This is a genomic window from Pseudooceanicola nanhaiensis DSM 18065 (assembly GCF_000688295.1).
Lineage (GTDB): Bacteria > Pseudomonadota > Alphaproteobacteria > Rhodobacterales > Rhodobacteraceae > Pseudooceanicola > Pseudooceanicola nanhaiensis.
The window spans coordinates 1,283,522-1,338,040 of sequence record NZ_JHZF01000011.1; the positions used below are offsets into that span (position 1 = coordinate 1,283,522).

Sequence of the window (54,519 nt, forward strand, 5' to 3'; positions counted from 1 at the left end):
AGAGCTACCTCTCGGCCAAGCGCGCGGCGATCGACATGGCCGCTAAGACCAACGCCGATTTCGTGGTGCTGACCTGCACCGACGTCTTCCGACCGACCGACCGATTGCTCGACCACGGGCTCTTCTGAGCCCTCACCCTCCGCAATGGTGCGGATCCCCCGCGGCGGCAGCATCCCATCGTGCCCCGCGGGGGCAACCTGACCCGAGGATTCCCAAGCATGAACGCACAGATCAAGACGCCCATGAAAAACACCCCCGCCGACGAGGAGGTGAAGGATGCGGCCTACCGGGTCACCGCCAACGAGCTCCGCAGCTTCATCGAGCGGATCGAGCGACTAGACGCCGAGAAGAAGGACCTGACCGACCAGCAGAAGGAAGTCATGGCGGAGGCAAAGGCCCGCGGCTACGACACCAAGGTCATGCGCAAGGTCATCGCGCTGCGCAAGCGCGACAAGGACGACATCGCCGAGGAAGAGGCGGTGCTCGAAATGTACAAAGAAGCCTTGGGGATGTCCTGATGCGCCGCTCTCACAATTTCCGCGCGCCGGGCTGCACCGAAGGGGTCCACCTGAACAGCCTCGCCGGCGTCTGCTGGCACCATATGCACGATCCGGATCACTGCGGATGCCGGACCTGCTCTGCCGCGCGCACGCGCCGCGACCGGCCGGACATCCGCGTCGTGGACGTGCCCTACCTCTCCACGACATCGGGCGTACCCGCCAGCGCACCGGTGTCTCTGCCGCGGGAGCCCTGGTCATGAGCATCATCTGCGACCACCCCGGGTGCGGGGAAACGGCCAGGCGGCGAACGCTGAAGTTCGACACGTGGCACTCGGTCCCGACCTTCGAGACCGACGACATCGAGGTCACCTTCAGCGAGTTCTCGGCCGACCTCTGCGACGACCACGCCGACCAGCTGCTGATCTTCGTCGGCGCCCGGATGACGGAGCGAGACGATGGATGATCGGCCCGCCCTCGCGTTGCCCCGCTGGCTTCTATACGCCTCCGCCGCGTTCTGGTTGGGCGTGATCGGCATCGTCGTCTGGGTGCTGGTATGACCATGATCCCCTTCCCCCGGTTCGGCGTGGAGGACACGTTATGATCTCAAAGCTGACCTCAACCGATCGGTCGATGGAATACTGACAATGGGCAAAGCGCGCTTCACCAAGGCAGAGATCACGCGCGCCGTCGAGGCGGCGAAGGCGTGTGGTCTCGTCGTGGCGGGAGTACGTGTCGGCCCCGACGGGTCAATCGAGATCACCTGCCCGGTGGACAGCAAGTCCGAAACCCAGCAACGTGGAGAGCCTAAGCGTTACAATGCAGGCTGAGAGCGTGAAGCACGATTTTCCGGGCTGGTATCAAGAGCGTTTGCCCTCTGGCAACGTCAGAAACATCGTCCGGAAAGAGGGCGACAAGCGCAAGAAGACGACCATTCCGGTCGGCCCAGAGCACCACAATTTCCTGAACCACTACTGGGCCGCGCGCGCCGGGCAGAAGTGGGCCGAGGAGAAGAGCACCGGCGCTGAAAAGAGTCTCGGCTGGCTCCGGCACGAGTATCTCGCCTACCTCGAGCGCCTGGTCGCGGGCGGCAACGCTTCCCCGCTGACGCTGAAGCAGCGCCGGAGCCTGCTGACCCGTCTTTGTCGGTTCTCCGATGCTGACGGCGATGCCTACAGTGACCTGCACCTGGACATGCCCACCGATGCCTTCATTCGGGTCCGAAACGCGATGGCCGCCACTCCGGCCGAGGCCGACAACATGATGAAGGCCGCCCGTTCAATGTACGCCTTCGCCATCGAACTCGGTTTGCTGGAAGCCAACCCTCTCGCCGGCATCGCCAAGATTCATCGGGGCAAGGGCGGCGCGAAACCGTGGACGGCGGACGACCTCCGGAAGTATCGCGAGCGCCATCCGCCCGGAACAATGGCGCACCTCTACCTCACTCTGCTGATGTTTACGGGAACGCGCATCGGCGATGCCATATGGCTTGGCCGCAAGCACGAGGTGGCGGACGCTGGCCAGGTCTGGCTCGAATGGCAACCAGGGAAGAAGGGCTCCAGAAAGGTCTCCCTGCCTATCCTTCCGCCCCTCCTCCGCGCCACGCGCGGCATGACGGTTCAGGGGGAGGCCTACATCCTCAATGAGCGCGGCCGGCCCTTCAAGAATTCCGAGACGCTCAGAACACGGGTGCGCCGCTGGTGCGATCAGGCGGGGCTCGAGGAGCGATCCTCGCACGGCGTGCGCAAAGCCATGGCCACCCTGCTCAGCGAGGCCGGGTGCTCGGACAAGCAGGTTGGGGCGATCCTCAGCCATTCGAAGGCGGCCACAACCGCGATCTACACAGAGAGCGCGCAGCGGCGGATTCTGAGCGCCGATGCGATGGACGCTCTCAGGGGGCTGGAATGGTAAAGTGCCCCACGCTACTATTTCGTGGGGCACTTTCGGCAGTTAAGTATGGGCAATGTACTTGCTATGGTACCCGCGGCCGGACTCGAACCGGCACGGCACAAGGCCTAGGGATTTTAAGTCCCCTGTGTCTACCATTCCACCACGCGGGCAGGTCCGGCGGACGTTATCGGAAGGCTCGGTCGGGGAAAAGGCGCGATCACAGGTCCTCTCCCGGATCGATCAGCATGCGGCGTTCGGGCAACCAGGGGTGCAGCGCGAGCGCGGCACGCAGGGCGGCCTGCCCCTCCTCCACCTGGCCGAGCCCCATGAGCGTCAGCGCGCGCCCGGCCATCGCGGCGACATGCCGGGGGTTCAGGTCGATGGCCCGGTCGAGATCCGCCAGCGCCTGCGGATAATCGCCCCGGATGAAGCGGGCGAAGGCGCGCTGGTTGTAGCCTTCGGCATAGGTCGGGCAATAGGCGATCAGCCGGTCGAAATCCGCGATCGCGCCCAGCAGGTCGAACCCGGCGCGCTTGGCCATCCCGCGGTCGAGCACCGCCTGGGCGGCCTCGTCCGGCGCCTGGGACCACAGTTCCCACATGGCATTGGTGATCGGCTGCGCCTCCTGCGCGGTGTCGGCCTCCCGCACCTGTTCGAGGAGCGCCGAAATCCGCGCCGAATGATCGGCGGGAACCGGACACTCCCTGGCCAGGGCGGGAGGCGCGAACGCCAGGAGAAGGACCATCATCAGTCGCATGCCCCAAGCCTGCCCCTACGTCAGTTAAAATCAAGTTCACGCCGGCGGCGGGCGGATCACAATCCTGAAACCACCTCGTCCTTCACCGCCTCCATCGCGACGAAGGTGGAAGTGCCCGCCACGTTCGGCAGGGTCGAGATCGCCTCGGCCAGCACCCGGCGGTAATCGCTCATCGAGGCGGTGCGGACCTTCAGCAGGTAGTCGAAATTCCCGGCAATCATATGGGCTTGCTCGATCTCTGGCACCTTGGACACGGCCGCGTTGAACGCCGCGAGCGAGGTCTCGGAGGTGTCGCGCAGACGCACCTCCACGAAGGCCACGTGGTCCAGCCCCAGCCGGATCGCGTCGATCTGGGCGCGGTAGCCGGTGATCACGCCCTCCGCCTCCAGCCGCTTCAGCCGGGCCTGCGTCGGCGATTTCGACAGCCCGATGCGCCGGGCGACATCCGCCACCGGCAGCCGCCCCTCGGCCGCGAGCACCGAGAGGATCGCGCGATCGTGCCGGTCGAGCTCTGCCGGCCCCTGCGGATCATCCGTCACGTGTCTGCCCCCGAAATAAGGTCAATGGTGCTTGAGATGCCCCGGGATCGGGCCATCGTCCTTCGTGATAGCTGATATTCTGTCCGAAAGAACAGGAGATTCCCATGCAGGCCCCGCTGTCCCGCGCTCCCCGAGACCTTCGCACCCGGATCGACGATGCGATCCACGACGGGCCCGCAATGGTGCCGCAGCTGGCCGCAGCCGCGGGTCTCTCGCCCGACGACCGGCGCGCGATCGGGGACCATGCGGTCAGGCTCGTCCGCGCCCTGCGCTCCGAGGCCCGGCCGGGGCTGATGGAGACCTTCCTTGCGGAATACGGCCTCTCGACCGAGGAGGGCGTGGCGCTGATGTGCCTGGCCGAGGCGCTGCTCCGGGTGCCCGACGCCGACACAATCGACGCGCTGATCGAGGACAAGATCGCACCGTCGGACTGGGCGAAGCACCTCGGCAAGGCGTCCTCGCCGCTGGTCAATGCCTCCACCTGGGGCCTGATGCTGACGGGCCGGGTGCTGCGCGACGCGGCGCCGGGGCCTGCGGGGCACCTGCGCGGCGCGATCCGCAGGCTCGGGGAGCCGGTGATCCGCCGCGCGGTCGGCCAGGCGATGAAGGTCATGGGGCGCCAGTTCGTGCTGGGCGAGGACATCCGCGCCGCGATGAAACGCGCCGCGGGCATGGAGGCGAAGGGCTACACCTATTCCTACGACATGCTGGGCGAGGCCGCCCGGACCGAGCCCGACGCGAAGCGCTACGCCAAGGCCTATGCCGACGCGATCGACGCCATAGCGTCGGCCTGCACGTCACGGGACGTGCGGGACAATCCCGGCATCTCGGTCAAGCTCTCGGCGCTCTTCCCGCGCTACGAGGTCGCGCACCATGACGCGGTGATGGAGGTCCTCGCCCCCCGCCTCCTGACCCTCGCGCAACAGGCGAAGGCGGCCGGCATGGGGCTCAACATCGACGCGGAGGAGGCCGACCGCCTCTCGCTCTCGCTCGACGTGATCGAGGCGGTGCTGGCCGATCCCTCGCTCGACGGTTGGGACGGGTTCGGCGTGGTGGTGCAGGCCTACGGGCCGCGGGCCGGCTTCGTGCTCGACTGGCTGCACGGGCTGGCGGAGCGGCTCGACCGGCGGATCATGGTCCGGCTGGTGAAGGGCGCCTACTGGGACACCGAGATCAAGCGGGCGCAGGTGGCGGGGCTGGACGGTTTCCCGGTCTTCACCTCGAAACCGGCGACGGATATCTCCTATCTCGCCAATGCCCGGAAACTGCTCGGGATGACGGACCGGATCTATCCGCAATTCGCCACCCACAACGCCCATACGATGGCGGCGGTCCTGCACATGGCCGAAGGCGTCCCGCGCGAGGCCTGGGAATTCCAGCGCCTGCACGGCATGGGCGAGGCGCTGCACGACATGGTGCATGAGGCGCAGGAGACCCGGCATCGCATCTATGCCCCCGTGGGCGCGCACCGGGACCTGCTGGCCTATCTCGTCCGGCGGCTTCTCGAGAACGGGGCGAATTCCTCTTTCGTGAACCGGATCGTCAACGAGGAGATCCCGCCAGAGGAGGTCGTGGGCGATCCCTTCGCCGCGCTCGAGGCGGAGCTGCCGACCCTGCCGACGGGGCCGGAGCTCTTCCTGCCCGAGCGTCCGAACTCGCGCGGCTGGGATCTGACCCATGCGCCCACCCTCGCCGCGATCGACGCCGCCCGGGCGCCGTTCCGCGAGACCCGCTGGCGCGCGGTGCCCCGCCTCGCCGACGACGCGGCGCCCGGGCCGGAGCGCCCGGTGACCTCCCCGGCTGACGGATCGGCGACAGGCAGCGTCGCCTGGGCAACGCCCGGCGCGGTCGAGGCCGCGCTGAACGCCGCGCGGCCCTGGGATGCGACACCCGCCGAGCGGGGCGCCGTCCTCTCCCGGGCCGCCGACCTCTACGAAGAGCATTACGGCGAGATCTTCGCCCTGCTCGCCCGGGAGGCCGGCAAGACCCTGCCCGACGCAGTGGCCGAGATCCGCGAGGCGGTCGATTTCCTGCGCTACTACGGCGCCAACGCGCCCGAGGGCGAGGGCGTCGGCACCTTCACCTGCATCTCGCCCTGGAACTTCCCGCTGGCGATCTTCACCGGGCAGGTCTCGGCCGCGCTGGCGGCGGGCAACGCGGTGCTGGCGAAACCGGCCGAGCAGACGCCGCTGATCGCGGACCTCGCCGTGGCGCTCCTGCACGAGGCGGGCGTGCCGCGCAGCGCGCTCCAGTCCCTGCCGGGCGACGGGAAGACCGGGGCGGCGCTGACCTCGGACCCGCGGGTCGGCGGGGTGGCCTTCACCGGATCGACCGACACGGCGCGGGCGATCCGCCGCGCGATGGCCGGGTCGCTCGCCCCCGGCGCGCCGCTGATCGCCGAAACCGGCGGGCTCAACGCGATGATCGTCGACAGCACGGCGCTGCCGGAACAGGCGGTGCAGGCGGTGGTGGAATCGGCCTTCCAGTCGGCCGGGCAGCGCTGCTCGGCGCTGCGCTGCCTCTACGTGCAGGAGGAGGTTTCGGACACGATCCTGACCATGCTGAAGGGCGCGATGGACGCGCTGACCCCGGGCGATCCCTGGCAGCTCTCCTCCGACCTGGGGCCGGTGATCGACGCCGAGGCGCAGGCCGATATCGACGCGCATGTCGCGAAGGCCGAGGCCGAGGGGCGGCTGCTGCACCGGATCGCGGTTCCGGGGGCCGGGTCCTTCTCGGCTCCCGCGCTGATCCGCGTCCCGGGCATCGCGGATCTGGACCGCGAGGTCTTCGGCCCGGTGCTGCACGTCGCGACCTTCCGGGCGAACGAGCTCGACGCCGTGGTCGAGGCGGTCAATGCCACGGGCTACGGGCTGACCTTCGGGCTGCAGACCCGGATCGACGACCGGGTCCAGCACGTGGCCGAGCGCATCCGCACCGGCAACATCTACGTCAACCGCAACCAGATCGGCGCCATCGTCGGATCGCAGCCCTTCGGCGGCGAGGGCCTGTCCGGCACCGGTCCCAAGGCGGGCGGGCCGCATTACCTGACCCGGTTCCAGCGCCATTCCGCCCCCGCGGCGACCGGCTGGGAGACAGACGCGCCGCGCAGGCTTCCCGCGCCGCCCAACCTGCCCGAGGGCGTCACGGGGCGCCTGCCGCTGCCCGGCCCCACGGGCGAGAGCAACGTGCTGAGCACCCTGCCCCGCCCGGGCGTGCTCTGCCTCGGCCCGGGGGCCTCGACCGTCGCGGCCCAGGCCCGCGCGGTCGAGGCGCTCGGCGGCGTCGCCTGGCGGGCCGAAGGGCCGGTCGCACCGGAGGCGCTCACCGAACTGCCGACCCTCTCGAGCGTCCTGTGGTGGGGCAATTCGGATACCGCGCGCGCCCTCGACCAGGCGCTCGCCGCGCGGACAGGACCGCTCGTCCCGCTGGTGACCGGGCGCCCCGACACCGGCCACGTCCTGCACGAGCGCCATCTCTGCGTCGACACGACGGCGGCCGGTGGCAATGCCGCATTGCTCGGAGGGATGTCCTGACCGCGCCCAATTCGCTTGACGCCCCGGGGCTTTCGCCTAGCGTCTGCGCATGTTTCCGCTGCGCGATCACAACCCGTCAGGGCGAAGGCCCCTCGTCACCTACGCCCTGATCCTGGCGAACGTCGCGGTCTTCCTGCTGACGTTGCCGCTGCAGACGGATCTGGCGGCGATCAACGAATTCTATGCCGAATGGGCGATGATTCCCGCCCGGCTTTCGGCGGGCGACGGCTATCTCACGCTGCTGAGCTCCATGTTCCTGCATGGCGGCTTCCTGCACATCGCCTTCAACATGCTGTTCCTGTGGATCTTCGGCGACAACCTCGAGGACGAGATGGGCCACCTGCCCTTCCTCGCCTTCTACCTCGCCGCAGGGATTGCCGCCGGGCTCGCGCAATACCTCTCCGCCCCCGGCACCTACGTTCCCGTCGTCGGCGCCTCGGGTGCCATCGCGGGGGTGATGGGCGGATATTTCCTCCTGTTCCCCAGGGCGAAGGTCGACGTGCTGGTCATCATCATCGTCTTCTTCCGGATCATCCCGATCCCCGCCTGGCTGATGCTGGGCGTCTGGTTCGCGCTGCAGGTCTTCAACAGCTTCGGCGCCGATCCGGACGTGGGGGGCGTCGCCTACCTTGCCCATGCGGGCGGCTTCGTGGCGGGCATCGTGCTGGCCCTGCCGCTCTTCCTCAGGCTCGGCGGCCCCGCCTTCTGGAGCCGCACCCACGGCCGCCCGCCCCACCCCGAGGCGCAATACGCGCTGTCGCCGTCGCGTGTGCCGACCGTCCGACGCCGCCGCTGAGACCGTGCCCCGGACCGGCGGCGCGATCACTCGGTCGCGGCGGTTTCCGAATCGAGCTTCAGCCGGGTCACGAAGGCCTGGCTGATGTGCTTGCGCAGCATCTCTCCCGCCCGGCCCTCGTCGCGGTCGCGGATCGCATCGACGATGGCGCCGTGTTCGGCCAGCGCCACCTCGTCCCGGCCGCGCGCGGCAAGCGACGTGGTCGCCAGGAGCGCCATGGAGCGGTGCACGAGGTCCAGCTGCTGGACCAGGAACCGATTGTGCGAGGCGAGGTGGATCTGCTTGTGGAACCGCCGGTTCGCGCGGGACAGCGCGCCCGGATCGCCGAGATGGGCGCGGTCCGCCTCCACCATGTCGGTCAGCACGCGGACCTCCTCCTCGGTCGCGTGACGCGCGGCGAGCCGGGCCGCCAGCGCCTCGAGCTCGGAACGCACGACATAGAGCTCGGCGAGCTGGTTGTGATCGAGCGAGGCGACGATCAGCGAACGCCCGTCGCGGGCCAGCAGCGACTGCGTCTCGAGCCGCTGGAGCGCCTCGCGGATCGGCGTGCGCGAGACCCCGAAGCGCTCGGCCAGCTCGCTCTCCACCAGCCGGTCGCCGGGCTTGTAGAGCCCCGTGTCGATCGCCTCGAGAATCAGCGAATAGGCGTCTTTCGGCGGGGTCTTCATGAGGCCGGCATTCCTTTTTCCGTTCGTTTGCGCGACCCTAGCCGCGCGGGCCGCCCCCCGGCAAGGCGCCGCTTGCCCCCTCGCCCCGCGGGGCATAGCTTGCGGCCATGACCAACGCCCCCCTCGCCATCGACCTCGTGCCGCTGTTTTCCCATGTCACGACATGGGTCTTCGATCTCGACAACACGCTCTATCCGCCCGAGGCCCGGCTCTTCGACCAGATCGAGGTGCGGATGACCGATTTCGTGATGGAGGCGCTCGGCGTCGGGCAGGAAGAGGCGAACCGCCTGCGCCACGAATACTGGCGCGACCACGGCACGACGCTGGCCGGGCTGATGCGGCTGCACGGGGTGGAGCCGGGGCCCTACCTCGACCGGGTGCACGAGATCGACCTGACGCATCTGGAGCGCGACGCGGCGCTGGCCGAGGGCATCCGCGCCCTGCCCGGCCGCAAGATCGTCTACACCAACGGCTGCGCGCCCTATGCCGAACGGGTGGTCGCGGCGCGCGGGCTCGAAGGGCTCTTCGACGCGATCTACGGGGTCGAGCACGCGAACTTCCAGCCCAAGCCCGACCGCGCGGCCTATGACATCGTCTTCGGCCTCGACGGGCTGACGCCGGGCGCCGCCGCGATGTTCGAGGACGACGCGCGCAACCTCGCCGCGCCGCACGAGATGGGGCTGCGGACCGTGCACGTGGCGCCAGAGGCCGCGCCCGCGGAGCACATCCATCACCATACCGACGACCTGGGCGCCTTCCTCCGCCGCATCGTCTGACAGTCTGCCGCGCGGCATTCCGACGCTTTGCCGCGCGCCCGGTCCGCCCCTATCTGGAGGCCCGTATCCCCGGACCGGAGCCCACCATGACCCATGCCACCCCCGACGCCCCCCGCGGCCTGTTCTACCGCCTGCCCGTGCTTGGCTGGTTCGCCCGTGACCTTGCCCGCGATTTCCACGGCAATATCTGGTATTTCCTGCTGATCGTCGTGACGCTGCTGGTGCTCGCGGTGAAGACCTGGGGCCTTGTCGCGCTCGGCTTGACCGCGGTGGCGGCGACGCCGGTGATCTTCGTCGTGCTGCTCATGATCACGGTCGGCGGCTGAGGACGACTTGCCCCGGGCCGCCGCCCGGGACATGGTCCGCCGCGTGAGAGGCCCGGACAAGGGAGACGCCGGATGACATTCGACTACGACATCGTGATCTCGGGCGGCGGCGTCGCCGGGCTGACCGCGGCCTGCCTCTTCGGGACCGAAGGCTTCCGGGTGCTCTGCCTCGACCCCGCGCCGCCGGTGACGGACGGCGCGGCCGCGGGCGCCGACCAGCGCACCACGGCCTTCCTCCAGCCCGCCCGCGGCCTGCTCGAGGAGGCCGGGCTCTGGGAAGCACTGGCACCCCATGCCGCGGCGCTCCGGATCATGCGGATCGTCGATGCCGGCGGCGAACGCGCCGAGGCGCGGCAGGTCCGCGACTTCGCCGCCTCCGAGATCGGCGACCTGCCCTTCGGCTGGAACCTGCCCAACTGGCTCCTGCGGCGCGAGATGGTCGCCCGCATCGCGGCGCTGGAGACTGTCGAATTCCGCCCGGGCACCGGCACGGCCGGGCTCTTCACCCGGGACCGCGAGGCGCGGGTGACGCTTTCCGACGGCAGCAAGGTCCGCACGAAGCTCGTCATCGCCGCCGACGGTCGCGGCTCGCCGATGCGCGAGGCGGCGGGGATCGGGGTGAAGGTGACGCGCTACGGCCAGAAGGCGCTGGCCTTCGCGGTGACGCATCCGATCCCGCACGAGAATGTCTCGACCGAGATCCACCGCTCGGGCGGGCCCTTCACGCTGGTGCCCCTGCCCGACCGCGACGGCCGCCCCGCCTCGGCCGTGGTCTGGATGGAGGACGGGGCCGAGGCGCTGCGCCTCGCGGCGCTCGAGCCTGCGCCCTTCGAGGCGGCGCTGATGGAGCGCTCCTGCGGGCTCTTCGGGCCGTTGCGGCTGGAAACCCCGCGCGCGGTCTGGCCGATCGTCACCCAGGTGGCCGAGCGGATGTCGGGCCAACGCCTTGCGCTGATCGCCGAGGCGGCGCATGTGGTGCCGCCGATCGGGGCGCAGGGGCTGAACATGTCGCTGGGCGATCTGCGCGCGCTGCGCGACCTCGCGGTGGCGGCGCGCGACGATCCCGGCGCCGCGGAGGTGCTCGACGCCTATCACCGCGCGCGGCACACGGAGGTGGCGATCCGCGCCACCGGCATCGACATGCTGAACCGGGCGAGCCAGGTCCACGCCCAGCCCCTGCGCGACCTCCGCGCGGCGGGTCTCTCGGCGCTCTACGGCGCGGCCCCGGTCCGGCGGATGCTCATGCAGATGGGCCTCGGCGCCCGCGGCGGGGCCTGAGCCGGAGGCGCCCCCGGCGCCGTTCCTCCGTTCTTGCCGAGGGGACCGGCATCGCCATTCGCCCCGCACGACAAGAAGCGGAAACCGGGACGGCGCCCCAAACTTCCTCTTGCCACAAATATCCTGGGGGTCCGGGGGCAAGGCCCCCGGGTCTCAGCCAAGCGGACCCGGCAGGCGTTCCTCCGAGAGCAGCACGTTCGCATCGACGCTCGCCACCCCGGGCAGCGTCATGATCCTGCGCCTGAGCACCCGCTCGAAATCGGCGATGTCGCGCGCCGTCACCCTCAGGCGGTAGTCGTAGAGCCCGAGGATATGCTCGACCGATTGCACCTCGGGGATGGCCGAGACCGCGCGTTCGAAATCCTCGACCGAGACGCGGCCGCGGGTGGCGATCTTCACGCCGAGAAAGACCGTCACCCCGAAGCCGAGCTTCGCGAGGTCGAGATCGGCGCGGCGGCGGCGGATGGCGCCCGCCTCCTCCAGCCGTTTCATCCGGCGCCAGGTGGCGGGCTGGGACAGGCCGATCTTCCGGCCGAGGGCACCCGCGCCCGCGCCCGCGTCCTCGGCCATGAGGCGGAGGAGCTTCCGGTCGGTTTCGTCAAGCGCGATCATATCGGCAGCGCCTCCTCGTCCTTCAGCCGGGCGATGTGCATCAGCGCCTCGATGTCGAGGATATGCGGGAGGGTCAGGATGCGGTCGCGGTAGATCTCCTTGTAATGGAGCATGTCGCGGGCGATCACCCCGAGCCGGACGTCGACCTGCCCGAGGAAGGTCTGGATCTCGAGCACCTCGGGCACCTTGCGCGCGGCCTCCGTGAAGTCGTCGAAGGCGCGGGCGGCGGTCTTGTCGAGGGTGATCCTGAGCGAGACCTCCACCTCGTAGCCGAGCGCGCGCCAGTTTATGTCGGAGCGGATGCCGCGGATCACGCCCGCCTCGCGCAGCTTCTCCATCCGGCGCCAGCAGGTGGCGGGGTTGAGGCCGGCGCGCTCGGCCAGCTCCGCCGCGCTGGCGGTCGGATCGGCCTGGAGGTGCCGCAGGATGCGGCGGTCGCTGTCGTCGAGCATGGTATTTTCGGGCAGAGCGCTCATGGCGAATAGATTTCTCGCAAATGACCGCAAACCGGCAATATTTGCAACCCGGTTTCGCCCGCAGCTCCTATGCTGCGCACCATAACAAGGAAGGAAGAGAGACATGCGTGTCTATTATGATCGCGATTGCGACATCAACCTGATCAAGGACATGAAGGTGGCGATCCTGGGCTATGGCAGCCAGGGCCATGCCCACGCCCTGAACCTGCGCGACAGCGGTGCCAAGAACCTCGTCATCGCGCTCCGCGACGGCTCGCCCTCCGCCAAGAAGGCCGAAGCCGAGGGCCTGAAGGTCATGGGCATCAGCGAGGCCGCCGCCTGGTGCGACCTGATCATGTTCACCATGCCCGACGAGCTGCAGGCCGCGACCTACAAGGAGCACGTCCACGACAACCTGCGCGAGGGCGCGGCGATCGCCTTTGCCCATGGCCTGAACGTGCATTTCGGCCTGATCGAGCCGAAGCCCGGCGTCGACGTCATCATGATGGCGCCGAAGGGCCCCGGCCACACCGTGCGCGGCGAATACACCAAGGGCGGCGGCGTGCCCTGCCTCGTGGCCGTGAACAACGACGCCTCGGGCCGCGCGCTCGAGATCGGCCTCTCCTATTGCTCCGCCATCGGCGGCGGCCGTTCGGGGATCATCGAGACCAACTTCCGCGAGGAATGCGAGACCGACCTCTTCGGCGAGCAGGCCGTGCTCTGCGGCGGCCTCGTCGAGCTGATCCGCATGGGCTTCGAGACGCTGGTGGAAGCCGGCTACGCGCCCGAGATGGCCTATTTCGAGTGCCTGCACGAGGTGAAGCTGATCGTGGACCTGATCTACGAGGGCGGCATCGCGAACATGAACTACTCGATCTCGAACACCGCCGAATACGGCGAATACGTCTCCGGCCCCCGCATCCTGCCCTACGACGAGACCAAGGCCCGGATGAAGGCGGTTCTGCGCGACATCCAGACCGGCAAGTTCGTGCGGGACTTCATGCAGGAGAACGCCGCAGGCCAGCCCTACTTCAAGGGCACGCGCCGCCTGAACGACGAGCACCAGATCGAACAGGTGGGCGAGAAGCTCCGGGCGATGATGCCCTGGATCTCGGCCGGCAAGATGGTCGACAAGGAAAAGAACTGATCCCTGCGGGATGTCAGTCGAGGGGGCGGTGCCGCAGGGCGCCGCCCCTTTCGCTTGGCGTCACGGGGATCCCGAGCGTCTCGCGGCGCCCCGCCGCGCAATTGCCGCGCGCCGCATCGTTCCGCCGGCACCAGGCCCTTTTCCGCGGGCGCTGCGTGCTCGGGAGCCCCGCCCGTTCCGGCAGCTCGGGATGGCGGCTCGTCCGCGGCCGGGACATTTCGGGACCATCGGCCGGCATCCGGAAGCAGACGAGGGGTCCGAGGGTGCCGGCGGCAGGATCAACCGCCCGCCGCTTCGACTTCCGCGACGATTCCCGAGACGACCTCCCGCATCAGCCCCTCGTCCTCGCATTCCGCCATCACGCGGATCAGCGGCTCGGTGCCGGACTTCCGGATCACCAGCCGCCCGTTCGCCGCCAGGCGCCGCTCGCCCGCGGCGATGGCCTGTCGCACCGCCTCGGCCCCCAGGGGATCGCTGCCCGCGGCATAGCGCACGTTCTCCAGCATCTGCGGCACCGGGTCGAACTGCGCGGCAAGCGCCGAGGCGGGCTTGCCGGTCTTCACCATCGCCACGATGAATTGCAGCGCGGCCATCAGCCCGTCGCCGGTGGTGGCGTAATCGGTCATCACGATATGACCGGACTGCTCGCCGCCCAGGTTGAAGCCGCCCTCGCGCATCCGTTCGACCACGTAGCGGTCGCCGACCTTGGTCCGCTCCAGCCGCAGCCCGCGCGCCCGCAGGAACTGTTCGAGGCCGAGGTTCGACATCACCGTCGCCACCAGCGCGCCGCCCTTCAGGTGCCCCTCCTCGGACCAGCGCGAAGCGAGCAGCGCCATCACCTGGTCGCCGTCGGCCACGCGGCCGGTCTCGTCGATCAGGATCACCCGGTCCGCGTCCCCGTCGAGGCAGATGCCGAGGTCCGCGCCATGGGCCACCACCGCCGCCGCGCAGGCATCGGGGTGGGTCGAGCCGCACTTGTCGTTGATGTTCGACCCGTTGGGCGCGGTCCCGAGCGGCACGACATCGGCGCCGAGCTCCCACAGCAGGTCGGGCGCCGTCCGGTAGGCGGCCCCGTGGGCGCAGTCCACGACGACCTTCACCCCGTCCAGCCGCATCCCGTGCGGCAGCGTCGCTTTCAGCCGCTCCATGTAGCGGAAGCGGCCCTCGTCGATGCGCTTGGCACGGCCGATGTTGCCGGCCTGCGCCGGCTCCACGCCCTCGGCGACCATGCGCTCGATCTCTTCCTCGGCGGCGTCCGACAGCTTGAAGCCGTCGGGGCCGAAGAACTTGATCCCGTTGTCCTCGGCCGGGTTGTGGCTGGCCGAGATCATCACCCCCAGATCGGCCCGCATCGAGACCGTCAGCAGCCCCACGGCGGGCGTCGGCACGGGGCCGAGCAGCAGGACGTTCATCCCGGTCGAGGTCAGCCCCGCGGTCAGCGCGTTCTCGAACATGTAGCCCGAAAGCCGCGTGTCCTTGCCGATCACCACCCGGTGCGCCCGCCCGCGGTCGCGCCGGAAATAGCGCCCGGCGGCGGCGCCGATCCGGAGCGCCGTGTCGGCGGTCATCGGATGGGTGTTGGCAAGGCCCCGCACCCCGTCGGTTCCGAACAGATCACGCCCCATGGGCCACTCCTTCTTCCTGTCCCGCCAGTGCCGACCACAGCCCGAGGGCCTGTCGCGTCTCGGCCGTGTCGTGCACCCGCAGGATATGCACCCCCTGCGCCGCCCCGTGCAAGGCCACGGCGAGCGATCCGGGCATCCGCGCCGCCGCATCCTCGGCGCCGCCGAGCGTGCCGATGAACCGCTTGCGCGAGGCACCGAGCAGGAGGGGCGCGCCGAGCCCGTGAAAGAGGCTCAGCGCCTGCAGGAGGGCGATGTTGTGGGCCAGCACCTTGCCGAAGCCGATGCCCGGATCGACGATCATCCGCGACGGCGCGATGCCCGCCGAGGCCGCGGCCTCCATGCGTTCGGCAAGATGGTCATGGACCTCGGCCACCACGTCGTCGTAGCGGGCGTGCTGCTGCATGGTCTCGGGGTCGGCGACCGAATGCATCAGGCAGACCGGCACGTCGCGCTCGGCGACCAGCGCCGCCATCTCCGGGTCGAACCGCAGGGCCGTCACGTCGTTCACCATGTCCGCGCCCGCGTCGAGCGCCGCCGCCGCCACCGCCGCCTTCCGCGTGTCGATCGAGATGGGCGTCCCGATGCCCGCCTCCCGGATCGCGCGGATCACAGGGGCCGTGCGGGCGATCTCCTCGGCCACGGGCACCTCGCGCGCGCCGGGCCGGGTGCTCTCGCCGCCGATGTCGAGGATGTCGGCCTCCGCCGCCATGCTGCGGGCGCGAGCCACGGCGTCCTCGTGGGCGAAGTGGCGCCCGCCGTCCGAGAAGCTGTCGGGCGTGACGTTGAGGATGCCCATGATGCGCGGGCGGTCGAGCGTCAGGCCGCAGATCTCGGCAGGTGCGGCCGAGAACGCGGCCCGTTCCTGCGCATCGGGCGCGCGGAGCGCCTCTCCGGCCGCCATCTCCCGCCACCAGACCGCCCGGCTGCCCGCGAGGGGCAGCGCGTCCCGGGGCCGCGGCAGGCCGGTCTGCGCCCGCGGGAAGGCCCGGCTCAAGGCCCGGCCTCGACGGCGGCGGCGCGCACCGGCACCGGCGCCTTGGGCGGCTCGGCGCCAACGACCACCAGTTCGCGCGCATCCATCAGCCCGGCGAACCATGCGGCCAGCGCCACCGGGTCGTGGACGGCGGCCCCCGGCCCCTCGACCGCATCGAGCACGATCTTCGAGGGCGCCCAGACCGAGATCTGCCCGTGCTTCATCGCCCAGTCGAGTTCCGTCCGGGTGTTCACCACCACGCAGCGCGCGTCGCGCCCCGCCAGAACCCATGCGTTCTGCTCGATCGCCAGCAGGTCGATCCGCCGCTGCGCAAGCCGCGCCGCGCTGCGCGGCCGCGCGCCGTCCGGCAGGCCCAGCGTCAGGATGACGGGCGCGCCGCCCGCCGCGAGCCGGTCGAGCCAGCCCGTCAGCTCCGGCGACACCACCGCCTCGGGCCCGAGATGCACGACCACCGGGTGCAGCCCCTCCTCGTACGCCTCTTCGGCCGCCAGGGGCGCATCGTCGCGCGACCGCACGATCTCGACGCCGAGCGCGCCGGGACCCCGGTCCAGTTTCTCGATGCGGACATAGACCCTTACGGCCAGCGGCTCATGCAGAACCCGAAGCGCGATCCGCTCCGCCAGCGTCTCGAGCAGGTTGAGCCGCTCGGCGTGCAGCTCGGTCGCGATGGCCTCGGTCACCTTGTCGTAGGAGAGGATGCGGTCGACGTCGTCCTCGGCCGGCGCGTCGCTGCGCGCCACCTCGACGACGATGTTGAAGCGCAGTCGCTGGGTCGCGCCCCGTTCGCTCTGAAAGGCGCCGATCTCGACCTCGGTGACGTGATCGCGCACCGAGATCCGGTCGAGCGGGTCGTCGCCCGAGAGCGCCACGGCCCGTGCCAGCGGGTGGCCGAAGGCCTGACTAATGCGATCGCTCATGCCCGCCTCACTCGGATGGTCCCCGCCTCTTGTCACACGGGCACCGGGCTATCAGGCCCGGAAGCGGCAGGCCAGCCGCGATTTGCGGCCGGCCGGGAGCTCAGTTCGAGGTGACCTGGGTGTGCTTGCGGTAGAACTCGTGCACCCCGATGGAGGCGGTCTTGGCGAAGCGGTTCGCCCAGCGGGGCTTCACGTGGGTCGTGTGGTAATAGGTGGCCCCGTCGGTCAGCGCGCGCGGCGCACCGGCCAGCATCGCGGCGGCGACCTTGGCGACGCGCTGGTAGGCGCGCGGCTCGCGGATCACTTCCTCGACCCCGTCGCAGGTGTAGGTGAACTGGCAGGCGTATTTCTTGCCGGTGCCCTGGTGGATAACGCCGCAGATCGAATTCGGGAAGGCCGGGCTTTCCACACGGTTCAGGATGACCTCGGCGACGGCGAATTGGCCCTTCACAGTCTCGCCACGCGCCTCGAAATAGAGCGCTTCTGCGAGGCAGGCCCATTGGTCGTCGCCGGACGCGCGGGGCTGCCGCGCGAGCCATTGCCGCGAGTATTCCACGATCGGTGTGCCCATCTCCAGACGGTTGTCGATGGGTGTCTGCAACAGAGCGTCCAGAGTCCCTTCGGAGAGGGCACTGAGCCCTTTACTCTCTTGCCTCAAAGTTGCATCCAGAGGCGTCTCTGCACGCGCGATTCCTGTGAGCGCGCACAGGATGAGCATCGCATTGATGATCCGCATAGCCGATTACTGTCCCTTCCCAGACGCTCCCCCAATGAGCGACCGGGGACGACGGCTAACGAAGTTTCGCCAACGGGTCCACCCGGGCGGGTTCCATGCTTTAGGGCTTCTTGCGAGATTCCGCCGATGCGATTCACTATCACATTGAATTTGCGGAATTTTAATTTTCGGGATCCAGTCTGTCCCGTACGGCAAGCTGCGCCGCCGCAAGCCGTGCGACCGGCACCCGGAAGGGTGAGCAGCTGACATAATCGAACCCGGCGCGCCTGCAGAAGGCGATCGATTCGGGATTTCCACCGTGTTCCCCGCACACCGAAAGGACAAGATCCTTCCGTGCGGCGCGGCCCCGTGTGGCGCCGATCTGCAACAGCTCGCCCACCCCGTCGATGTCGAGCATGTGGAAGGGATCCTCGGGGAAGACCCCCTTCTTCACGTAGTCCGACATGAAGCGTCCCGCGTCGTCCCGCGACAGGCCATAGGTCATCTGGGTGAGGTCGTTCGTCCCGAAGGACAGGAAGGCGGTGAAGGGCGCGATCTCGCCCGCCCTGAGCGCCGCGCGCGGCGTCTCGACCATCACGCCCAGCCGGTAGGTGAAATCGCTGCCGCGTTCGTTCCGCACGGCAGCCGCAATGGCGTCGATGCGGGTCTTGACCAGTTCGACCTCGCGACGCGCGCTCACCAGCGGGATCATGATCTCGGGCACCACCGGGGCCCCTTCGCGCGAAGCGGCGACGGTCGCCTCGAAGATCGCGCGGGCCTGCATCTCGTAGATCTCGGGCACGGTCACGCCGAGCCTGACACCCCGCATGCCCAGCATGGGGTTGTATTCCGAAAGCGCCTCGACCCGGCGCTCGACGTCGGAGCGCGGCAGGTCCAGCGCCTCGGCCAGTTCGCGGATCCCCGCGCTGTCGGAGGGCAGGAATTCATGCAGCGGCGGATCGAAGAGCCGGATGCAGACCGGCTGGCCCTGCATGATGCGGAAAAGCTCGATGAAATCGCCCCGCTGCATCGGCAGCAGCCGGTCGAGCGCGGCACGGCGGTCGGCCTCGCCGTCGGCGAAGATCATCTCGCGCATCACGGTGAGCCGGTCCACGTCGAAGAACATGTGCTCGGTCCGGCAGAGCCCGATGCCCTGCGCGTTGAAGTTGCGTGCCGTCTGGGCATCCGCCGGCGTGTCGGCATTGGCCCGGATGCCGATGTCGCGGACCTCGTCGGCCCAGGTCATCAGCGACTGGAAGGCCTCGTCCTGGATCGCCTCGAGCAGCGGCGGATCGCCCGCGAGGATCTGGCCCGAGGTGCCGTCCACGGTGATGATGTCGCCCGCCTTGAAGACCCGGCCGTCGGGCGCCGTCAGCCGCTGCTTGGAGACCGAGAACTTCATGTCCGAGGCCCCGACCACGCAGGGCAGCCCGAGCCCACGCCCGATCACCGCGGCGTGCGAGGTGATGCCCCCCCGCTCGGTGAGCACGGCGGCGGCGGCATGCATGCCGCGGATGTCCTCGGGCGTGGTCTCGCGCCGGACCAGAACGCAGGGCTCGTCGCGCGCGGCGGCGGCCTGCGCGGCCTCGGCCGAGAAGACGATGCGCCCGCAGGCGGCACCGGGACTGGCGGCGATGCCGCGGCCCACCACGTCGCGGGGCGCGTCGGGGTCCACCTGCCGGTGCAGCATCTCGTTCAGCGCCCGCGGCTCGACCCTGAGCAGCGCCTCTTCCTTCGGGATGATCCCCTCCTGCGCCAGCGCAACGGCGATCTGCACCGCCGCGCGGGACGAGCGCCGGATGCGGACGCCGTCGAGCACGTGGACCTTGCCGTTCTCGACCGTGAATTCGGTCTGCATCTCTTCGCGCAGGCGCACGCGCATCATCCGGGTGTATTCGATCAGCTGGGCAAAGGCCTCGGGCGCCTGATCCTCGAGCGAGGGGCCGCGCGGGTCCCTGGCGAGGAACACCGACCCGGCCTCGCTGCTGAGCGCCTCGCGGCCCTGGCTCTGGCTGCGGTAGCGTCCGGTGATCGCGGGCTTGCCGGTGGCCGAGCTGACCAGCTGGATCACGCCCGAGCCGCATTCCCCCTGCCCCAGCCCGAGCGCCATCTCCTGCACCACGAGCCCCAGCCCCGCATCCGCGGGCGCGCCCTTGGCCTGGCGCAGCAGCCGGGCGGTCGTCCCCTCCCATGCGCGCGCCATCGACCTGAGCACGGCCGCGAGCTGCACGGCGGGGTCCTGCGGGAAGGGTTCGTCGGTCTCTTCCTCGTAGGCCCTCAGCGCGGCCGAGAGCCCCTCCTGCCCGGCAAGGTCGATGTCGTCGAACATGTCGGGATCGAGCCGGGCGACATTGATCGAATAGGCCTGCACGAAGCGCAGGTAGAGCCGCGTCGCGGCCTCGGCGCCGATACTGTCGCGCAGCTCGACAAAGGAGCGATCGTTGAGCCCGATGTTCAGGATCGCGCTCGGCCCGCCCCAGTCCGGATCCTCGGACGAGGGCCGGACGCAGACCAGCGGGGTCTCTCCGAAGGGTTCGAGCAGCTTCGCCATGTCGGGCATCTCGCCCTGGGCGATCCCCTTCACTTCGCGGAACGACAGGGCCACCGTGCGCGGCACCGGCACGTCGAGCCGGACGAGGCGCTGAAGACACTTCGCCCGGCCGCCATGCGTCGCCACCGCGATCTCCGCGGTCGGCGTGATGAGGGCGGGTTCGGACGGCTTCTGCTGCACTGCGGCACCCTTTCAGGAATTGCCGAACAATACGCCCCGCGCCTCATGGCGCAAGCGTCGATTGGACGGTGACCCAAAGTGTGCGCCCCCTGCGTCACCCGGACGCGGGAGGCGCAGAGCGCTCGTCAGTCCCAGCAGCTCACCAGCACGGTCATGCTTTCGGCGATGCGGATCAGGTCCTCGGGGTCGAGGGCGCTGCCGCCCTCGCCGGTGGCCGCCTCCACGCCCGCCGCGCTCAGCGCCTGCCGCACGGCGCCGGCGTCGACAGCGAAGCTCACGTCCTCGGGCAGTTTCTGCGCGCTCTCGACGGGCGGCAGGAGCACGCCCAGAACCGCGCCGCCGGCATCGAAGACCGGACCGCCCGCGTCACCCGCCTGCGCGGCCAGCGCAAGGCGGCGGACGTTTTCCTCGCCGTTCAGACCGCGCAGGTCGGCGAGCTGGCCGAAGGTCAGCGTGGGGGCGTTCAGCACGCCCTCGTAGGGATAGCCGGCGACCGCCACGTCCGATTTCAGCCGCGGCACGCCCCCCGAGAAGGTCGCCGCCGCGATCGGTGCCACCTGCCCCGTCGGGCGCAGCACGGCCAGGCCGGTGTCTGCATCGCTGCTGAGGACCTGCGCCTCGATGTCGTGGTCGATGGTGACCCGGCCGCAGGCATTCACCGCCTCGGCCACGGTCACCACGGTGCCCTGCCCGTCGACATAGAAGCCCGAGCGCGACTTGACAGGACGGCGCACCTGCAGCCCGGAGACCAGATCGACGCTCTGCCCCTCGTCCAGCCCGGCCGAGGCCGGAAGGACGGCCGGGAGGGTGCGGAAGCTCGTCTGCATGGCATCGAGCAACCGGGTCCGGCGCTCCTCGTCGTCGACCGGCCAGACCAGCGTGAAGCCCTTGATGACCCCGCCGTCGAGCGACACCTCGGTGTGCGACACGATCCGGGAGTTCCGGCCCTCGATGGTGAAGGCGGTGTCGCGGCGCTGGCGCTCGCCCTGTTCGGGCACGATCTCGAGCGTCTGCATGATCTCGTAGAGGCCGCGGAGCGTGTTGCGGTCGCCCTCCTGCGAGACCAGGATCACCCGCGCCGGCAGGTCGGTCGAGGCATCGTAATGCGCAAACGGCGCCTCGTAATCCTTCAGGGCGACCACCTCGGTCGGCATCTTGATCTCGATCCCGGCCTTGTCGTCACGCACCAGCTTCACCCCGAGCCCGTCGAGAACCGAATTGTACTGCGTCTCGAGCTGGTTGCGCTGGTAGCTCGTCAGGACGCCGGTCGGCTCGAACCCGTTGGCCTGCTGCCAATCGGCCATCGAGCTGCGCGTCCCGCGCCCGAAGGCACCGTCGATGCCGGCGTCGTAGAAGCCCGCCCATTGCAGCATCACCTGCAGCTGCATCCGCTCCTCGCGGCTCAGCAGCGACTCGCTGCGGCGCGCCTCGGCCGGGCTCTCGTCGGGGATGGCGGGGCGTTCGGGCTCGGCCTCGGCCGCCGCCGTCGCCTCGGGTTCGGCGGCCGGCTCTTCGCCAGGCTCGCTGCCCTGCGCCGGAAGGGTCGTCGTCTCGACCTCCGGCTGCTCCGTGGCCGTCGCCGTCACGGGATCGTTCAGTGCCGCGCCCACGGGATAGAACTGCTGGCGATAGGCCGAGGAGAAGGCGATATAGGCATCCCGCGGGATCGCGCCCTCGCTCCGAAGCACCCGGAGCACCTCGCCCGCGTCGTCGCGGGAATAGGGGCCGAGCGCGATGGCATACCAGCCACCGTCCAGCGAGAAGCCGTTCACGTCCTGCAGGCGCTGCGCGTAAAGCCGGATGGCCCGCTGCGCCTCGGACAGCGTGGGTTGCGCCTCGATCTGGACCCAGACGTTCTCCTGGGCGACGGCGGGCCGTCCCAGAAGCGTCACCGCCAGAACGAGCGAAAGGAGAATGCGATGCATGGGGAATGCCTCTGTCTGTCTTTTCTTGCTCGGTTGACCCGTTTTATCAAATCCCGCGGCAGCCGCATCCGAAATGTGCGGGTGCGACACCCCATTTGTTGACGCTGACCCCTGCAACGCATAGGCAGTCGCCGATGCTTCGGGCGAGGAACGAGATGGCCGAGACGAGTAAACCGAAAAGCTTCCAGGAGATCATCCTCAGGCTCCAGTCCTACTGGGCCGCGCAGGGCTGCGCGATCATGCAGCCCTACGACATGGAAGTCGGCGCCGGCACCTTCCACCCCGCCACCACCCTGCGCTCGCTGGGCTCGAACCCCTGGGCCGCGGCCTATGTCCAACCCTCCCGCCGTCCGACCGACGGGCGCTACGGCGAGAACCCGAACCGGCTGCAGCATTACTACCAGTACCAGGTGCTCATCAAACCGAGCCCGCCGGATCTGCAGGAGCTCTACCTCGGCTCCCTCGCGGCCATCGGCATCGACATGGAGATGCACGACATCCGCTTCGTCGAGGACGATTGGGAAAGCCCGACGCTGGGCGCCTGGGGCCTCGGCTGGGAGGTCTGGTGCGACGGGATGGAAGTCTCGCAGTTCACCTATTTCCAGCAGGTCGGCGGCCATGATTGCCACCCCGTGTCGGGCGAGCTGACCTACGGGCTCGAGCGGCTGGCGATGTACGTGCTGGGCATCGATCACGTGATGGACATGCCCTACAACGACCCGCAGGCGCCGATCGCGCTGAGCTATGGCGATGTCTTCCGCCAGACCGAAGAGGAATATTCCCGCTGGAATTTCGACGTGGCCAACACCGAGGTGCTGCTGAGGCATTTCGAGGAGGCCGAGGCCGAGTGCGAGGCGATCCTGGCGCAGGACACCGTCGATCCGAAGACCGGCAAGCGCATTGTCATGGCGCATCCGGCCTATGACCAGTGCATCAAGGCCAGCCACATGTTCAACCTGCTCGACGCGCGCGGCGTGATCTCGGTCACCGAACGGCAGGCCTATATCGGCCGGGTCCGGACGCTCGCCAAGAAATGCGCCGACGCCTTCGTGACCACCCGGGCGGGCGGCTGGACGGAGGAGACGGCGGCGTGAACATCGGGCGCCTCTTCGTCATCCTCATCGTCGTGGCCGCCCTGCTGACGGGCGGCGCGATCTACTACCTGCAGGTCTACGCCTTCTACGACGAGATCGCGCCGCGCGGCGCCTCGGACGTGGTGCTGACCCCGCTCGGCGCCGAAGAGCCCGAACCGATCGCCCACGACGATTTCCGCGCCATCGACGCCGACAGTTCGCCGATCCGCTACCGCGCCTGCTTCACCACCGAGATGGGCACCCCCGACCTCGCCGCCTACGAGCCCTACCCCGACGCCGATCCGCTGGTCGCGCCCTCTTGGTTCGACTGCTTCGATGCCGCCGAGGTCGGCGCGGCGCTCGAGGACGGATCGGCCCGGTCCTACCTCTCGGTGGCGGAGGTCCATTACGGCATCGACCGCGTCGTCGCCGTCTTCGACGACGGCCGCGGCGTGGCCTGGAACCAGATCAATGCCTGCGGCGAGGTCGTCTTCGACGGCAACCCCGCCCCCGAGGGCTGCCCGCCCGCGCCCGAGGGCTACGACCCCGCCTTCAAGCCCTGATCGCAGCTCTCCGGCGAAACCGATTTCGCCCGATACGGGAACTTTGACGCGAGTCACGCGCTCTTCTCCCAAAGAGGAGATCATCCCATGTCCAATGAACAGGCCCCCGGATGGGTCGTGCCCGTGATGCGCTTCGGATATTCCGCGCGCGGGGTCGTTTACATCATCGTCGGCGGGCTCGCCGTGCTGGCCGCCTGGCGCGGCGGCAGCGCCGAGGGCACCACGGGCGCGCTCCAGACCCTCAAGGGCGAACCCTGGGGCTATGCCGCGCTCTGGATCATCGCCATCGGGCTCTTCGCCTATGCCGTCTGGCGGCTGATCGACGCCTGGATGGACCTCGAGAATTACGGCACCGACATGAAGGGCATCGTCGCCCGGACCGGCCAGACGGTCACCGGCCTGATCCACGCCGCGCTCGGCGTCGGCACGATCCGCATGGCCATGGGCGACAGCTCGGGCTCGGGTGACGGCGGCGGGACCCAGAGCCTCGCCTCCCGGGTGCTGGCCATGGAGGGCGGTGCGATCATCATGATGATCCTCGGCGTGATCACCATGGGTGCGGGCATCTACTACGGCTACAAGGCCTATGCGGAGAAGTACAAGGAACACCTCCGCGGCACCTCCACGACGGAGAAGCTGGACCCGGCGATCAAGGCCGGCCTCGTCGCCCACGGGATCGTCATCGTGCTGATCGGCACCTTCCTCTTCTACGCCGGCCAGAACACCGACCCCGGACAGGCCGGCGGCATCGGCGCGGCGTTCGATACGGTGCGCGCCCAGCCCTTCGGCCGCATCCTGCTGGGCCTTCTCGGCCTCGGCATGCTCGGCTTCGCGCTCTACTGCTTCGTCGAGGCGATCTACCGCGTGGTGCCCCGCGTGGCGGGCGACAGCGTGACCACGCTCGCCTCGAAGGCCAAGTCCCGGGCCGAGGGCGAGGCGCGCCGCGCCGCCGCCCGGATGCCCTGAGGCAGGCGGCCGTCTCGGGGGGCGAAATGCCCTGCCCCTCTGGACCCTCGTGCCCATCACCGCTAATCACCCACGCAAGGAAGGCGGCCCCCCACCGGGGCCGCCGTTGCGCGACGGTGACAGGACATGCCCGATCTTCTGATCGAACTCTTCTCCGAGGAAATCCCGGCCCGGATGCAGGCCGACGCGGCCGAGGCGCTGAAGAAGCGCGTCACCGACGGTCTCGTCGAGGCGGGTCTCACCTATGCCGGCGCGCAGGCCTTCCACACGCCGCGCCGCCTGACCCTCGCGCTCGAGGGCCTCTTGGCCGAAAGCCCCACCACCCGCGAGGAACGCCGCGGCCCCCGCACGGACGCGCCCGAGAAGGCGGTCGAGGGCTTCCTGCGCGGCGCGGGCCTGACCCGCGACCAGCTGACCGAGCGCGAGGAGAAGAAGGGCACCTTCTTCTTCGCCGTGATCGAGAAGCAGGGCCGCCCGGCCGCCGAGATCGTGGCCGAGGTGCTCGAAACCACGATCCGCACTTTCCCCTGGCCCAAGTCGATGAGATGGGGCACCGGCACCCTCCGCTGGGTCCGCCCGCTGCATTCGATCCTCTGCCTCATGACCACCGAGGCCGGTTCCGAGGTGGTCCCGCTCGACATCGACGGCATCACCGCCGGTGACAGCACCCGCGGCCATCGCTTCATGGCCCCAGCCCGCTTTTCCGTAACCGGTTTCGAGGATTACGCCGCGAAGCTCAAGCGCGCCCATGTCGTGCTGGATGCCGCCGAGCGCGCCGATCACATCTGGAACGACGCCACCAACGCCGCCTTTGCCGCCGGGCTCGAGGTCGTCGAGGACAGGGGCCTGCTCTCCGAGGTCGCGGGCCTCGTCGAATGGCCCGTCGTGCTCATGGGCGAGATCGGGGCCGACTTCCTCGACCTGCCGCCCGAGGTGCTGCAGACCTCGATGAAGGAGCACCAGAAGTTCTTCTCGGTGAAGAACCCGAGCACGGGGCGCATCGAACGCTTCGTCACCGTCGCCAACCGCGAGACCGCGGACAACGGCGCGACCGTTCTGGCGGGCAACCGCAAGGTCCTCGCCGCGCGGCTGTCGGACGCGAAGTTCTTCTGGGAAAACGACCTGCGGGTGGCCAGGGCCGAGAAGATGCAGCCCTGGCTCGACCAGCTCGAGAACGTGACCTTCCACGCCAAGCTCGGCTCCCAGGCCGACCGCATCCGCCGCATCGCGGCGCTCGCCCGCGAGATCGCCCCCCATGTCGGCGCCGACCCCGACATGGCGGCGCAGGCCGCCCGCGTCGCCAAGGCCGACCTGTCGTCCGAGATGGTCTACGAATTCCCCGAACTACAGGGCCTCATGGGCCGCTACTACAGCGAGGCCGCCGGGCTGGCGCCCGAGATCGCCGCCGCCTGCGAGGAACATTACTCGCCGCTCGGGCCTTCGGATGACGTGCCGGAAGCGCCCGTCTCGGTCGCCGTGGCGCTGGCCGACAAGCTCGACACGCTGACGGGGTTCTGGGCGATCGACGAGAAGCCGACCGGGTCGAAGGACCCCTACGCGCTGCGGCGCGCGGCGCTTGGGGTGATCCGGTTGGTGCAGAACAACGCTCTTCGCCTGCATCTCGGCAATCTGATTGACAAACAAAATGTTCGACGCGAGACGGCGCTGCCGCCCATAGACGAAACCGCTCTTGCCGATCACTTTAGGATAGTGAAAGCCTCACATGATCTAACCGAAGCCGATAATAAAGCGATCGCCGACCGGATAGCGGACGCCCCCTCGGAACAGGAAAGCAAGATCACGGATGATTCCGTTGATATCAGGGCCGACCTCCTCGCCTTCCTCCACGACCGCCTCAAGGTCCACCTCCGCGACGCCGGGATCCGCCACGACGTGATCGACGCCTGCCTCGCCATGCCCGGCAATGACGATCTCACGCTGCTGGTGAAACGCGCCGAGGCGCTCTCCGCCTTCCTCGCGACCTCCGACGGCGAGAACCTCGTCCAGGGCTACAAGCGCGCCAACAACATCCTCACCCAGGCCGAGCAGAAGGACGGCGTCGCCTACGAGTTCGGCGCCGACCGGAAGTTCGCCGAGACCGACGAGGAACGCGCCCTCTTCGACGCGCTCGAGACCGCCAGGCCGCAGATCGACGCCGCCGTGGAAGCGGAGGACTTCTCCGCCGCCATGACCGCCATGGCCGCCCTCCGCGCCCCGATCGACGCCTTCTTCGAGGCCGTCCAGGTGAACGCCGACAACCAGGTCGTCCGCCGCAACCGGCTCAACATGCTGCACACGATCCGCGAGACCTGCCTGAAGGCCGCCGATCTCACGAAGCTCGAAGGCTGACCCGCTTTCCCCTGGTCCCGTATCCCGGGGGGTGAATTGCACGGGCCTGCCCGTGCAAGAGGGGGGCAGCGCCCCCCTCCGTCGCGACGGGCGCAGCCCGGCGCAACTCAGGCGCGCCAGAAATTCACCGTCAGGATGGCATAGACCACCATCAGCTCCAGCCGCCCGATGAACATCGCGATCGCCAGCAGCCATTTCGCGGCATCGTTCAGCGGCGCGAAATTCCCCGCCGGGCCGATCGTGTCGCCCAGGCCCGGCCCGATGTTGGCCAGCGCCGTCGCCGCCCCCGAGAGCGCGGTGACGAAGTCGAGCCCGGTCATCGCCAGCAGCACCGAGAGCACCCCCAGCGTCACCACGAAGAAGACGAAGAAGGTCATCACCGAGGACAGCACATCCTCCGCGATCGGCCGCCCGTCGTAGCGCGCCGTGACGATCGCGTGGGGGGCGTGGATCCGGCGGGTCTGCGCGCGGATCGAGGCGAAGAGGATCTGGTATCGGAAGATCTTCACCGAACAGGCGGTGGAGCCCGCGCAGCCCCCGATCAGCCCGATGAAGAAGAAGATCGTGATCACGAAGGCGCCCCAGGACATGTAGTCCACGCTGGCATATCCGGTGCCGGTGATGATCGAGGTGATGTTGAAGAGCGCCTCGCGCAGGCTCTTCTCCCAATGGTGCGGGAAGATGTGCAGAAGCGCCACGAAGACCACCGCGACGAGCACCCCGATGGTCCAGAGGAAGGCCCGCGCCTGGCTGTCGCGGAAGATCGCTCCGTGGCTGCCGTTCAGCATCTGCACGTAGCGCACGAAGGGCAGCGCCGCGAGGATCATGAAGAGCGAGGCCACGTATTCCATCGGCCCCGAGAAGGCCCCGAAAGAGGCGTCCCGGGTCGAGAACCCGCCCGTCGAGACCGTCGTCAGCGCATGCACCGTCGCGTCGAAGGCCCCCATGCCGAGCGCGAAGTAGCAGATCGCGCAGGCCAGCGTCAGCCCGACGTAGATGACCGAGATCTGCGCCGCGATCGCCCCCGCCCGCGGCAGGATCTTCCCCATGGTCTCGAAGGCCTCGGAGCGGAAGATCTGCATCCCGCCGACCCGGAGCTCGGGCAGGAAGACCATGGCGACGACGATGATCCCGATGCCCCCCAGCCATTGCAGGATGCCGCGCCAGAGCAGGATCCCGCGCGGCAGGGTGTCGAGCCCCACGAAGACGGTGGAGCCGGTGGTGGTCAGGCCCGACATCGCCTCGAAGAAGGCGTCGACGATCCGCGCGTCGGTGGCCCCCAGCACGAAGGGAATCGCCCCGAAAAGCGGCAGCACGACCCAGACCAGCGAGGTGAGCAGGAAGGTCTGCTGGATCGTCAGCCCCTCGGGCACCCCGTTGGCACAGGAGAGCGCCGTGATGCCGCCGCAGAGAATGGTGATGATGGCCGCCTCGAGGAAGACATGCCATTCGCCCCGGCCCTCGGCCAGGTCCACCGCCATCGGCAGCAGCATGGTGACGCCGAGAACGGCGGTCAGCAGCCCGATGACATATCCGACGGGGCGCAGGTCAAACATGAACGGCAGGCTTGGCCGGGGGGTGAGCGTCTGTCAAGCGGCGGTGCCCTTGGCTGGCGGCGGAGGGGGGCTGTCTGCCCCCCGACTGGCCTGACGGCCAGTCCCCCCCCGAGGATACATGGACCAGAGGAAAGCGGGGTCAGGCGGGCTGGAGAGAGAGGCCGCCGATCTCCTCGATCAGGCGGAGGATCTCGGGCACGCCCTCGCCCGTCTTCAGGTTGGTGAAGACGAAGGGCCGGCCCGCCCTCTGGGCGCGCGCGTCACGCTCCATGACCGAGAGGTCGGCGCCGACATGGGGCGCGAGGTCGGTCTTGTTGATGACGAGGATGTCGGAGCGGGTGATCGCAGGCCCGCCCTTGCGGGGGATCTCCTCTCCGGCGGCGACGTCGATCACGTAGATCGTCATGTCGGCGAGTTCCGGCGAGAAGGTGGCCGAGAGGTTGTCGCCCCCCGATTCCACCAGCACGAGGTCGAGACCCGGGAACCGCGCGTTGAGCTGCGCGATGGCGTCGAGGTTGATCGAGGCGTCCTCGCGGATCGCCGTGTGCGGGCAGCCCCCGGTCTCGACCCCCATGATCCGGTCGGCCGACAGCGCCTGCATCCGCACCAGCGCCTCGGCGTCCTCCTGCGTGTAGATGTCGTTCGTCACCACCGCGATCGAATGGCTGTCGCGCAACGCCCGCGCGAGGGCGGCGGTGAGGGTCGTCTTGCCCGCACCCACGGGGCCGCCGAGGCCGATCCGCAGGGGGCCGTTCGGGGATTGGCTCATGTGACGTCTCCGATCCGTTCGATCAGTTGCAGATGCATCCGGCCGGGGCCGATCTCCGAGGTGCCGATGCGCCAGAGGCCCTTGCTTTCCGTCGCCCGCGGGTCGTCGCGCCCGTCCGGCATCACCTGCCGCACCCAGACGATCCGCCCCGGAGCGAGCGCGCTGCGCCAGCCCTCGTGGTCCTCGCCCATCCACCAATCGGCGCCGCCCTCCTCGGCCCGCGCCTCGTAGGTCGGGCCGCTCTCGGCCTGCCAGTCGAAGGCGCCGGCCTCGCGGTCCGGCAGGATCGGCACCGGGTCGGTGCCCAGGCGTGCGATCGACGTGGTGCTCGTGGCGCGGGCGAACCACGACCCTCGGTAGAGATGTGCCAGCTTGAAGAAATCACTCATGACCGGAACAGACGTGTCCCCTGACTTTCGTGCCGCATCGACGCAAGATCGATCATCGGCACCGCACCCCCGATCCCTTCAGCATCGCCCGGCTCCGCCTCCCGTGCAAGGCGTTCGATCGCGGGCGACGCAAGGGCAAGCACGCGCTGGCCCTCGGTCTGGCCGAGCGGGACGAGGCGGATGGCGGCGGAGGTCAGGTTGGCGGCGAAGGCCTGCAGGAAGAGGCGCAGCGTCAGCGAGAGCGGCAGGTCCATGAGCCGCGCCGCGCGTCCGACGACCACCGGGTAGGCCGCCCGAGGCAGGGCGATGTCGTGCAGGGCGGCGGCGGTGGCGGCGAAGGCGCGGCCCTGGGAGAGCGTCTCTTCCCTCCGCTCGGCGGAGGGGGCGAGCGCGGCGGCCAATGCGGCGATCTCCTCGAGCGCCCTGCCCTCGGCCCGGTAGGCGGCGGCGAGCAGGATCGCGTCGTTGCGCCCCGACCCGTGGGCCAGGACCGTATCGAGCCAGTCTGCGAAGCTGGCGGCATCATGGACACGGGCGGCGTGGACCTCCCATTCGAGGCCGTGCGACCATGCGAAGGCGCCCACCGGGAAGGCGGGCGAGAGCCATTGGTGCAGGATCAGCGCGGGGTCAGTGGTGGTGGTCATGGTCGTGGCCATGCCCGTGCCCGTGGTCATGCGCGTGGGATTGGTGGCGATGCGGCCCGCCCTCGGCCTCGCCATGGCTGTGGCCATGGGTGCGGCCCTGTCCGTAGGCGCCGCCCTCGGGACGGAAGGGCGCTGTCACGGCCGTCACGCTGGCACCGAGGCGGTGGAGCATGTCCTCCATCACCCGGTCGGCGCGGATGCGGAGCGCGTCGGCGCTGATCTCGCAGGGGGTGTGGCGGTTGCCGATATGCCAGGCAAGGCGCGGCAGGTCGGGGCCCGTCACCTCGGTCAGTGGCTCGGGCGCGGCTTCGACCGTGACGAGGCGCCCGTCCTCGCAGACCAGCGCGTCGCCCTCGTCGAGCGAAACGGTCTGGTCGAGATCCACCAGCACCCGCGCGCCGGAGGTCGTCGCCAGCACCTTGCGGCGCAGGAAGCGCGCGTCGTAATCGAGCCGCACGCTGTCATCGGCATCGCGGCCGTGGCCTGCGCGCAGGATCTCGCGGGCGGGGATCGGGGGAGCGGCGCTCATCGCGCCGCCCCCGGGGTCGCATCCGGGATCAGATGTAGAAGAGGTCGCGGAAGACGTGGGCCGGGATCTCTTCGCGCTTGATGCCGCGCTTTGCCAGCTCGTCGTCCGAAAGCGCGTTCAGCTGGTGGATCTGGCTGATGCGCGAGCGGCTTTCGACATAGGCGTTGAAGCCCCGGCCGAGCCCGGCGAGGAAGTTGTCGAAGCGGGCGCGGAGGCCGGATGCGTTGGAAATCGTGGATGCGTGTGCCATTGGAAACCTCGTTCGGTCTGTGTTCGCGTCTCCCTTGGCACTCAAGATAAGTCAGCGAGGCTTCCCTAACCACCGACAATGGGGAAACCCCGCCATGCGCATGCTGCAATGCGGCGAAAATCCGGGCAGTTTGTGAAGAAGCGGTCATGGCAGGTCTCAGAACAGGAAGTAGCGCTGCGCCATCGGCAGCTCGCCCGCGGGCTCGCAGGTCAGCAGCTCTCCGTCGGCCCGCACCTCGTAGGTCTCGGGATTCACTTCGATTTCCGGCGTCGCGCTGTTGAGGATCAGGTCCCGCTTGCCGATGTTGCGGGTGTTCAGAACCGCCACCGTCTGCTTCGCGAGGCCCAGCGAGGCGCCGATCCCCTCGGCCTGTGCAGCCGCAGAAACGAAGGTCACGGCGGAGTTCTCGACCGCGCGTCCATAGGCGCCGAACATGGGTCGCGTGTAGACCGGTTGCGGCGTCGGGATCGAGGCGTTCGGGTCACCCATCTGGGCGCAGACGATCGACCCGCCGATCAGCACCATCTCGGGCTTCACGCCGAAGAAGGCCGGGTTCCAGAGCACGAGGTCGGCGCGCTTGCCCTCCTCGATGGAGCCGATCTGGTGCGACAGCCCATGCGCGATGGCCGGGTTGATCGTGTATTTCGCGATGTAGCGGCGGACCCGGAAATTGTCATTGTCGCCCTGCTCTTCCGGCAGGCGCCCGCGCTGCTTCTTCATCTTGTCGGCGGTCTGCCAGGTGCGGATCAGCACCTCGCCGACGCGGCCCATGGCCTGGGAGTCGCTCGCGATGATCGAGAAGGCGCCCATGTCGTGCAGGATGTCCTCGGCGGCGATGGTCTCGCGCCGGATGCGGCTTTCGGCGAAGGCCACGTCCTCGGGGATCGACTTGTCGAGGTGGTGGCAGACCATGAGCATGTCGAGATGCTCGTCCAGCGTGTTGACGGTGAAGGGCCGGGTCGGGTTGGTCGAGGACGGCAGGACATGCTCCTCGCCGCAGATCCTGATGATGTCGGGCGCATGGCCGCCGCCCGCTCCTTCCGTGTGGAAGGCGTGGATGGTGCGGCCCTTCATCGCCTTCACGGTGTTCTCGACGAAGCCGCTCTCGTTCAGCGTGTCGGTGTGGATCATCACCTGCACGTCGTAATCGTCGGCGACCGACAGGCAGCAATCGATGGCGCCGGGGGTCGTGCCCCAGTCCTCGTGCAGCTTGAGCGCGCAGGCACCGGCCTTGATCTGCTCCTCGAGCGCCGCCGGAAGCGAGGCGTTGCCCTTGCCCGCGAAGGCGAGGTTCATCGGGAAGGCATCCGCCGCCTGCAGCATCCGGCCAAGGTGCCACGGCCCCGGCGTCACGGTGGTCGCGAGCGTCCCATGCGCGGGGCCGGTCCCGCCGCCGAGCATCGTGGTCAGGCCGGAATGGAGCGCATCCTCGATCTGCTGGGGGCAGATGAAGTGGATGTGGCTGTCGAAACCGCCGGCCGTGAGGATCCTGCCCTCGCCCGCGATCACCTCGGACCCGGGGCCCACGACGATGTCGACGCCCGGCTGGGTGTCCGGGTTGCCGGCCTTGCCGATCTTGTGGATGCGCCCGTCGCGCAGGCCCACGTCGGCCTTGTAGATGCCGGTGTGGTCGACGATCAGCGCATTGGTGATGACCGTGTCCACGGCGCCGTCGGCGCGGGTGGCCTGGCTCTGCCCCATGCCGTCGCGGATCACCTTGCCGCCGCCGAATTTCACCTCTTCGCCGTAGAGCGGACCGTTCGTGCTGCGCCCGCCCATGGCCGCGCGTTCGGCGGTCAGGTCGCGTTCGACCTCGATGATGAGGTCGGTGTCGGCCAGACGCAGGCGGTCGCCGGTCGTCGGGCCGAACATCGCAGCGTAATCGGCGCGGGAGATATGGGTGGGCATGGGGGGTCAGTCCTGTTGGAAGTCGTCGCTCTGGTCAGTCCGGGGTGCCGGGCATGGCCGGGGGCTTGGAGGGCTTGCGGCGGGCCCGCTTGCCGGCCTGGGCAAGCGCGGGGCGTGCCGCCTCGGGCGTCACGGGCCGGGGCGTGTCGGAAACCAGCTTCGGCCTGGCGCGCGGCCCGGGACGAGAGGCGTGCGGCTTCGGTGCGGGCCGGATGCGGGTCGTGCGCTTCGGTGCGGGCCGCTCCAGTTCGAGCCCGACGCAGGCCAGCAGGAACGGGTTCGGCTGCATCATCATGCGCGTCATCTCGGTCGCCAGCCGGATCTGGCGCTCGGCCAGCACGCCGTAGAACCGGATCATCCGCGCGGGCAGCGCGGCAAAGGTGTCGTGGTCGGTCAACGCTTTGCCTTTCCTCGCGGCGGCCGGGGCTCAGAGCTCGCCCATCACCGCCTGGTTGAAGCCATAGATGCGGCGCGCGCCCGAGACCGGGATCAGCTGCACCTCGCGCCGCTGGCCCGGCTCGAACCGGACCGCGGTGCCCGCCGCGATGTCGAGCCGCATGCCCCGCGCCGCGACCCGGTCGAAATCGAGCGCCGGGTTCGCCTCGGCGAAGTGGTAATGCGAGCCGACCTGCACCGGACGGTCGCCGGTATTGGCGACCATGAGCGTGATCGCCTCGCGGCCCGCGTTCAGCTCCAGCGTGCCCTCGGCCGGGAAAAGCTCACCAGGGATCACGGCGCTTCGCCTCCACCCTGACCGGGACGGGACGGCGCACCGGGGCCGGGAGCAGGCCCAGTCGGATCGCCAGTTCTCTGAGGTGTTCGAGCATCTTGCGCCCCCTTCCTACCGTATCGGATTATGAACGGTGACCAGCTTGGTCCCGTCCGGGAATGTCGCCTCGACCTGGACCTCGTGGATCATCTCGGGGACACCCTCCATGCATTGCTCGGCCGTGATGACCTGCGCGCCCGCCTCCATCATGTCGGCGACCGAACGCCCGTCGCGCGCGCCCTCGACCACCGCGTCGGTGATCAGCGCGATGGCTTCGGGGTGGTTCAGCTTCACCCCCCGGGCGAGCCGCTTCCGGGCCACCTCGGCGGCCATCGAAATCAGCAGCTTGTCTTTTTCTCTCGGCGTCAATTGCATGTCAGAGCATCCACGGTCTTGGTATGTCGCCGCCCGCGAGCAGGCGGATCGCCGGGATCAGGCTGCGCCTGAGCGCAAAGCCGTCCTCGGCCAGTATCCGGGCAAAGAGAACACCGGGGCGGATCTCGCTGCAAGCCCCCTGCGGGCCGATCGCCGCGCGCAGAGGGGCCGCCATGTCCCCGGCGTGGGGCCGGACGAGGAGCAGCGAGGCCATGGCCCGCGCGCCATCCGCAACGCCCGGCCGGCAGAGCAGCGCATCGATATCGCCGTCCATTCGCAGGGTGTCTGCAAAGACCAGCTCCCCGCCCCGCCGGATGCGCCAGCGGTCCTCGAGCCGGGCGTCGTGGACCCGTTCGTTCATCGCGGCGCGGCCGAAGATCAGCGGCTCCACGGCAAGGAAGCTCGCGGTCTCGTCAAGCTCGGCATCGATCCGGCGTTCCAGCGCGGCGCCTTCGAAGACGATGGTCTCCTGCGGCAGCCAGTGCAGCGTCGCCCCCGCGCCCGCCGCCAGACGCGTCGCGACCCGCCCGACCTCTCCCGGCTGCGCGCGGTAGATGCGTTCCGCCGCCTGGCTGGTGAGCGTCAGGCTTGCGCCCGGTTCGGCCTCGGCCCGGAGCGAGAAGCGGTCGCCCCCGGTCACGCCGCCGCCGGTGTTCAGGAACACGGCCTTCAGGGCGGCGCCCGAGCCGTGCGGAAACAGCGCCTTGAGCGAGCCCTGCTGGCGCAGCGCACCGATCCGGCTCTGCCCGCCGCGCAGGCGCGCCGACAGGACAAGCTCTCCCTGCGCGCGGGGCTGGCGCGGCAGAGCGGGCCGGGTCAGGTCTTGGGCAGCGGCGTTGATGTCAGAATCCTCCGTCGGATCGAGACTAGGCGGATTCTCGGCCCGAGGGGGAGGCAAAAGAAACGCCGCGCCCTTTCGGGGACGCGGCGGAAACAGGCGTTTGCCTGAAATTTCATCGCTGCCCGGGACTAGCCCGGATGATGCAGCGTGGCGAAGAGCTTGGGGTCGAGGCTCTGGGAGGCGAAGGTCGGCCCTTCCGTCAGGATCGAGACGGCATCATGAGAATGCAGGCTCTCCTGGTGGCTGGCCACGACGCGGAAATCGCCGATCCTCGGATCGTCCGAGAGCTGTTCGGAGAAGAGCCGCGCGGCGTCCTCCACGAAGATCGGATTGGCGGCGTTCAGTTCCGCGAAGGCCTGTTCGTCCTCGCGCTTGACCATCACCTGCGTCTCGGTCGGGACAGCGGCCCGCGCCATGTCGATCAGGTCCTCGAACCAGACCCGGTCGCCCGGCTTCAGAACCGCCGAGAGCCGCGCGACGGAGCGCTGCGAATGCGGCGTCGCAAGCTGCCCGCGGGTGCGGCGGGCGTGTTCCGACAGCTCCAGCGAGCACGGGCATGTGGAGGAATAGACATAGTCGAGATGCACGATCTTCAGACGCTCGCCCGCCTGCTCCACCAGTTCGAGCGCGATGTCGTAATACTGGTAGCCCTCGAGCCCGGAGCGCAGGCTTTCGCGCCGCACCGGGTAGGAGAAGCGCATCTGGATCCGTGCGTCGAGGCTTTGAAGGTCGGTCTTGTAATCGTCGAGCGCCGCTTCGATCACGCTGAACGAAAAGGTCTTCTCGGCGTGGGCATAGAAGCTCCGCATGATGCGGGACATGTTGATGCCCTTCTTGTCGGCCTCAAGGCTGACCGTCCCGGTGACCGAGCTTTCCAGCGTCATCTCGCCCCCGGCGCGGGTGCGGAAGCGGATCGGCAGGCGGAAGTTCGAGATGCCGACATGCTGGAGCGGCAGCCGCGCGCCGCGGATCAGCGAGGCGGGGCCGTTCTGGAGATCGGGCAGAGAGGCGCGATAGGCGGCATCCGCCCTGAACTGATGGGGATACTCGCGCGAGAGCGTCGGGTAGCCGTCGTCGTTCGGCAGCAGCCGCGCCACCGCGGCATCGAGCGCCACGATCTCGGCATCGCTGGCCGTTTCGGCCCAGAGCCTGAGCCGGTCCAGCGCCTCGCGCGCCTGCTGGCTGTCGGGCCGCTGCGCCATGTCCTTCTGGTGAATGTTCATCGACCGTCCCTTCCTCGGACCCGAGCCTGATATAATCACTCGGGCCCGGGTTTTCCAATTCCGATACGTCATACGCCGGAAGCGACGCGCCGGATCAGCTCAGGCCTGGTCGAGCGCCTGTTCCAGGTCCGCGATCAGGTCGGTGACGTCCTCGAGCCCGACCGAGAGCCGCACGAGACCCGGCCCGATGCCCAGCACGTCCTTCTGATCCTGCGGCAGTCGCTGGTGCGTGGTCGTCGCGGGATGGGTGACGATCGACTTCGCATCGGCGAAGTTGTTGGAAATGGTGAAGAGTTCCAATGCGTTGAAGAAGCGGAAACAGGCCTCCTTGCCGCCGTTCACGTCGAAGGCGATGACCGTCCCGCCCGAGGGTGACTGCGTCATCGCGACGGCGTGCTGCGGGTGGCTCGGCAGCTGCGGGTAGCGCACCTTTCCCACCTTGGGATGCGTTTCGAGCCATTCGGCGATCTGCAAGGCGCCGGCGGCCTGTGCGCGGACGCGCAAATCCAGCGTGTCGAGCGATTTCAGGTGCGTCCACGCGGCGAACGGGTTCATCGCGCCGCCGGTGTGCTTCACGTAGGTCTCGATGGGGCCGCGGATCAGCTCCTGCGAGCCGCAGATGATGCCGCCCAGCATCCGCCCCTGCCCGTCCACGTGCTTGGTCGTCGACACCACGCAGAGGTCCGCGCCGCATTGCTTCGAATAGGCGAAGACCGGTGTCGCCATGGCGTCGTCGACCACCACCAGCGCACCGACCGCATGGGCGCGCTCGCAGACGTGGCGCAGGTCCACGACCTCGAGCGTCGGGTTCGAGATGCCTTCGAGGAAGACGAGCGTCGTGCCCTCGGTGATCGCCGCGTCCCAGGCGGCGTTGTCGGTGCCGTCGACCAGCGTGATCTCGACCCCGAAGCGCGCCAGCACCTGTTCCAGGACATAGAGGCACGAGCCGAAGAGCGCGCGGGAGGCCACGACCCTGTCGCCGCCCTTCAGCAGCGCCATCAGCGCACCGTTCACGGCCGCCATGCCCGAGGCGCAGGCGAACCCGTCCTCGTAGCCGATGACCTGCGCCATGCGGTTCTCGAACATCCGCACGGTGGGATTGCCGTAGCGGGCATAGATGAATTCGTCGGGCCCGGTCTCGATGAACCGCGCCTCGGCGGCCTCGGCCGTGTCGTAGACGAAGCCCTGGGTGAGGAAGATCGCCTCGCTCACCTCGCCGTATTGGGACCGGCGGATGCCGCCATGCACCAGTTGGGTGCGCTTTTTCCAGTTGTCGCTCATGTCAGCCTCTCCCGGGCCTTCCGCCCAAACAAAAACCCCCAGACGCAGGTCACGCGAATGGGGGTCCCGTTCGATGACCTCTTTAGCGGAGTGTTTAACGTGGCCCGCAATCCGGTAACAAATCGCCACGCCGCCAGATAGGGCAAGCCGCCTTGGGGCGTCAAGGCCGATCCGGTGGCGCGCGGGCCCGTGTCCCAAGCGCATCGTCACCAGGCTGTCACGGTGCATTCACCTATATTTTGCAGGCCCCGGCCAAGTTGCCCCCAGATGCTGCGGAATGGGGCCCGAGATGGCGGTTCTGAGGATCAATGCGGGCTCGGCGGGTCTTTCACTGCATGACAGTCCTGCGCCGCTCACACCGGTGCTGACGGCGGCGCTGGACGGACATGCTCCCATCGTGGTGATGGTGCACGGTTTCAAGTTCGACCCGGGCCATCCGGAGCATTGCCCGCACGATCACATCCTGTCCTGCCGGCTCACGCCGCGCAATCCCCGCGCGCTCAGCTGGCCGCGGGGTCTGGGCCTGAGCGGCACGGGCGGACCGCTCGGCATCGCCTTCGGCTGGCGGTCGGGCTTCCGCATCGGGCCCGCCTACCACGGGGCCGAGGCAGCCGGCGCGGCGCTGGCCGCGCTGATCCTGCGTCTGCGCCGGATCGCGCCGCACCGGCCGGTGCGCGCGATCGCGCATTCGCTGGGCGCGCGGGTGGTGCTCTCGGCCCTGCCGCATCTGACGGCGGGCGATCTCGACCGCGCGGTCCTGCTGTCGCCCGCCGAGTTCGCAGGCCCCGCCGCGGCCCGGCTCGCCAGCCCCGCCGGGCGCGCGGCCGAACTGCTGGCCGTCACGAGCGGCGAGAACCTGGTGTTCGACCGCCTGCTCGAGGCGGCGATCCCCTTCGGCTGGCGGGACCGGGCGCTCGGGCGGGCCGGGCTTCCGGGGCTGGCGACGCTGCGGCTGGACGATGCGGCGACGCTGACCGCGCTCGCCCGGCTCGGTCATCCCGTCGCGCCGCCCGACCGCCGCGTCTGCCACTGGTCGAGCTACCTGCGGCCGGGCGTCTTCGACCTCTACCGCGCGCTTCTGCTGGACACCGAGGGGCCCAGCCCCGCCGCGCTGCGCGCCGCCCTGCCCGCCCCCGGCCCCGGCCCGCGGCGCCGCGGCGTCGCCGGGTGGTCCTTGCCAGTGGCGGGGAATGCGCCATGATGACCGCGCAGAGGAGGACAGACATGGCCGATCCGATAGAGCTCTATTACTGGCCCACCCCGAACGGATGGAAGGTCTCCATCTGCCTCGAGGAGATGGGCCTGCCCTACAACGTGACCCTCGTGAACATCGGCAAGGGCGACCAGTTCGACCCTGCCTTCCTGAAGATATCGCCCAACAACCGGATGCCCGCGATCACCGATCCGCAAGGCCCGGACGGCAGGCCGATCTCGATCTTCGAATCCGGCGCCATCCTGCAATACCTCGCCCGCAAGACCGGCACCTTCTGCGGCCCGACCCAGCGGGACCGGATCGCCGTGGACCAGTGGCTGATGTGGCAGATGGGCGGCCTCGGCCCGATGGCCGGTCAGGCGCATCACTTCCTCGCCTATGCGCCGAACATGGACCCACCGAACGACCTGCCCTACGCCAAGGACCGCTACCGCAACGAGGTCTCGCGCCTGCACCGGGTGCTCGACACGCAGCTCGCGGAGAACGAATACGTGGCGGGGGACTTCTACTCGATCGCCGACATGGCGATCTGGCCCTGGGCGATGCTCTGGGAAAAGCAGGAGCAGGACCTCGGCGACAAGCCGAACCTGCGCCGCTGGCTCGATCTCGTGGGCGGGCGCCCGGCGGTCCAGACCGGCCAGCAGCTCCATATCGACAAGCGGAACGCGCCGCGGGGCAAGGAGTCCCAGAGCATCCTCTTCGGCCAGAAGGGCTGAGCGGACCGCGGAAGGCGGGGCCTGCGCTCAGGCCCCGCCGTCTTCCTTCTTCTCGATCCCGTGCTCCTGGAACAGCTTGCCCTGCGTCATGAAGAAGGCGAAGAGCGCGGCGGTCAGGCCGAAGGTCTTGAACCAGACCCAGGCCTCGGTGCTCTGGGTGCGCCAGACCAGCTCGTTCAGCGCGGCGAGGATCAGGAAGAAGGCGCAGACCCGCTTCGTCAGCTTCATCCAGCCCGCGTCATCCAGCGGCACGGCCTCTTCCATCACCAGCTTCAGCCAGCTCTGCCCCCTGAGCAGGCCGATGCCGAGCAGCCCGCCGAAGATCAGGTAGATCAGCGTGGGCTTCATCTTGAAGAACCGGTCGTCGTTCAGCCAGACCGAGAGCCCGCCGAAGACCGTGATCAGCACCGCCGTCACGATCTGCATCTTCGACAGCTTGCCCGTCAGGCGCCACAGGATGCCGGTGCAGATCAGGATCAGCGGGATGAAGCCCGCGGTCACGACGATGAAGCCCTCGTACTCGCGCCCGCCGATGATGAAGGTGCGGTCCTTCAGCAGCAGATAGGCGGCGAAGAAGGCGACGATCGGGCCCAGTTCCAGCGCGGGTTTCACCCATCCCGGCAGGGTCTTCGGGTTGTTCATGCTCAGCCTCCAAGCTCCACCACGACCGCGCCGAACGCGATCATCACCATCAGCGCCACCCGGCGCGGACCCACACTCTCCTTCAGGACCAGCCAGCCGATCAATGCGGCAAAGACGGTCGAGGTCTCGCGCAATACAGCCGCCTCCCCCACCTTGTCGAGCCGCGTCGCCAGCATGACCGTGCCGAAGGAGCCCCAGCCGATCACCGCGCCCGTGACGCCGAGCCGCACGAGATCGCGCAGCGGCGGCTTGTAGGGGGTGGCCTTCCAGCGCCAGGCGGCGATCAGCGGCATGTCCACGGCGCAGAGGACGAAGAACCACGCGAGATAGGTGAAGGGGTCCTCGGTCCCGCGGATCGCATAGGCGCCCCAGGTCGTGTAGGCGGCGGTGGCAAGGCCCGTCGCCACCGCCAGCCAGAGCGCCGGGACCAGCCGGTCGCGCCCCACCGAGACGTGGCGCAGGTTGTAGACCGCAAGGCCCAGGATGCCGCCCATCAGGATCCCCACCCCGGCCCATTGCATCGGCGTGAAGGTCTCGCCGATCAGCAGCCAGGCCCCGATCACGGTGAAGAACGGGCCCGAGCCGCGGACCACCGGGTAGACCACGGTATAGGCCGCCCGGGTATAGGCCAGCGCCAGCAGCCACTTGTAGGCGAACATGAAGGGCATGGTGCCGATCACCAGCGCCCATTCCCGGCCCTGCGGCAGCGGCACGAGGAAGAGCGCGATCGGCAGCGTCAGCACGATGAAGGCCGCGTCGATCGCCCCGCGCGACAGCCACGGATCGACCCGGCCCTTCTGGATCGCGCCGAGGAAGGCGTGCAGGAGGGCCGCCGTCAGGGCGAGGACGAGAGCCAGCTGATGGCCCGCCGCCGTCCCCTCGAGGGCGCGAATCGCCTCGCTCATGTCGCCAGCCCCCGCGACAGGCGGAAACCCCCGCGGTCAGAATGCGTTAGCCATGAAAACGAGGCACACATGGACGAACTGATACGTGAATTCACCGCCCCGCCGATACCGGGGCACGGCTGGGGCATCGTGGTCCTGAGACTGGCCGTGGGCATCGTGCTGGGCGGCATGATCGGCTGGGAGCGCGAATCGAGCCAGAAGCACGCCGGCCTGCGGACGCATGTCATGATCTCCCTGGCGGCCTGTCTCTTCGGGCTGATCACGCTGGCGATAATGCTCTCGCCGATCGGGGACGACGACAGCATCCGCAAGGATCCCATCCGCCTGATCGAGGCGGTCACCGCGGGCGTCGCCTTCCTGGCCGCGGGCACGATCTTCACCCGCGGCGGCGACGTGAAGGGGCTGACCACCGGCGCCGGGATGTGGCTGGCCGGGGCGGTCGGCGTGGCCTGCGGCCTCGGGCACCTCGGCCTCGCGGTGGTGGCGACCGTGCTCGGGCTGACGGTGCTGCGGATCTTCAAGGCGCTCGAGGTGGGGCGCCCGGACGACGGCTGACGCGCGCCTGCCCGGATCATGCCGGGCGGGCCCTGCGGCCGGCGGGCCCCGGCGTGTCACAGCGCGAGGCGGGGGTCACGTCAGGCCTCGGCGCCGGTGAGCGCGCGGGCGAAATCCTCGGGGTCGAAGGGGGCGAGGTCGTCGATCTGCTCGCCAACCCCGATGGCGTGGATCGGCAGGCCGAACTTGTCTGCCAGCGCCACCAGGACGCCGCCCTTGGCGGTCCCGTCGAGCTTGGTCATCACGAGGCCCGAGACATCGGCGAGCTTGCGGAAGGTCTCCACCTGGCTCAGCGCGTTCTGGCCGGTGGTGGCATCGAGCACCAGCAGGGTGTTGTGCGGGGCCGAGGGGTCCTTCTTGCGGATCACCCGGACGATCTTGGCCAGCTCCTCCATCAGGTCCTGACGGTTCTGCAGGCGCCCGGCCGTGTCGATCATCAGGAGGTCGGCGCCCTCGGCTTCGGCGCGGGTCATCGCGTCGAAGGCGAGGCTCGCCGGGTCGGTCCCCTGATCGGCCTTCATCACCGGCACGCCGGCGCGATCGCCCCAGACCTGGAGCTGTTCGACCGCCGCGGCCCGGAACGTGTCGCCCGCGGCGATGATGACCTTCTTGCCGGCAGCGTTGAACTGCGAGGCGAGCTTGCCGATGGTCGTGGTCTTGCCCGAGCCGTTCACGCCCACCACCAGCACCACCTGCGGCTTCCTGGGATAGAGCGGCATCGGCCGCGCCACGGGCTCCATGATGCGCGAGATCTCCGCGGCCAGCAGGCCCTTGATCTCGGCCACCGACATCCGGCGCCCCATCCGCCCCTCGGCGAGGTTCGAGGTCACGCGGAGCGCGGTGTCCACGCCCATGTCCGCCGCGATGAGCAGCTCCTCGAGCTGCTCCACCATGTCGTCGTCGAGCGCCCGGCGCACGACGGGGGCGGCGGGCGCGCGGGCCGGCGCCTCCTCGCGGCCGAAGAGCCGGCCGAGGAAGCCGGTGGTCCGGCCCGGATTGCCCGGGTTCGTCGGGATCTCGTTCGGGGTGCCGGTCGGGATCTCCTGCGGCAGATCGGGCGCGGGCGCCTCCTGCGGGGCGGGGGCCGGCACGAAGTCGGGCGGCGAGGCCGGGACCTCCTCGGGGCCCGGCGCGGGAATGTCCGGGCCGGGGGTCGGGCCGGGATCGTTCGGCGGCACCTCGTCCGGGCGCGGCGCGGGATCGGGCTCGGGCGCGGGCGGAACCGGCGTCGGTTCGGGCTCGGGCTGGGGATCGGGGGGCTGCGGGACCGGATCGGGCTCGGCCGGGGGCGTGATGTCGGGGCCGGGCGTGCCGGGCGTCTCCGGATCGGCGCTGCCGCCCTCTTCCACGATCGCGTCGAGTCCCTCCTCGATCTTCGAGGAGGACTTGAAGAGGCGGTCCTTGAGTTTCGAGAAAAACGCCATTGCAGGCTTCTCCTATGTCAGTGCAATTCACCTAGTGCGGAATGGTCCGGGATGGAAGGCCACCCGGCCCGCCGCAGTTCCCGCCCTGCCGCGAGATCTTCGCCTTTGCGCCCGAAATTGTCCGGATTCGCCCGGCATTGACGGATCCGGGGCAAACCGGGCAGAAACAGGCAAAAGGATCAGGTTCATGGCCGCATTCACCGTGGCATCGCTCATGCCGCTGCCGCTGCTTCTGATGGCGGCCTGCCTGGGCGGGCCCTGGGACTGGGTCGCGCTGCTCTACCTGACCGTCTTCACCGCCGTGATGGACAAGCTCGTCCCGCGGGCCTGGCGCAACCGCAACCCGCAGGCGGAGTTTCCCGCCTCCAAGGGGCTGAGCCAGTTCCTCGGGATCGCGCATCTGTGGATGATGGCCGCCGCGCTCTACTGGATCGGCGGGCCGACCGGCGCGGACGGCATGGACGCGGTGGTGGCGGGCCTGGCCTTCGCCACGTGGTTCGGACAGGTCGGCCATCCGAACGCGCACGAGCTCGTCCACAGCCCCGAGCGCGAGGCGCGCAAGCTCGGGCGGCTGGTCTATACCTCGCTGCTCTTCGGACACCACGCCTCGGCCCATCCCAAGGTCCACCACCGCCACGTCGCCACGCCGCTCGATCCCGCGACCGCGCGGCCCGGCGAAGGCTTCTGGCGCTACGCGCCCCGCGCCTGGATCGGCAGTTTCCGCGCCGGTCTCGCCGCCGAGCGGGCGGACCTGCGCCGCGCGGGACGCCCGGCCCTCGCCAATCCCTACATCGGCTACGTGCTGGGCGCGGCGGCCATGATCGCGCTGGCCTGGGCGCTGGCGGGGGGATCCGGGATCGTCGCGCTCCTCGGGATGTGCGGCATGGCGCAGGCGCAGGTCCTGCTGTCGGATTACGTGCAGCATTACGGGCTGGAACGCGCGCGGCTGGAGGACGGACGTTACGAACCGGTGGGGCCGCAGCATTCCTGGAACTCGCCGCACGCGATGACCGGCGCCTCCATGCTCAACGCGCCGCGCCATTCGGACCACCACATGCATCCGATGCGCCCCTTCCCCGCGCTCCAGCTCGACCGCGACACGATGCCGATCCTGCCCTATGCGCTGCCGATCATGGCCTGCATCGCGCTTGTCCCGCGGCTCTGGCGGCGGGTGATGGACCGCCGGCTGCCGGACTGGGCCCCCGACGAGGTCGCGCCGGGCTACCCCGGTCTCTACGGCGACCCGGCCGAGTGATCCTCACGGCTTTTGTCATTGGAATCCGGCGCGCGCATGCGCCATGATCGCGCCATGAAACGGATCGCGACCTTCCTCCTTCTCTGCGCGGCAAGCCCGCTGATGGCGCTCGACGGCCCGATGTCGGGGGCCGAGTTCGACAGCTATTCCCGCGGCAAGACCTTCTATTACGGGGCCGACGGGGCGGCCTACGGGGTCGAGAAATACATGGACGACCGGCGGGTGCGCTGGTCCTTCCTGGACGGCAATTGCAAGGAGGGCCGCTGGTACGAGGAAGCCGGCGGGCTGATCTGCTTCGTCTACGAGGACACGCCCGGCGAGCCGCAATGCTGGAGCTTCTACCTCGGGGCCGGCGGCCTCGTCGCACGGTTCGAGAACGACCCGGGCCGGACCGAGCTCTACGAGGTCGAGAATTCCACCGACGAGATGATGTGCAAGGGGCCCGAGGTGGGCGTCTGACCTCTGGCGGCGGATCGCATCGCCGCCCCGCCGCCGGAGGGCGGCAGAGGATGGCACGGGGGCTCTGCCCCCCGCCGCCGGAGGGCGGTAGAGGATGGCACGGGGGCTCTGCCCCCCGCCGCCGGAGGGCGGCAGAGGATTGCACGGGGGCTCTGCCCCCCGCCGCCGGAAGGCGGCAAAGCATGGTTGGGGGCTCTGCCCCCGTCGCCCTGCGGGCGACTCCCCCGGGATACATGGACCAGAGGAAGGCAGGGGGTGGCTCAGAAGAGCGAGCCCTGCTCCGGCTTGTCGGTGGATTTCGCCCGCGACGGCGCGGTGCCGCCGATCCTGAGGCGGCCGTCGGCGAACTGGATCTCGAGGGCGCCCGCGGCCTCGGCCTCGGTCCTGCGGGTGAGCAGGTGTCCCGCGGTGTCGCGGACCACGGCGTAGCCGCGTTCGAGGGTGGCCTCGTAGCCCAGGGACCGCAACAGGCGGTCGGTCGCGTCGAGCCGGTCCTGCGCCCTGGCGATGCGGGCCTCGCCAAGCGCCTTGAGGCGGGCGGCGTGGCGGTCGAGTTCGCGGCGCTTGCGGGCAATGTCCTGCGAGATCGGCTCGACCCGGAGGCGGCGGGCGGTGGCGGCGAGCGCCTCCTCCTTGCGCTGGCGCGCGCGGGCGAGGCCCGGGACGAGACGCCCGGCGCGGTCCTCGAGCCGGTCCTGCGCGCGGTCGATCCGGGCGCGGAGCACGCCGGGGCGGAGACTGCCCGACACCTCCGAGAGCAGGACCCGGCGGCGCTGGACGCCGCCCTTGAGCGCGGCGGGAAGGCGGTCGGACCAGACATCGAGCCTCTGGCGCGGACCGTCGAGGAGCGTCTCCGGCCGGGGGAGCGCGCGGGCGAGATCGCGGAGGCGCTGGCCGCGCAGGGTCACCATCTGGGTCTCGGCCCGGATCAGGCGGCCGGCGGTGCCCTCGAGCCAGGCCATCAGCTCGACCCGGACCGGCACGGCGCGCTCGGCCGCGCCCGTGGGCGTGGGCGCACGGTAATCCGAGACGTAATCGATCAGCGTGGTGTCCGTCTCGTGCCCCACGGCCGAGATCAGGGGAATGTCGGAGGCCGCGGCGGCGCGGGCGACGCTTTCCTCGTTGAAGCCCCAGAGGTCCTCGATCGAGCCGCCGCCCCGGGCGACGATCAGCAGGTCGGGCCGCGGCAGCGCGCCGCCCGGGGTGAAGCGGTTGAAACCCTCGATCGCGCGGACCACCTCGGGCGCGCAGTTCTGGCCCTGCACCGCGACGGGCCAGATCAGCACCTTCCGGGGGAAGCGGTCGCGCAGCCGGTGGAGGATGTCGCGGATCACCGCGCCCGAGGGCGAGGTCACGACGCCGATGACCTCGGGCAGGAAGGGCAGCGGGCGCTTGCGTCCGGTCGCGAAGAGCCCCTCGGCCTCGAGCTTCTTCTTCCGCGCCTCGAGCATCGCCATCAGGGCGCCCGCCCCCGCGGGTTCGACCGATTCGACGTTGAGCTGGTACTTGGATTGCGGCCCGAAGGTGGTCATCCGCCCGGTGACGATGACCTCCATGCCTTCCTCGGGCTTGTGGCGGAACTTCGACACCTGCCCCTTCCAGGAGACGCAGGCGATCACCGAGCGGTCGTCCTTCAGGTCGAAATACATGTGCCCGGTGCGGGCGACGACGACACGGCCGACCTCGCCGCGGACGCGGACGTGGGAGAACTCGCCCTCGATCAGCCGCTTTACCGCGCCGGTGATGTCCGAGACGGTGAATTCCGGCGTGTTGCCCTGTGCGTCGTCCTCGAAAAGCTCCACCCTGGCGTCCCCTTGCTGCTCCGGGACCAAGCATAGAGAAGCGCGGCGCGGGCCTCCAGCCCTGCCGGGCAGGATCGGGCGCGTCAGATCAGGCGGACAAGCCCGCCGAGCCCGTTGGTGAGCATGAGCGAGACCTTGATGCCCCAGGGATCGCGGATCACGTAGGCGGTGCCGCGGACCCCGGTGTTGCACGAGATCGGGATGCGCTGCGCGCGCGTCGCGTCCGGTTCGACGCGGAGGGTGCCGGTGCAGACCCCCTCGCCGCCCGCGATCCGCAGCGTGTAGCCGCCCGAACGGGTGCGGACGAGCTGCCCGTTGACCGGCGACGCGCCGACCTTGCCGGTGCCGGCATAGGCCGCGGCGGAGCTGTCGGGCAGGGCCGGACGGGCGGCGAGATAGGGGCGGATCGCGGCCTCGGCGCCCTCGGTCTGGACGCGCAGGCAGGCCGCCCCCTCGCCGATCAGCGCGCCCTCGTCGGTGTAGAGCAGGAAGCAGCCGTTGGGATAGCGCAGCACGATCTCTCCCTCCGCGCGGCGGCTCGCCACGGGGCGGAGCGCCTCGGCGGTGCCCGCCACGGCCAGGATGCCGGGCCCTGGGGCGGCGGGCGCGGGCCCGGCCGGGGCCGGCATCCCGCCGGCGAGGGCGGCCCCGGCCGCGAGGAACAGGACGACGGCACCGCAGAGGCCGCGCAGGCGGGAGGGGGAGAGTGGCATCGGAAGCTCCTTCGGCTATCCCGGGACGAGATAGCGCGGCGCGGGCATTCGTCACATGCCGCCGCGCCGGCCGCGCCCGCGCCGCCCGCGCGCTTGCCCTGCCCCGGCCGCGCGGCTAAACCGCGCCAAACGACGGAAGGGCGATCCATGAACATCCTGATCCTCGGCGGCGGCGGCCGCGAGCATGCGCTGGCCTGGGCCACGATGCAGAACCCGAAATGCGACAAGCTGATCGTCGCGCCGGGCAATGCGGGGATCGCCGCCATCGCGGAATGTGCCCGGCTCGACATCCTCGATGGCACCGCGGTGACGGAATTCGCGGGCGACAACGCCATCGACCTCGTGATCGTCGGGCCCGAGGCGCCGCTTGCCGCGGGCGTGGCCGACGATCTGCGCGCCGCGGGGATCCTCGTCTTCGGCCCATCGAAGGCGGCCGCGCGGCTCGAGGCCTCCAAGGCCTTCACCAAGGAAATCTGCGATGCCGCGGGCGCCCCAACGGCCGCCTATGCCCGCTTCACCGACGCCGCCGCCGCCCGCGCCCATGTGGAGCGCGAGGGCGCGCCCATCGTCATCAAGGCCGACGGTCTGGCCGCCGGCAAGGGCGTGATCGTCGCGATGGACCTCGAGACCGCGCTCGCGGCCGTGGACGACATGTTCTCGGGCGAATTCGGCGCGGCCGGGGCCGAGGTGGTGATCGAGGCGTTCATGACCGGCGAGGAGGCCTCGTTCTTCGTGCTCTGCGACGGCGAGACGGCGCTGCCGATCGGCACGGCGCAGGACCACAAGCGCGCCTTCGACGGCGATGCGGGGCCGAATACCGGCGGCATGGGGGCCTATTCCCCTGCCCCGGTGCTTTCGGACGAGGTCGCCGCGAAGACGATGGAGCGGATCGTGAAGCCGACGCTGGCCGAGATGGTCCGCCGCGGGACGCCCTACCAGGGGGTGCTCTACGTCGGGCTGATGATCGAGGACGGAGAGCCCCGGCTGGTCGAATACAACGTCCGCTTCGGCGATCCCGAATGCCAGGTGCTGATGCTGCGCCTCGGGGCCCAGGCGCTCGATCTCATCCACGCGGCGGCCGAAGGGCGGCTTGCGGAGATGAAGGTGAACTGGGCCGAGGACCACGCGATCACCGTGGTGATGGCGGCCGAAGGCTATCCCGGCGCCTACGAGAAGGGCACCGAGATCCGGGGGCTGGACGAGCTGGTCGAAAGCTCGTTCGAGATGTGCTTCCACGCCGGCACCATCGCCGACAAGGGCCGGATCCTGGCCAGCGGCGGGCGCGTGCTGAACGCCACCGCCCGCGGCCCCAGCCTTTCCGAGGCGCGCGAGAGGGCCTATGCGATGATCGACGCGATCGACTGGCCCGAGGGGTTCTGCCGCCGCGACATCGGCTGGCGGGTGCTGGGCGGCTGACGGGCCGGCCCGCGCACCGGGCCTTTCCCCGCGGGAGGATCCGTGTTCAATGGATCCGATGGATGCCTCGGACCTGATAACCGCCTTCGTCGCGCTCTTCGTGATCATCGACCCGATCGGGCTCACGCCGCTCTTCGCGGCGCTGACCCAGGGCGATCCGCAGAGCCACCGCCGCGCGGTCGGGATCCGTGCCTGCCTCGTCGCGCTCTTCATCCTGTCGCTCTTCACCATCTTCGGCGAGGCGGTGCTGGGGTTCGTCGGCATCTCGATGCCGGCCTTCCGGATCGCGGGCGGGATCCTCCTGTTCCTCACCGCGCTCGACATGCTGTTCGAACGCCGCACCAAGCGGCGCGAGGACAAGGCCGACGAGGAGGAGGACGGCGACGACCCTTCGGTCTTTCCGCTCGCCATTCCCCTGATCGCGGGGCCCGGTGCGATCGCGACGGTGATCCTGCTGGCGGGCCGCGATCCCGGGCTGCCGGGGATCCTCAGCACCATCGGCGTCACCGTGGCGGTCCTGCTGGTGGTCTTCGCGCTCTTCCTGACCGCGGGCCTGCTGGAGCGGCTGCTCGGCCGGGTCGGCATCAACGTGGTGACACGGCTGCTCGGGATGTTGCTTGCGGCGCTGTCGGTGCAGTTCGTGCTGGACGGGCTGCGGGCCTTCGGAATGGCCGACTGACACCTCGCCGCCGCCGCCCGGCCCTCCTATATGAAGGGCAACGGGAGGGATGCGATGACATCTTACGACTTCGGCAGCCTCGTCTACCTCGTGCTGCTCGGCGCGGCGATCGGCGGCTACACGATCGTGCGCTACCGCGGACGGATGGGGGTGATGCTCCAGCACGCGGCGCTCTGGGCGCTGATCTTTCTGGGCGTGGTGGCGGCCATCGGGCTCTGGGGCGACATCCGCCGCACCATCGCGCCGGTGCAGCGCGTGCAGAACGGCGTGATCGAGGTGCCGAGGTCGCCCGACGGGCATTACTATGTCACGGCCGAGGTCAACGGCGCGCCGCTCAGGATGATCGTGGACACCGGGGCGACCGATCTGGTGCTCAGCCACGAGGATGCCGAAGCGGCAGGGATCGACCTGTCCGGCCTGACCTATTTCGGGCAGGCCGCCACCGCGAACGGCACGGTCCGGATCGCGCCGGTGCGGCTCGACAGCATCAGCCTCGGGCCGGTGACCGACCGGAACTTCCGCGCCTTCGTCAGTGAGGGGAAGATGCCCGGCTCGCTGATGGGCATGGCCTATCTGCAGAATTTCTCGAAGATCGAGATCGAGAATGGCGCGCTCGTGCTGACGCGGTAGGCCGGCGAAACGGCATGGGCTCGGGTCCGGTCATCCGCCCAGGGCGGGCTGCACCTGCCCCGGGTCAGGCTTTTCGGTCAGGAGATGCAGGCCGGGATCGCGCCCGGCCCCGCCTCACGCCCCCAGCCCGAGCCGTTTCAGCCGGTTCTCGCGGAGCCGCGCGAAATCGTCGCCGGCGTGGTAGGAGGACCGCGTGAGCGGCGTGGCCGAGACCATCAGGAAGCCCTTGCCATAGGCCGCCTTCTCGTAGCCCGCGAATTCCTCGGGCGTCACGAAGGCCGCAACCGCGTGGTGCTTCGGCGTCGGCTGGAGGTACTGGCCGATGGTCAGGAAATCGATGTCGGCCGCGCGCATGTCGTCCATCACCTGCACGACCTGCTGACGCTCCTCGCCCAGCCCCACCATGATGCCCGACTTGGTGAACATCGAGGGGTCGAGCTCCTTCACCCGCTGCAGCAGCCGCAGCGAATGGAAATACCGCGCCCCCGGCCGCACCTCGGGATAAAGGCCCGGCACGGTCTCGAGGTTGTGGTTGAAGACGTCCGGCTTCGCCTCGACGACCTTCTCCAGCGCCTCCGGCCCGCAGCGGATGAAATCCGGCGTCAGGATCTCGATCGTGGTGCCCGGCGCGCGGTGACGGATCGCGCGGATGGTCTGGGCGAAGTGCTCCGCCCCGCCGTCATCGATGTCGTCGCGGTCGACCGAGGTGATGACCACGTGGTTCAGCCCCAGCTTCGCCACCGCGTCCGCGACCCGGCCCGGTTCGAACACGTCGAGCGCCTCGGGCGGCTTGCCGGTGGCGATGTTGCAGAAGGTGCAGGCCCGGGTGCAGACCTCGCCCATGATCATCATGGTGGCGTGGCCCTGGCTCCAGCATTCGCCGACGTTCGGGCAGCCGGCCTCTTCGCACACGGTCGAGAGGCGATGCTCGCGCATGATCTCGCGGGTGTCGAAATACCCCTTCGACGTCGGCGCCTTCACCCGGATCCACGAGGGTTTCTTGGGCTGGGCATTGTCCGGCCGATGAGCCTTCTCGGGATGCCGTTGCTCGGGTATCTTGAGGTCGCGCATTGTCCGCCTCCGGTGCCGTGTCCGTCTGCGTTTAACATAGGCGGGGCGCAACACAAGCGCCACCCGGTCAGGGCGGCCTTGCCCGGCATGCAGGTCTCGCACCCGCCGCGGGGCGGCCGCTCAGACCCCCGCGACCACGGGAACCTCGGCGCGGCAGCCCTGCACGATCCCGTCCCCCGCCTCGGCCAGAACCCCGGCGAGCGTCTCGAACCAGCCGTCGTCGCGGCTGCCCGAGCGCCGGACGAGGCCGATCTGCCGGGCCGGTTCGGGGGTGGCGAAGCGCATCACCGACAGCCCCGGCGCCGCCATCCGTTCGACCGACAGCGCGATCTCGGGCAGGAGCGTCAGGCCGAATCCCGCCGCCACCAGTCGCGACAGGGTGCTGAGCGACGAGGCGCCCATGTTGATCTGGGCATGCCCCCGCCCCCGGCCGCAGACCTCGAGCGCCTGGTCCGTCAGGCAATGCCCGTCCTCGAGCAGGAGAAGCTGGCCCGGTTCGATCTCGGTGGGCCGCAGCGCCTCGCTCCGTTCGCCCAGCGAGGCGAGGCGCGCGGCGGTGCCGGCCAGCAGGAAGCGGTCCTCGAACAGCGGCGCGGCCACCAGCCCCTTCCCCTCGGCGGGCAGGGCCATGAGGGCGGCATCGATCCGGCCCGAAGCCAGTTCGCCCAGCAACCGGTGCGTCTTGCCCTCGCTCACCTGCACGTCGAGCGACAGGTCGCGCGCGCGCAGCGCCGCCAGCGCGCCGGGCAGGATGTAGGGCGCGACGGTCGGGATGATCCCCAGCGAGAGCCGCCCGGCGAGGCCCTCGCGCCAGCGCGCCTCCTCCTCCATCTGGGCGACGCCGGACAGGATCGCCTCGGCATGGACCAGCATGCGCCGTCCGAAGGGCGTCAGCAGCGCCCGGCGCGGCTGGCGTTCGATCAGCGGCGCGCCGAGGGTCAGCTCGAGCTCGCGAATCTGGGCCGAGAGCGCGGGCTGCGAGACATGTACCGTCTCGGCGGCGCGGCCGAAGTTCTGCTGTTCGGCCAGCGCCTTGAAGTAGGTGAGTTGCCGGAAGGTGACTGCCATAGGCGCAGATTATCGGAAACGGGCGCCTCCGCAAGCTGTCGCTATCGCTGCTGCCCGGCGCCCCCGGTCAGCCGATCATCCCGCCCGCATCGCCCAGCTCGTCGTAATGCCGCCGCAGCCGCTGGAGCGCGATGCGCAGCACGATCTTGCCGGAGCGCGCGGACCAGCCCAGCGTCTGCTCGGCGGTCTCGAGCCCCTGCTGGTAGCAGCAGCAGCGCAGCACCACGTCGCCCAGCCCCGGCCCGAGATCGCGCAGCGCGCCGGCCACCCGGTCGCGCGCCGCCTCGGCGCCGCGCGCATGCCCGGGCGCAGCGGTGGTCGCGGTGCCGGCGGTCAGGAACCCGTCCCAGTTCTGCGCCGTCCGCCCGCCCATCTGGGCCAGCTCGAAATCCTCCGCGAGCCGTTCGCCCGCCCGCACCAGCGCATCGTCCAGGAAGGGCTGCCCGTTCCGGTCCCGCCGCCGTGAGAGCATGGCGAGCGGCGTGTCGGGGGCGCCGTAGCGGATGCGGCGGCGGTCGGCGGCCGCATCGTCCTCCTCGTCGTCGCGGGAGCCGCAGAGCGCATCGCTGACATGCACGAAGCCGGCGGCGTCCTCGGCCATGCCGGGACCGCGGCCTGCCCCGCCCTCGGCCTGGACCAGAAGGCGGTTCAGCTCGGCCCGGCCCGCGGCGGTGATCGCGTAGCGCGAGACGCGGCCCGGCGCCGCGCAATGGATCCAGTCCTTCAGCGCCATCGCCTGCGCCACCGACCGGTCCAGCACGGCGAGCCGTTCGACCGTTCCGGCGGCCGTATCGCGCACCACGACGGCCTTCTCCATGTCCGGCGCGACCGCCAGCACTGCCCCCGGCTCGCAGAGCCGGCGCAGCACGCGCCGCGCCTCGCGCCTGAGTTCCGCAGCGTTCGGCAGGGTGCCGTCGTCCACCGGTTGTTGCAGGGTCATCGCTTCTGGCTCCTCATCGCTGTGACGGGCGCGGCGGAACGCGGTCCGGCCGAGGCCCCGCAGGGCCTCGTCCACCAGAAGATCGTCGCGCAGGTTCTCCACGCGCCTGATCTGTCGCAGGACAGTCGAGGCATGGCAGCCGCTCATCCGAGCGAGCGCGCGGATCGACCGGCCCTCCTCGGTATGGGCGAGATAGCGTATCGCGGCGTCCGGCACCCAGGACGGCACCGTCCCGGACCCCGGATTGGCCGAGGCATTACCCGGCATGTTCAATGGTCCTTTTCCCCCGGCCGTTGTCCGGCCCGTGTTTTTATCCCCAGAAGCCTATACAGCCTATGCGGGAACAAGTTTCTCAAACGTTAACAGTTAACGCTTTGAGACATCATTGTTCTCAAAAGATAAACTTCTCCAAACGCAGCGTGCGCCGCCAGGCGTCTCGCGCAACACCCACAGGCTGTGTGCCATCTTCCGGGCGGGCTCCGATGCGGGGCCGAAACGGAGGATCACATGCAGGATGTGCTGACACGGCTGGCCGCGCTGCGGCGCCCGACGCTGCTGATGCAGGCGGCGCGGATCGGAGCCCCGGAGTACCGGCGCGACCGGCGGCTGCGCCGCTATTTCGGGATCGGACCCCTGCCCGGCCCGGCAGAGGCGCTGGTCCGCCTGATCGAGATCGAGAGCTGGCAGGACGAAGGCCGGCGCGCGGGCGACGCGGGCTATTCCCCCGCCCGCCATGTCGATACGATGATCGCCGTGCTGGGCGAGGCCGCGCTGCTCATGGAAACGCGGGCGCCGGTGCGGGCGCCCGCGTTGGATCGGTCCTAGGCCGCCTCAGACGAAGGCGTCGGGCATCTCGGCCTTGCGGCGGGCGACATAGGCCGCCAGCGCCTCGGCGACGCCCGGGTCCATCTCGGGCTGGGTGTAATTGCCCAGAAGCTTGTCGACGCGCGCCGAGGCCAGCATCTGGGTATCCCGCGCGCCCTCTTCCTCCCAGGTCTCGAAGGGCTTGTAATCCAGCACCTCGGTCCGCCAGAAGGCCTGCTTGAAGTTCGCCTGGGTGTGCGCGCAGCCAAGGTAGTGGCCGCCGGGCCCCACCTCGCGCAGGGCGTCCATCGCCTGCGCGTTCTCGTCGTTCGCCACGCCCTCGGCCATCTTGTGCAGCGCGCCCAGCTGGTCCGCGTCCATCACGAACTTCTCGAAGGAGGACACGAGCCCCCCCTCCAGCCAGCCGCAGGCATGGAGCATGAAGTTCACGCCCCCCAGAAGCGCCGCGTTCAGCGTGTTGGCGGTTTCATAGGCCGCCTGCGCGTCGGGCAGTTTCGACCCGCAGAGCCCGCCGCCCGAGCGGAAGGGCAGGTTCAGACG

58 protein-coding genes, 1 tRNA gene and 1 riboswitch (2 of these 60 only partly in view) are annotated in these 54,519 nt (G+C 69.7%); of the genes, 25 read left to right on the top strand and 34 right to left on the bottom strand.

All coding sequences use genetic code 11. The features are described from left to right. From Q344_RS0107255 to Q344_RS0107275, 6 genes are all read left to right on the top strand, one after another. Positions 1–128: the 3' portion of a hypothetical protein gene (locus tag Q344_RS0107255; RefSeq protein WP_028286101.1), read on the top strand. The gene continues 88 nt to the left of window position 1, outside the view; 128 of the gene's 216 nt are visible here — the last part of the coding sequence; its start codon lies beyond the left edge, outside the window; it ends in the stop codon at positions 126–128. A 114-nt stretch (positions 129–242) separates the two neighbouring features. Continuing rightward, positions 243–518 (top strand): DUF2312 domain-containing protein, encoded by a 276-nt coding sequence (locus tag Q344_RS0107260; RefSeq protein WP_028286102.1) that lies wholly within the window; start codon positions 243–245, stop codon positions 516–518. Further along, a complete protein-coding gene (locus Q344_RS26335) occupies positions 518–760 on the top strand; it encodes a hypothetical protein (protein WP_169739182.1) in 243 nt (80 codons plus the stop codon). Before Q344_RS0107260 ends, Q344_RS26335 begins: the two co-directional genes overlap by 1 nt. Beyond that, positions 757–963, top strand: coding sequence for a hypothetical protein (locus tag Q344_RS0107265; RefSeq protein ID WP_028286103.1), 207 nt, complete (start codon positions 757–759; stop codon positions 961–963). Before Q344_RS26335 ends, Q344_RS0107265 begins: the two co-directional genes overlap by 4 nt. A 181-nt stretch (positions 964–1,144) precedes the next feature. Further along, positions 1,145–1,327: a hypothetical protein gene (locus Q344_RS26065; RefSeq protein ID WP_156954644.1), complete on the top strand. Its 183-nt coding sequence runs from the start codon at positions 1,145–1,147 to the stop codon at positions 1,325–1,327. Further along, entirely contained in the window at positions 1,317–2,408 is a 1,092-nt protein-coding gene (locus Q344_RS0107275) for a tyrosine-type recombinase/integrase (protein ID WP_084178325.1), read from the top strand. Before Q344_RS26065 ends, Q344_RS0107275 begins: the two co-directional genes overlap by 11 nt. Before the next feature lie 64 nt (positions 2,409–2,472). Here the strand turns inward: Q344_RS0107275 and Q344_RS0107280 are convergent. The 3 genes from Q344_RS0107280 to Q344_RS0107290 form a co-directional block, all read right to left on the bottom strand. After that, positions 2,473–2,557: transfer RNA gene (locus Q344_RS0107280), tRNA-Leu, on the bottom strand. Positions 2,558–2,604: 47 nt separating this feature from the next. After that, the gene (locus tag Q344_RS0107285; protein ID WP_336041623.1) at positions 2,605–3,135 is read right to left on the bottom strand and encodes a tetratricopeptide repeat protein; all 531 of its coding nucleotides are present in this window, start codon (positions 3,133–3,135) and stop codon (positions 2,605–2,607) included. Positions 3,136–3,200: 65 nt separating this feature from the next. Then, positions 3,201–3,683 (bottom strand): Lrp/AsnC family transcriptional regulator, encoded by a 483-nt coding sequence (locus tag Q344_RS0107290; protein WP_028286106.1) that lies wholly within the window; start codon positions 3,681–3,683, stop codon positions 3,201–3,203. 104 nt (positions 3,684–3,787) lie between these two features. Between Q344_RS0107290 and putA the strand changes: the two genes are divergently transcribed. Together putA and Q344_RS0107300 are read left to right on the top strand one after the other, a co-directional pair. Next, positions 3,788–7,216, top strand: coding sequence for a bifunctional proline dehydrogenase/L-glutamate gamma-semialdehyde dehydrogenase PutA (gene putA, locus Q344_RS0107295; RefSeq protein ID WP_028286107.1), 3,429 nt, complete (start codon positions 3,788–3,790; stop codon positions 7,214–7,216). Between the two features lie 49 nt (positions 7,217–7,265). Then, the gene (locus tag Q344_RS0107300; protein WP_028286108.1) at positions 7,266–8,012 is read left to right on the top strand and encodes a rhomboid family intramembrane serine protease; all 747 of its coding nucleotides are present in this window, start codon (positions 7,266–7,268) and stop codon (positions 8,010–8,012) included. Between the two features lie 26 nt (positions 8,013–8,038). Here Q344_RS0107300 and Q344_RS0107305 read toward each other — a convergent pair whose 3' ends face one another. Then, entirely contained in the window at positions 8,039–8,680 is a 642-nt protein-coding gene (locus Q344_RS0107305) for a GntR family transcriptional regulator (RefSeq protein WP_028286109.1), read from the bottom strand. Between the two features lie 107 nt (positions 8,681–8,787). On the opposite strand from Q344_RS0107305, the gene Q344_RS0107310 reads away from it, so the two are divergent. The 3 genes from Q344_RS0107310 to Q344_RS0107320 all read left to right on the top strand — a co-directional run bounded on the left by Q344_RS0107310 (position 8,788) and on the right by Q344_RS0107320 (position 11,060). Further along, a complete protein-coding gene (locus Q344_RS0107310) occupies positions 8,788–9,456 on the top strand; it encodes a pyrimidine 5'-nucleotidase (RefSeq protein ID WP_051630368.1) in 669 nt (222 codons plus the stop codon). A gap of 86 nt (positions 9,457–9,542) precedes the next feature. Beyond that, complete coding sequence (locus Q344_RS0107315) at positions 9,543–9,782, top strand: hypothetical protein (RefSeq protein ID WP_028286111.1); 240 nt, start codon at positions 9,543–9,545, stop codon at positions 9,780–9,782. A 72-nt stretch (positions 9,783–9,854) separates the two neighbouring features. Then, the gene (locus tag Q344_RS0107320) at positions 9,855–11,060 is read left to right on the top strand and encodes a UbiH/UbiF family hydroxylase (RefSeq protein ID WP_028286112.1); all 1,206 of its coding nucleotides are present in this window, start codon (positions 9,855–9,857) and stop codon (positions 11,058–11,060) included. A 153-nt stretch (positions 11,061–11,213) separates the two neighbouring features. Here the strand turns inward: Q344_RS0107320 and Q344_RS0107325 are convergent, their stop codons facing one another. Together Q344_RS0107325 and Q344_RS0107330 are read right to left on the bottom strand one after the other, a co-directional pair. After that, the gene (locus tag Q344_RS0107325) at positions 11,214–11,672 is read right to left on the bottom strand and encodes an Lrp/AsnC family transcriptional regulator (RefSeq protein ID WP_028286113.1); all 459 of its coding nucleotides are present in this window, start codon (positions 11,670–11,672) and stop codon (positions 11,214–11,216) included. Then, on the bottom strand, positions 11,669–12,124 hold the full coding sequence (locus Q344_RS0107330; RefSeq protein ID WP_028286114.1) for an Lrp/AsnC family transcriptional regulator: 456 nt from the start codon (positions 12,122–12,124) through the stop codon (positions 11,669–11,671). Before Q344_RS0107330 ends, Q344_RS0107325 begins: the two co-directional genes overlap by 4 nt. A 127-nt stretch (positions 12,125–12,251) precedes the next feature. Between Q344_RS0107330 and ilvC the strand changes: the two genes are divergently transcribed. Next, on the top strand, positions 12,252–13,274 hold the full coding sequence (ilvC, locus tag Q344_RS0107335) for a ketol-acid reductoisomerase (RefSeq protein WP_028286115.1): 1,023 nt from the start codon (positions 12,252–12,254) through the stop codon (positions 13,272–13,274). Positions 13,275–13,552: 278 nt separating this feature from the next. Here ilvC and glmM read toward each other — a convergent pair whose 3' ends face one another. The 6 genes from glmM to Q344_RS0107365 all read right to left on the bottom strand — a co-directional run bounded on the left by glmM (position 13,553) and on the right by Q344_RS0107365 (position 22,181). Then, positions 13,553–14,899 (bottom strand): phosphoglucosamine mutase, encoded by a 1,347-nt coding sequence (gene glmM / locus Q344_RS0107340; RefSeq protein ID WP_028286116.1) that lies wholly within the window; start codon positions 14,897–14,899, stop codon positions 13,553–13,555. Beyond that, the gene (folP, locus tag Q344_RS23355; RefSeq protein WP_051630369.1) at positions 14,889–15,893 is read right to left on the bottom strand and encodes a dihydropteroate synthase; all 1,005 of its coding nucleotides are present in this window, start codon (positions 15,891–15,893) and stop codon (positions 14,889–14,891) included. The genes glmM and folP overlap by 11 nt, the downstream gene beginning before the upstream one ends. After that, entirely contained in the window at positions 15,890–16,810 is a 921-nt protein-coding gene (locus Q344_RS0107350) for a dihydroneopterin aldolase (protein WP_028286117.1), read from the bottom strand. The genes folP and Q344_RS0107350 overlap by 4 nt, the downstream gene beginning before the upstream one ends. 100 nt (positions 16,811–16,910) lie before the next feature. Beyond that, entirely contained in the window at positions 16,911–17,546 is a 636-nt protein-coding gene (locus Q344_RS0107355; RefSeq protein WP_028286118.1) for a cell wall hydrolase, read from the bottom strand. 160 nt (positions 17,547–17,706) lie between these two features. Continuing rightward, on the bottom strand, positions 17,707–20,256 hold the full coding sequence (locus Q344_RS0107360; RefSeq protein WP_028286119.1) for a putative PEP-binding protein: 2,550 nt from the start codon (positions 20,254–20,256) through the stop codon (positions 17,707–17,709). A 125-nt stretch (positions 20,257–20,381) separates the two neighbouring features. Beyond that, positions 20,382–22,181 carry a serine protease gene (locus tag Q344_RS0107365; protein WP_028286120.1) on the bottom strand — a complete coding sequence of 600 codons (1,800 nt, stop codon included), beginning with the start codon at positions 22,179–22,181 and terminating at the stop codon, positions 20,382–20,384. Positions 22,182–22,336: 155 nt separating this feature from the next. On the opposite strand from Q344_RS0107365, the gene Q344_RS0107370 reads away from it, so the two are divergent. From Q344_RS0107370 to glyS, 4 genes are all read left to right on the top strand, one after another. Then, positions 22,337–23,275, top strand: a complete 939-nt coding sequence (locus tag Q344_RS0107370; protein WP_028286121.1) for a glycine--tRNA ligase subunit alpha — start codon at positions 22,337–22,339, stop codon at positions 23,273–23,275. Then, positions 23,272–23,817 (top strand): DUF6446 family protein, encoded by a 546-nt coding sequence (locus tag Q344_RS0107375; protein ID WP_308423315.1) that lies wholly within the window; start codon positions 23,272–23,274, stop codon positions 23,815–23,817. Before Q344_RS0107370 ends, Q344_RS0107375 begins: the two co-directional genes overlap by 4 nt. Positions 23,818–23,904: 87 nt before the next feature. Next, complete coding sequence (locus Q344_RS0107380) at positions 23,905–24,783, top strand: DUF1206 domain-containing protein (protein WP_028286123.1); 879 nt, start codon at positions 23,905–23,907, stop codon at positions 24,781–24,783. A gap of 126 nt (positions 24,784–24,909) precedes the next feature. Continuing rightward, a complete protein-coding gene (gene glyS, locus Q344_RS0107385) occupies positions 24,910–27,132 on the top strand; it encodes a glycine--tRNA ligase subunit beta (protein ID WP_028286124.1) in 2,223 nt (740 codons plus the stop codon). Between the two features lie 107 nt (positions 27,133–27,239). On the opposite strand, the gene Q344_RS0107390 is transcribed toward glyS, so the two are convergent. The 13 genes from Q344_RS0107390 to Q344_RS0107450 all read right to left on the bottom strand — a co-directional run bounded on the left by Q344_RS0107390 (position 27,240) and on the right by Q344_RS0107450 (position 37,666). Further along, positions 27,240–28,688: a TrkH family potassium uptake protein gene (locus Q344_RS0107390; RefSeq protein ID WP_028286125.1), complete on the bottom strand. Its 1,449-nt coding sequence runs from the start codon at positions 28,686–28,688 to the stop codon at positions 27,240–27,242. Positions 28,689–28,827: 139 nt separating this feature from the next. After that, positions 28,828–29,457 (bottom strand): urease accessory protein UreG, encoded by a 630-nt coding sequence (gene ureG, locus Q344_RS0107395; RefSeq protein WP_028286126.1) that lies wholly within the window; start codon positions 29,455–29,457, stop codon positions 28,828–28,830. After that, positions 29,454–29,846: a hypothetical protein gene (locus tag Q344_RS0107400; protein ID WP_028286127.1), complete on the bottom strand. Its 393-nt coding sequence runs from the start codon at positions 29,844–29,846 to the stop codon at positions 29,454–29,456. The genes ureG and Q344_RS0107400 overlap by 4 nt, the downstream gene beginning before the upstream one ends. After that, a complete protein-coding gene (locus tag Q344_RS0107405) occupies positions 29,843–30,490 on the bottom strand; it encodes an urease accessory protein UreF (protein ID WP_028286128.1) in 648 nt (215 codons plus the stop codon). Before Q344_RS0107405 ends, Q344_RS0107400 begins: the two co-directional genes overlap by 4 nt. Beyond that, positions 30,474–31,019, bottom strand: coding sequence for an urease accessory protein UreE (locus tag Q344_RS0107410; RefSeq protein WP_028286129.1), 546 nt, complete (start codon positions 31,017–31,019; stop codon positions 30,474–30,476). The genes Q344_RS0107405 and Q344_RS0107410 overlap by 17 nt, the downstream gene beginning before the upstream one ends. Positions 31,020–31,047: 28 nt before the next feature. Then, on the bottom strand, positions 31,048–31,269 hold the full coding sequence (locus tag Q344_RS0107415; protein WP_028286130.1) for a DUF1127 domain-containing protein: 222 nt from the start codon (positions 31,267–31,269) through the stop codon (positions 31,048–31,050). A 156-nt stretch (positions 31,270–31,425) separates the two neighbouring features. Further along, on the bottom strand, positions 31,426–33,177 hold the full coding sequence (gene ureC, locus Q344_RS0107420; RefSeq protein ID WP_028286131.1) for an urease subunit alpha: 1,752 nt from the start codon (positions 33,175–33,177) through the stop codon (positions 31,426–31,428). 34 nt (positions 33,178–33,211) lie between these two features. After that, the gene (locus Q344_RS0107425; RefSeq protein ID WP_028286132.1) at positions 33,212–33,574 is read right to left on the bottom strand and encodes a hypothetical protein; all 363 of its coding nucleotides are present in this window, start codon (positions 33,572–33,574) and stop codon (positions 33,212–33,214) included. Between the two features lie 30 nt (positions 33,575–33,604). After that, the gene (locus Q344_RS0107430; RefSeq protein ID WP_028286133.1) at positions 33,605–33,910 is read right to left on the bottom strand and encodes an urease subunit beta; all 306 of its coding nucleotides are present in this window, start codon (positions 33,908–33,910) and stop codon (positions 33,605–33,607) included. A 108-nt stretch (positions 33,911–34,018) separates the two neighbouring features. Next, entirely contained in the window at positions 34,019–34,321 is a 303-nt protein-coding gene (locus tag Q344_RS0107435; RefSeq protein ID WP_028286134.1) for an urease subunit gamma, read from the bottom strand. Position 34,322: 1 nt separating this feature from the next. After that, on the bottom strand, positions 34,323–35,219 hold the full coding sequence (locus Q344_RS0107440; RefSeq protein ID WP_229669147.1) for an urease accessory protein UreD: 897 nt from the start codon (positions 35,217–35,219) through the stop codon (positions 34,323–34,325). 71 nt (positions 35,220–35,290) lie between these two features. Next, positions 35,291–36,385 (bottom strand): GTP cyclohydrolase FolE2, encoded by a 1,095-nt coding sequence (folE2, locus tag Q344_RS0107445; RefSeq protein WP_028286136.1) that lies wholly within the window; start codon positions 36,383–36,385, stop codon positions 35,291–35,293. A gap of 99 nt (positions 36,386–36,484) precedes the next feature. Continuing rightward, positions 36,485–37,666, bottom strand: coding sequence for a trans-sulfuration enzyme family protein (locus Q344_RS0107450; RefSeq protein ID WP_028286137.1), 1,182 nt, complete (start codon positions 37,664–37,666; stop codon positions 36,485–36,487). 61 nt (positions 37,667–37,727) lie between these two features. Then, positions 37,728–37,805, bottom strand: a riboswitch (SAM riboswitch). A 150-nt stretch (positions 37,806–37,955) separates the two neighbouring features. Here Q344_RS0107450 and Q344_RS23360 point away from each other — a divergent pair. Beyond that, on the top strand, positions 37,956–38,867 hold the full coding sequence (locus Q344_RS23360; RefSeq protein ID WP_156954645.1) for an alpha/beta hydrolase: 912 nt from the start codon (positions 37,956–37,958) through the stop codon (positions 38,865–38,867). 23 nt (positions 38,868–38,890) lie between these two features. Next, entirely contained in the window at positions 38,891–39,595 is a 705-nt protein-coding gene (locus tag Q344_RS0107460) for a glutathione S-transferase N-terminal domain-containing protein (RefSeq protein ID WP_028286138.1), read from the top strand. 27 nt (positions 39,596–39,622) lie between these two features. Here Q344_RS0107460 and Q344_RS0107465 read toward each other — a convergent pair whose 3' ends face one another. Together Q344_RS0107465 and Q344_RS0107470 are read right to left on the bottom strand one after the other, a co-directional pair. Next, on the bottom strand, positions 39,623–40,237 hold the full coding sequence (locus tag Q344_RS0107465; protein ID WP_028286139.1) for an inner membrane-spanning protein YciB: 615 nt from the start codon (positions 40,235–40,237) through the stop codon (positions 39,623–39,625). Positions 40,238–40,239: 2 nt separating this feature from the next. Continuing rightward, entirely contained in the window at positions 40,240–41,142 is a 903-nt protein-coding gene (locus Q344_RS0107470) for a DMT family transporter (RefSeq protein WP_028286140.1), read from the bottom strand. 69 nt (positions 41,143–41,211) lie between these two features. Between Q344_RS0107470 and Q344_RS0107475 the strand changes: the two genes are divergently transcribed. Next, on the top strand, positions 41,212–41,697 hold the full coding sequence (locus tag Q344_RS0107475; protein WP_028286141.1) for an MgtC/SapB family protein: 486 nt from the start codon (positions 41,212–41,214) through the stop codon (positions 41,695–41,697). A gap of 80 nt (positions 41,698–41,777) precedes the next feature. On the opposite strand, the gene ftsY is transcribed toward Q344_RS0107475, so the two are convergent. Further along, positions 41,778–43,121 carry a signal recognition particle-docking protein FtsY gene (gene ftsY / locus Q344_RS0107480; RefSeq protein WP_028286142.1) on the bottom strand — a complete coding sequence of 448 codons (1,344 nt, stop codon included), beginning with the start codon at positions 43,119–43,121 and terminating at the stop codon, positions 41,778–41,780. A 187-nt stretch (positions 43,122–43,308) separates the two neighbouring features. Here ftsY and Q344_RS23365 point away from each other — a divergent pair, with 187 nt between their 5' ends. Continuing rightward, positions 43,309–44,376 (top strand): alkane 1-monooxygenase, encoded by a 1,068-nt coding sequence (locus tag Q344_RS23365; protein ID WP_051630373.1) that lies wholly within the window; start codon positions 43,309–43,311, stop codon positions 44,374–44,376. A gap of 54 nt (positions 44,377–44,430) precedes the next feature. Beyond that, the gene (locus Q344_RS0107490) at positions 44,431–44,835 is read left to right on the top strand and encodes a hypothetical protein (protein ID WP_028286143.1); all 405 of its coding nucleotides are present in this window, start codon (positions 44,431–44,433) and stop codon (positions 44,833–44,835) included. A 260-nt stretch (positions 44,836–45,095) separates the two neighbouring features. Here the strand turns inward: Q344_RS0107490 and xseA are convergent, their stop codons facing one another. Continuing rightward, positions 45,096–46,637 carry an exodeoxyribonuclease VII large subunit gene (gene xseA / locus Q344_RS0107495; RefSeq protein ID WP_028286144.1) on the bottom strand — a complete coding sequence of 514 codons (1,542 nt, stop codon included), beginning with the start codon at positions 46,635–46,637 and terminating at the stop codon, positions 45,096–45,098. A gap of 83 nt (positions 46,638–46,720) precedes the next feature. Further along, a complete protein-coding gene (locus Q344_RS25050; protein ID WP_028286145.1) occupies positions 46,721–47,350 on the bottom strand; it encodes a hypothetical protein in 630 nt (209 codons plus the stop codon). 147 nt (positions 47,351–47,497) lie between these two features. Here Q344_RS25050 and purD point away from each other — a divergent pair, with 147 nt between their 5' ends. Genes purD through Q344_RS0107515 form a run of 3 tightly spaced genes read left to right on the top strand, consistent with a single transcriptional unit; the run spans position 47,498 to position 50,075 of the window. Beyond that, complete coding sequence (gene purD / locus Q344_RS0107505) at positions 47,498–48,766, top strand: phosphoribosylamine--glycine ligase (RefSeq protein WP_028286146.1); 1,269 nt, start codon at positions 47,498–47,500, stop codon at positions 48,764–48,766. 58 nt (positions 48,767–48,824) lie between these two features. Beyond that, positions 48,825–49,445 (top strand): MarC family protein, encoded by a 621-nt coding sequence (locus Q344_RS0107510; RefSeq protein WP_028286147.1) that lies wholly within the window; start codon positions 48,825–48,827, stop codon positions 49,443–49,445. A gap of 54 nt (positions 49,446–49,499) precedes the next feature. After that, the gene (locus Q344_RS0107515) at positions 49,500–50,075 is read left to right on the top strand and encodes a retropepsin-like aspartic protease family protein (protein WP_028286148.1); all 576 of its coding nucleotides are present in this window, start codon (positions 49,500–49,502) and stop codon (positions 50,073–50,075) included. A gap of 114 nt (positions 50,076–50,189) precedes the next feature. Here Q344_RS0107515 and lipA read toward each other — a convergent pair whose 3' ends face one another. The 3 genes from lipA to Q344_RS0107530 all read right to left on the bottom strand — a co-directional run bounded on the left by lipA (position 50,190) and on the right by Q344_RS0107530 (position 53,421). After that, positions 50,190–51,146 carry a lipoyl synthase gene (gene lipA, locus Q344_RS0107520; protein WP_028286149.1) on the bottom strand — a complete coding sequence of 319 codons (957 nt, stop codon included), beginning with the start codon at positions 51,144–51,146 and terminating at the stop codon, positions 50,190–50,192. 120 nt (positions 51,147–51,266) lie between these two features. After that, entirely contained in the window at positions 51,267–52,214 is a 948-nt protein-coding gene (locus Q344_RS23370) for a hydrogen peroxide-inducible genes activator (RefSeq protein WP_036538452.1), read from the bottom strand. A gap of 67 nt (positions 52,215–52,281) precedes the next feature. Continuing rightward, a complete protein-coding gene (locus tag Q344_RS0107530; protein WP_028286150.1) occupies positions 52,282–53,421 on the bottom strand; it encodes a DUF6456 domain-containing protein in 1,140 nt (379 codons plus the stop codon). Between the two features lie 240 nt (positions 53,422–53,661). Here Q344_RS0107530 and Q344_RS0107535 point away from each other — a divergent pair, with 240 nt between their 5' ends. After that, the gene (locus Q344_RS0107535; RefSeq protein ID WP_028286151.1) at positions 53,662–53,979 is read left to right on the top strand and encodes a DUF6477 family protein; all 318 of its coding nucleotides are present in this window, start codon (positions 53,662–53,664) and stop codon (positions 53,977–53,979) included. Positions 53,980–53,985: 6 nt separating this feature from the next. Here the strand turns inward: Q344_RS0107535 and Q344_RS0107540 are convergent, their stop codons facing one another. Further along, positions 53,986–54,519: the 3' portion of a trimethylamine methyltransferase family protein gene (locus tag Q344_RS0107540; RefSeq protein ID WP_028286152.1), read on the bottom strand. 1,008 nt of this gene lie beyond the right edge of the window; the window shows 534 of its 1,542 coding nt (coding positions 1,009–1,542); its start codon lies off the right edge, out of view — the gene reads right to left on this strand; its stop codon occupies positions 53,986–53,988.

Bases quoted from the DNA above. Each gene is read 5' to 3' on its own strand.
- ilvC (WP_028286115.1), top strand. From the start codon at position 12,252: ATGCGTGTCTATTATGATCGCGATTGCGACATCAACCTGATCAAGGAC.
- purD (WP_028286146.1), top strand. From the start codon at position 47,498: ATGAACATCCTGATCCTCGGCGGCGGCGGCCGCGAGCATGCGCTGGCC.
- ureC (WP_028286131.1), bottom strand. From the start codon at position 33,177: ATGCCCACCCATATCTCCCGCGCCGATTACGCTGCGATGTTCGGCCCG.
- Q344_RS23365 (WP_051630373.1), top strand. From the start codon at position 43,309: ATGGCCGCATTCACCGTGGCATCGCTCATGCCGCTGCCGCTGCTTCTG.
- lipA (WP_028286149.1), bottom strand. From the start codon at position 51,146: ATGCGCGACCTCAAGATACCCGAGCAACGGCATCCCGAGAAGGCTCAT.
- ureG (WP_028286126.1), bottom strand. From the start codon at position 29,457: ATGAGCCAATCCCCGAACGGCCCCCTGCGGATCGGCCTCGGCGGCCCC.
- Q344_RS0107405 (WP_028286128.1), bottom strand. From the start codon at position 30,490: ATGACCACCACCACTGACCCCGCGCTGATCCTGCACCAATGGCTCTCG.
- Q344_RS0107435 (WP_028286134.1), bottom strand. From the start codon at position 34,321: ATGCAATTGACGCCGAGAGAAAAAGACAAGCTGCTGATTTCGATGGCC.
- Q344_RS0107330 (WP_028286114.1), bottom strand. From the start codon at position 12,124: ATGCTCGACGACAGCGACCGCCGCATCCTGCGGCACCTCCAGGCCGAT.
- Q344_RS0107350 (WP_028286117.1), bottom strand. From the start codon at position 16,810: ATGAGCGATCGCATTAGTCAGGCCTTCGGCCACCCGCTGGCACGGGCC.
- Q344_RS0107450 (WP_028286137.1), bottom strand. From the start codon at position 37,666: ATGAGCGACAACTGGAAAAAGCGCACCCAACTGGTGCATGGCGGCATC.
- putA (WP_028286107.1), top strand. From the start codon at position 3,788: ATGCAGGCCCCGCTGTCCCGCGCTCCCCGAGACCTTCGCACCCGGATC.
- Q344_RS0107465 (WP_028286139.1), bottom strand. From the start codon at position 40,237: ATGAACAACCCGAAGACCCTGCCGGGATGGGTGAAACCCGCGCTGGAA.
- Q344_RS0107460 (WP_028286138.1), top strand. From the start codon at position 38,891: ATGGCCGATCCGATAGAGCTCTATTACTGGCCCACCCCGAACGGATGG.
- Q344_RS0107370 (WP_028286121.1), top strand. From the start codon at position 22,337: ATGGCCGAGACGAGTAAACCGAAAAGCTTCCAGGAGATCATCCTCAGG.
- Q344_RS0107300 (WP_028286108.1), top strand. From the start codon at position 7,266: ATGTTTCCGCTGCGCGATCACAACCCGTCAGGGCGAAGGCCCCTCGTC.
- Q344_RS23370 (WP_036538452.1), bottom strand. From the start codon at position 52,214: ATGGCAGTCACCTTCCGGCAACTCACCTACTTCAAGGCGCTGGCCGAA.
- Q344_RS0107275 (WP_084178325.1), top strand. From the start codon at position 1,317: ATGCAGGCTGAGAGCGTGAAGCACGATTTTCCGGGCTGGTATCAAGAG.
- Q344_RS26065 (WP_156954644.1), top strand. From the start codon at position 1,145: ATGGGCAAAGCGCGCTTCACCAAGGCAGAGATCACGCGCGCCGTCGAG.
- glyS (WP_028286124.1), top strand. From the start codon at position 24,910: ATGCCCGATCTTCTGATCGAACTCTTCTCCGAGGAAATCCCGGCCCGG.
- Q344_RS0107380 (WP_028286123.1), top strand. From the start codon at position 23,905: ATGTCCAATGAACAGGCCCCCGGATGGGTCGTGCCCGTGATGCGCTTC.
- Q344_RS0107475 (WP_028286141.1), top strand. From the start codon at position 41,212: ATGGACGAACTGATACGTGAATTCACCGCCCCGCCGATACCGGGGCAC.
- Q344_RS0107320 (WP_028286112.1), top strand. From the start codon at position 9,855: ATGACATTCGACTACGACATCGTGATCTCGGGCGGCGGCGTCGCCGGG.
- Q344_RS23360 (WP_156954645.1), top strand. From the start codon at position 37,956: ATGGCGGTTCTGAGGATCAATGCGGGCTCGGCGGGTCTTTCACTGCAT.
- Q344_RS0107265 (WP_028286103.1), top strand. From the start codon at position 757: ATGAGCATCATCTGCGACCACCCCGGGTGCGGGGAAACGGCCAGGCGG.
- Q344_RS0107325 (WP_028286113.1), bottom strand. From the start codon at position 11,672: ATGATCGCGCTTGACGAAACCGACCGGAAGCTCCTCCGCCTCATGGCC.
- Q344_RS0107305 (WP_028286109.1), bottom strand. From the start codon at position 8,680: ATGAAGACCCCGCCGAAAGACGCCTATTCGCTGATTCTCGAGGCGATC.
- Q344_RS0107415 (WP_028286130.1), bottom strand. From the start codon at position 31,269: ATGGCACACGCATCCACGATTTCCAACGCATCCGGCCTCCGCGCCCGC.
- Q344_RS0107390 (WP_028286125.1), bottom strand. From the start codon at position 28,688: ATGTTTGACCTGCGCCCCGTCGGATATGTCATCGGGCTGCTGACCGCC.
- Q344_RS0107470 (WP_028286140.1), bottom strand. From the start codon at position 41,142: ATGAGCGAGGCGATTCGCGCCCTCGAGGGGACGGCGGCGGGCCATCAG.
- Q344_RS0107355 (WP_028286118.1), bottom strand. From the start codon at position 17,546: ATGCGGATCATCAATGCGATGCTCATCCTGTGCGCGCTCACAGGAATC.
- Q344_RS0107410 (WP_028286129.1), bottom strand. From the start codon at position 31,019: ATGAGCGCCGCTCCCCCGATCCCCGCCCGCGAGATCCTGCGCGCAGGC.
- Q344_RS0107315 (WP_028286111.1), top strand. From the start codon at position 9,543: ATGACCCATGCCACCCCCGACGCCCCCCGCGGCCTGTTCTACCGCCTG.
- Q344_RS0107530 (WP_028286150.1), bottom strand. From the start codon at position 53,421: ATGCCGGGTAATGCCTCGGCCAATCCGGGGTCCGGGACGGTGCCGTCC.
- Q344_RS0107515 (WP_028286148.1), top strand. From the start codon at position 49,500: ATGACATCTTACGACTTCGGCAGCCTCGTCTACCTCGTGCTGCTCGGC.
- Q344_RS0107285 (WP_336041623.1), bottom strand. From the start codon at position 3,135: ATGATGGTCCTTCTCCTGGCGTTCGCGCCTCCCGCCCTGGCCAGGGAG.
- Q344_RS0107400 (WP_028286127.1), bottom strand. From the start codon at position 29,846: ATGAGTGATTTCTTCAAGCTGGCACATCTCTACCGAGGGTCGTGGTTC.
- Q344_RS0107260 (WP_028286102.1), top strand. From the start codon at position 243: ATGAAAAACACCCCCGCCGACGAGGAGGTGAAGGATGCGGCCTACCGG.
- Q344_RS26335 (WP_169739182.1), top strand. From the start codon at position 518: ATGCGCCGCTCTCACAATTTCCGCGCGCCGGGCTGCACCGAAGGGGTC.
- ftsY (WP_028286142.1), bottom strand. From the start codon at position 43,121: ATGGCGTTTTTCTCGAAACTCAAGGACCGCCTCTTCAAGTCCTCCTCG.
- Q344_RS25050 (WP_028286145.1), bottom strand. From the start codon at position 47,350: ATGCCACTCTCCCCCTCCCGCCTGCGCGGCCTCTGCGGTGCCGTCGTC.
- Q344_RS0107510 (WP_028286147.1), top strand. From the start codon at position 48,825: ATGGATGCCTCGGACCTGATAACCGCCTTCGTCGCGCTCTTCGTGATC.
- glmM (WP_028286116.1), bottom strand. From the start codon at position 14,899: ATGGGGCGTGATCTGTTCGGAACCGACGGGGTGCGGGGCCTTGCCAAC.
- folE2 (WP_028286136.1), bottom strand. From the start codon at position 36,385: ATGAACATTCACCAGAAGGACATGGCGCAGCGGCCCGACAGCCAGCAG.
- Q344_RS0107535 (WP_028286151.1), top strand. From the start codon at position 53,662: ATGCAGGATGTGCTGACACGGCTGGCCGCGCTGCGGCGCCCGACGCTG.
- Q344_RS0107310 (WP_051630368.1), top strand. From the start codon at position 8,788: ATGACCAACGCCCCCCTCGCCATCGACCTCGTGCCGCTGTTTTCCCAT.
- Q344_RS0107365 (WP_028286120.1), bottom strand. From the start codon at position 22,181: ATGCATCGCATTCTCCTTTCGCTCGTTCTGGCGGTGACGCTTCTGGGA.
- Q344_RS0107490 (WP_028286143.1), top strand. From the start codon at position 44,431: ATGAAACGGATCGCGACCTTCCTCCTTCTCTGCGCGGCAAGCCCGCTG.